This window comes from Micromonospora sp. NPDC049004, from assembly GCF_040649315.1.
Lineage (GTDB): Bacteria > Actinomycetota > Actinomycetes > Mycobacteriales > Micromonosporaceae > Micromonospora.
In genome coordinates this window covers 138744-193549 of sequence record NZ_JBEZFG010000002.1, presented here as the reverse complement: position 1 = coordinate 193549, position 54806 = coordinate 138744, and the positions used below count along the sequence as shown (strand labels likewise).

Genomic DNA, 54806 nt, shown 5'->3' with positions numbered 1-54806 from the left:
CGGCACCTGGCGGGTCGACACCCCGCTGGACGGCCCGGGGCAGTGGCGGGCGTTCGCCGACTTCACGCCCACCGGGGGTGAGGCGCTGACCCTCGGCGTGGACGTGACAGTCCCCGGTGAGCTGACCGAACGGCCGCTGCCCGCCCCGGCGACCAGCACCACGGTCGACGGCTACACAGTCACGCTGGCCGGCGTGCCGCAGCCCGGCCGCACCTCGTCACTGGCCCTGAGCGTCAGCCGCGACGGGCGACCGGTCACCGACCTGGAGCCCTACCTGGGGGCGTACGGGCACCTGGTGGCGCTGCGCCGGGGCGATCTCGCGTACCTGCATGTACACCCGGACGGAACACCCGGCGACGGACGCACCCGGCCCGGTCCGGAGATCTCCTTCTCCGCCGAGGTGCCGTCGGCCGGCAGCTACCGGCTCTACCTCGACTTCCGGCACGGCGGGCGGGTGCACACCGCCGAGTTCACAGTCGTCGCCGGCACCGCCCCGACCGGGGGCGACCCCACCCCGAGCGGGCCGGCGCCGACCGAGCACGGCACCCCCGGCCACGGGCACAACTGACGGGACCAGACGATGACCACCACCAGCAGACCACTGCCCGAGGCGCCGAACCGGATCGAACTGGCCATCGGGGGGATGACCTGCGCCGCCTGCGCCGCCCGGATCGAGAAGAAGCTGAACCGGATGGACGGGGTGAGCGCCACCGTCAACTACGCCACCGAGAAGGCCACCGTCCGGTACGTCGACAGCGTCACGCCTGACGACCTGATCGACACGGTGCAGAAGACCGGCTACACGGCGGCCCTGCCGGCTCCGCCGACGACCGAGCAGCCGGTCGACCCGCTGCGTGGGCCGCGTACCCGTCTGTGGGTGTCGGCGGTGCTCAGCGTGCCGGTGGTCCTGCTGGCCATGGTGCCGCCGTGGCAGTTCGACTACTGGCAGTGGCTCTCGCTGACCCTCGCCGCCCCGGTGGTGGTCTGGGGCGGGCTGCCGTTCCACCGGGCCGCGTGGACCAACCTGCGGCACGGCGCCGCGACAATGGACACCCTGGTCTCGCTGGGCACCCTGGCCGCGTTCGGCTGGTCGCTCTGGGCGCTCTTTCTGGGCGACGCCGGGATGCCCGGGATGACGCACCCCTTCCGCTTCGACATCACCCGCACCGACGGCGCCGGCAACATCTATCTGGAGGCGGCCGCCGGGGTGACGGTGTTCATCCTGGCCGGGCGCTACTTCGAGGCCCGATCCAAGCGGACCGCCGGGGCGGCCCTGCGCGCCCTTCTCGAACTCGGCGCCCGGGACGTGGCGGTGCTGCGCGACGGCGTGGAGACCCGGATCCCGGTGGACCAGCTCGCCGTCGGTGACCGGTTCGTGGTCCGCCCCGGCGAGAAGATCGCCACCGACGGGGTCGTCGACGAGGGCACGTCCGCAGTCGACGCCAGCATGCTGACCGGCGAGTCGGTGCCAGTCGAGGTCGGCCCGGGCGACGGGGTGGTCGGGGCGACGATCAACGCGGGCGGCCGGCTGGTCGTCACCGCCACCCGGGTCGGCGCGGACACCCAGCTCGCCCGGATGGCCGACCTCGTCGAGCAGGCGCAGAGCGGCAAGGCGGCCGTGCAGCGACTGGCCGACCGGATCTCCGGCGTCTTCGTTCCGATCGTCATCACCCTCGCGGTGGGCACCCTCGGCTGGTGGCTGGGCACCGGCGCTGGTCCGACCACCGCGTTCACCGCCGCCGTGGCCGTGCTGATCATCGCCTGCCCGTGTGCGCTCGGCCTGGCCACGCCGACCGCACTGCTGGTCGGCACCGGTCGGGGCGCTCAGCTCGGCGTGCTGATCAAGGGCCCGGAGGTGCTGGAGTCGACCCGCCGCGTCGACACGGTCGTGCTGGACAAGACCGGCACCGTGACGACCGGCCGGATGACGTTGGTGGACGTGGTGCCGGCCAACGGCGAGGACCGGGCCGAGTTGCTTCGACTCGCCGGTGCGCTGGAGGCCGCCTCCGAGCACCCGATCGCCCGGGCGGTCGCCGCCGGCGCCGCCGAGGCCGCAGCGTTGCCCCCGGTGACCGACTTCGCCAACCTCGAAGGGTTGGGCGTCACCGGCACGGTCGACGGTCGGAGCGTGCTGGTCGGCCGGCTCCGGCTGCTGCGCGAGCGCGGTGTCGACGTACCGCCGGAGGTCGATCTGGCCGTGCGGGATGCGGAGGCCGCGGGGCGTACGGCGATCGTCGCCGGCTGGGACGCACGGGCGCGGGGCGTGCTCGCGGTCGCCGACGTGGTCCGGCCGACGAGCCGGACGGCCGTGGCCCGGTTGCGCGCCCTGGGGCTCACCCCGGTCCTGCTGACCGGCGACAACCCCACCGTGGCCGCTGCGGTCGCGGCCGAGGTGGGCATCGACGAGGTGATCGCCGAGGTGCTGCCCGCCGGCAAGGTCGACGTCGTCCGGCGGCTTCAGGCGCAGGGGCGGTCGGTGGCGATGGTCGGTGACGGGGTGAACGACGCGCCGGCGTTGGCCCAGGCCGATCTGGGGCTGGCGATGGGCACCGGCACCGACGTGGCCATCGAGGCGTCCGATCTCACTCTCGTCCGGGGTGACCTGGACGCGGCGGTGGACGCCATCCGGCTGTCCCGGCGCACGCTCGGGATCATCCGGGGCAACCTGTTCTGGGCCTTCGGCTACAACGTGGCGGCCCTGCCGCTGGCCGCCGCCGGCCTGCTCAACCCGATGATCGCCGGTGCCACGATGGCGCTGTCCTCGGTCTTCGTGGTGGCCAACAGTCTGCGCCTGCGCCGGTTCCGTTCGGCAGCCGATCGCGGATTGTGACGACGGCGATGGTTGGGCGGCGGACGGCGGGGGTACTGCTGAGGTCGTAGCGACGCTCGCAATGGAGGTTGGCACATGGGTATCGATGACAAGATCAACAACGCCAGCGAGGACGCGGCCGGCAAGCTCAAGGAAGGCGCCGGTCGCGCCACCGACAACGAGCAGCTCGAGGCCGAGGGTCGCGCAGACCAGTCCACGGCCAAGCTCAAGCAGGCGGGCGAGAAGATCAAGGACGCTTTCAAGAGCTGACGTACGACGTAACCCGCACGCCGGGCCGGTGATCACTCACCGGCCCGGCGTGCTGTGTGTCCGGGGTCGTGAACCCTGAGATCCCCCTGATTCCGCTCGTCGTCCACGCCGCCGTGCGGCCACACCTGCTAACTTCTGTTGGCATGTGCAAGGGCTGGTTATGAGTGCCGCTCCACCGCCGACCGGCGACGACCTGGTCCGGGTGCTGGCCACCCTGGCCAACCCGCACCGACTGCGGGTCGTCGCCGCGCTGGCGCGGGAACGTGCCTATGTCAGCGGGCTGGCCCGGCAACTGGGCATCAGCCGAGCGCTGTTGCAGGTCCACCTGAGAAAGCTGGCGGCGGCCGGGCTGGTCACCGCCCGCCTGGAGTTGTCGGAGGACGGGAAGGCCATGAACTACTACGAGGTGGAGCCGTTCGCGCTCACACTCACCCCCCAGGTCATCGCGGCGGCGGTCGAGACGCTGACCATGCCCGACTCGACCGAGCAGCCCGGAGCCGACCGATGAGCGAACACGACTGGACCGAGGTGGTCGGCGCGCTCGGCATCTTCGGCTTCCTGATCAGCGTCGTCACGGTGACAGTCGTCCAGTTTGCCAAGACCCGGCGGGCCCGGTACGAAGCGGCGCGCGCGGACGACTACCGCCGGCTCGCCGAGACGGCAGCCCAGGCCCAGGCCGAGAACACCCGCCTGCTCGCGGCGTTGGACGGCCGGCTGGGCGGGATGGACACCCGGATGGCCACGCTCGAACGCGTCCTGCGCGAGGTCGACTGACCGCACCGGACGAAGGCCCCGGGCCGTCGAGCGGCCACTCGACGGCCCGGGTGGAAGCAGCATCACCTCGCCCAGTGGGCGAGTTTCACCGGTAACGCTCCTTCGGGGAGAGGACAGCACCCCATGCCGCACGTACGCAAATCCGCCCTCGCCTGGGCGGTGGCCCTGGCCCTCACGACCGCCGGCCTGACCCCGGCGAACCCGGCCGCCGCCCGACAGGCCATCGACTGGCAGCCCTGCCCCACGGACGCCACCGCCGACTGCGGCACCCTGTCGCTGCCCGTCGACTGGAACCAGCCCCGGGGTGAGCGCTTCGACCTGGCGTTGGCCCGCCGGGCCGCCACCGACCCGGCCGCCCGCACGGGTGCGCTGGTGTTCGGTCCCGGTGGACCCGGCGACAGCGGGGTCGACCGGGTGGTGACCGGAAGTTCCCGGTTCAGCGCCGAGCTGCGCCGCCGGTTCGACGTCGTCAGCTTCGACCCGCGCGGCACCGGCCGCAGCCATCCGGTGATCTGCGCCCGGGAGTTGCTCGCCCGGCAACCGCAGCTGATCGCCGACCAGGCCCAGTTCGACGCCACGCTTGCCGGCAACGCGCTGCTGCGCGCCGACTGTCGGGCACGCACCGGCCCGCTCTACGACCACGTCGACACGACGAGCGCCGCCCGCGACCTCGATGCCGTCCGCGCCGCCCTCGGCGAACGGCGGCTGACGTTCCACGGCAGCTCGTACGGCACCCTGCTCGGTCAGCGCTACGCGGAGCTGTTCCCCGACAAGGTCCGGGCCATGGTGCTGGAAGCCGCCGTGGACCACAGCCTCGGCGTCCGCGCCTTCGTCGACACCCAGGCGGTCACCGCCGAGGACGCGTTCGACGAGTTCGTCGCCTGGTGCGACAGGTCCGCCGACTGCGTCCTGCACGGTCGGGACGTCCGGGCGATCTGGGCCGGGCTGCACGACCGGGCCCAGCGTGGCCTGCTGACCGATCCGGACCGCGCCGGGGCCGCACTGCCCCCGTTCGAGCTGAGCCGGCTCGCGCACAAGCAGCTCTACGAAACGGGGCGGTGGCCGGGCCTGGCCGAGTGGATCGGGAAGCTCCAGGGCGCCGCGACACCGGGCGTCAGCGCGCGTACGGCGGATGCCGTGGCGCCGTACCCCTTCGCGGTCTTCTGTCAGGACTGGGACCTGTCGGTCCGCGACTACCGCGAGTACGCCGCACACGTGCGCCGGGCGGCCCGGCTCGCGCCCGACCTGCGCTACCCGCCGGCGCTGTTCGCCCTGGTGACCTGCCTGGGCTCGCCGACCCCGGTCGCCGACCCGCAGCACCGCCTGCGGGTCCGCAGCGACGTGCCGCTGCTGCTCGCCGCCACCGTGCACGACCCGGCCAGCGGCTACGCCTGGGCCACAAACGTGGCGCGGCAGCTGGGTCGGCACGGAGTGCTGCTGACGTACGAGGGTTGGGGCCACGGCAGCTACACCACCAGCCCCTGCGTGGGGCGAGCCGTCGACGCGTACCTGATCGACCAGGTGGTGCCCGCCCGGGGCGCCCGCTGCCCGGCCGTCGACGTGTCGAGCTGACCGACACCCCGGTCGCCGCGCGGCAGCCCCGTGCGGCGACCGGGGTGTGCCGTGGTCAGTGCAGGACGCGGTACGTCAGGCGCGGGACGGTCGGCCCGCCAGCCGGGCGGCTCTCCGCTCCAGATAGCGCTGCTCGGGAAGGCTCGTCGTGCCACGCGCCGCCGCCAGGTACGCCTCCCGCGCGGCGTCCGGCTCCCCGGCCAGCTCCAGCAGGTGCGCCCGGACCGCGGCGAGCCGATGGTGCCCGGCCATCCGCTCGTCGGCGTCCAGCGGCGCGAGCAGGGCGAGTCCCGCCCGCGGACCGTCCACCATGGACACAGCCACCGCCTGGTTGAGGGTGACCATCGGGTTCGGGGCGAGCCGGGCCAGCAGCCGGTAGAGCGCCACGATCTGCGGCCAGTCCGTCTCCGCCGGCGTCGGCGCCTCGGCGTGCACCGCCGCGATCGCCGCCTGGAGCTGGTACGGGCCGGGTGGCGACCAGGTCAGCGCCTCGGTGACCAGGGCGACTCCCTCCGCGATGGCGCCGACGTCCCACCGGGTGCGGTCCTGCTCGGTGAGCGGCACCAGCTCGCCGTCCGCGCCGACCCGGGCCGCCCGGTGCGCGTCGGTGAGCAGCATCAGCGCCAGCAGACCTGTCACCTCACCGTCGTCGGGCAGCAGCCCGTGCAGGACGCGGGCCAGCCGGATCGCCTCGCCGGTCAGCTCGGCCCGTCGCAGGTCCGGTCCGCTGGACGCGGTGTACCCCTCGTTGAAGATCAGGTAGAGCACCCGGAGCACGGTCCGCAGCCGCTCGGCGCGCTCACCCGGCCCGGGCATCAGGAACCGGGCCCCGGCCGCCTCGATCCGCTGCTTGGCCCGCCGGATCCGCTGACTCATCGTCGCCTCGGGCAGCAGGTGCGCCCGGGCGATCTGGGCGGTGCTGAGCCCGCCGACCGCCCGCAGGGTCAGCGCCACCTGCGCCGAGGGCGCCAGCGCCGGATGGCAGCAGAGAAAGAGCAGGGTGAGGGTGTCGTCGGCGTCCGCCACCGCCGGCTCCGCGTCGGCCGCCGGCGCCACCTGGGCGTACGCCGGCTCGCGCCGCGTCACCGCCACCTCGCGGTCCCGGCGGGCGCTCTCGCTGCGCCACTCGTCGGTGAGCCGGCGGGTGGCCACGGTGAGCAACCACGCGCGCGGGTTGTCCGGTACGCCCTGTCCGGGCCACTGCGTCGCGGCGGCGAGCAACGCCTCCTGGACGGCGTCCTCGCACCTGTCGAACTGGCCGTGCCGGCGGACCAGCAGGCCGAGGACCTGCGGCGCGAGCGTGCGCAGCAGATCCTCGACCGTCCGGTCGTCGGTCACATCTCCGTCCCGGCCTGTTCCATGACCGGGCGGACCTCCATCGCCCCGCCGAAGCGCACGTCCGGCCACCGGGCGGCGATCTCGGCGGCCCGCTGCGGGCTGTCGCAGTCGACTGTCAGGTAGCCGGCGAACTGCTCCTTGCTCTCCATGAACGGCCCGTCGACGATCTCCGGGTGACCGCCGGCGAGCCGGACCGTCTGCGTCTGCGACGGATCGGCCAGCGCCTGGCCGTCGACCAGCTCGCCGCTCTCGGTCAGCTCCTTCATGATCGCGTCCACCTCGCCGAACAGGGCGTTACGGTCCTTCTCGGGCAGCCCCTCGGTGAAGCCGGGCCGGTTCCAGATCAGCAGCATGTACTTCACGGCGATGCTCCTCGCTTGGCTGGTCGCTCCCCGGGCGGGGTGCGGCTCACCGGAGGGTCGGAGCCGACGCCCCGTTCCCTACCGCGTACCGAAGAAAATCGCAGAAATACTCTCCGGCGGTGGTCCCACGCCGTGCGGATCAGGGCCGACCCGGCACCTGTCGAGGCCGTCGGCCGCCGCCGACGTCCAGCGCGGCCCGGTCGGCCGCCGAGGTGCCGGACGACCAGCCCTCGGCGTCGCGGACGCTGAGCCGGTGCCGGGTGACGCCCGGAAAGAGGGCCCCCAACCGCTCCTGGACCGCCTCGCCGCGTGCGGCGAGCACCGGCAGCAGGCGTTCCGGCCCGGCCGTCTCGGCAGCCGCCTGGTCGGCCGCCTCGGTGGCCGCGCGCAGCCGCTCACCGATCCGCAGCGCGAACGCGTTGAGGAAGGACTCGTCCCACACCTTCGTCCGCCGGCCGGACCCCGGCCGGCGTTCGGCGCGACCGCGCAGCATGGCGGCGGTGGCCTGCACCAGCAGCGAGGTGTAGAGCAGCTCCACCGCCACGAGATCAGCCGGCCACCCCAGCACCGTGGTGAAACCGAGGTCGTCGGACCAGACCGCCTCGCACCGGTTCGCCGCCGCCACCTCCTGCACCAGCAGCGCCTTCGCCCCCGCGTACGGGGTCTCGGTGCCCAGCCGCACCCCGCCCGGCAGGTCGCCGCGCTCCGCCCCGGCCGCCAGCAGCGCCTCGTCGATGCTGTGCCGGGCGATCAGCTCCTGCGCCTTCCCGGTCAACGCCTCCGCCTCGGCCGGAAAGGTGGTCGACTCGGCCTTGGCGAGCAGCGCGCGTACCCGGTCCAGCATCGGCGACCCGCTGCGGCCCGTACCGGCGGTGCGGGGGACCGCAGCCCCGGTCGAGCCGGGCGGCGGGCGCAGCACCGCGATCGGCGGCAGGCTCTCCACCAGGGCGAGCACGTCGACCGCGGCGCGGAGTGCGTCGACCCGGTCCAGTCCCTCCGCGGCGGTCCAGGCGGCCAGCAGGTCGTGGCCGTCGTCCCGGCCCTCGGCGGCCAGCGCGCGCAGCTGGTCGTCCCACCAGTCGGGGACCGGCCCGGCCTGCTCGCGTCGCTGGGCGGCCAGCGCGTCCCGGACCAGCCGGGCCGCCCGCGCGTCGAGCCGCCGGGCGGTGATCCGGTGCACGTCGACCGGCTGCCAGCCGCGGGGCCAGAGCTGCCCGAGGCCACGGACCAGCCGACGCCGCAGGGCAGCGTCCACCACAGTGGCGCTGTCCGTCGCGCCGGTGCCGACCATCAGCCGGTCCAGCTGCCGTTCGGCCTGTCGTACGTCGGTGCCGCGCACCGCCGCGAGCGCGTCGGCGACGAGTTCGTCCGCGTCCGGCACAGGCACCTCCTCCGGTCTCCGTTGCCGGCGAGGCATCCGGCCCGCCCACCCAATGATCATGCCGGCAGGGCTCCGGCGGGCATGACTCGGCCAGTTTGGGGTAGTTCGGCCCTGACCCGGGTGGATGCGAGGTGTGTGTGGTGGTCGACAGCAGCCTGGGGCGGGAGCGTCCGGTCGCCGTGCCGGACGGCCGGTCGTCCACGCTAGCGGGCGTCCTGATCGGCGTCGCGATCATGGCCGCCGTGGACGAGATCGTCTTCCACCAGGTGCTGGCCTGGCACCACTTCTACGACCGGTCCACCCCGTCGGTGGCGCTGCTCTCGGACGGGCTGCTGCACGCCGCCGAGGTGATCGCCCTGGTCGGCGGGTTCTTCTGGTTCGCCGATCTGCGCCGACGGCTGGTCCTGTCACCACGGCTGGCCTGGGGTGGTTTCCTGCTCGGCGCCGGGGGATTCCAGCTCTTCGACGGGCTTGTCGACCACAAGGTGCTCCGGGTGCACCAGATCCGCTACGGCGTACACCTGCTGCCGTACGACGTGGTGTGGAACGTGGGCGGCGCGGTACTGCTGCTGGCCGGCGCGGCCCTGGTCTGGTGGACGCGGTCCCGCCGACCGGGTGACGGCCCCCGGTGACGGCAGCAGCTCCGGGCCCGGCGGCATGGGCGCACGGAGGCCACCCGGCGGACGGGCCGGGCTGGTTGCCGCTGTTCCCGGTCGCGGTGCTGGCCGTCGGCTACCTGCTGGCCGCCGTACGCGACACGCGCGGCTGGGACCATCGGCGAACCGCCGCCTGGCTGGCCGGCTGTGCCGTGCTGGCGGTCGCGGTCGGGCCGCTGGCCCACCTCCCGGACGACCCGCGCTGGCACATGGCGCAGCACCTGCTGCTCGGCATGCTGGCGCCGCTCGGGCTGGTCCTCGGCGCACCGGTGACGCTGCTGCTGCACGTCGCGGCCACCTCGACGCGTCGGCGGGTGGGCCGGCTGCTGCGCGCCCGAGGGCTGCACCTGATCGCCCACCCGGTCACCGCGGCGCTGCTGAGCACGGGCGGGCTGGCGCTGGTGCTGCTCACCCCGCTGTACGCGGCGGCGGAACGCCACCCGGCCCTGCACCACGGCGTACACCTGCACTACCTGGCCGCGGGCTATCTGTTCGCCTGGTCGCTGGCCGGGCCGGACCCGGCGCCCCGCCGCCCCGGGCTCGCCGTGCGGGTCGGCGCGCTGCTCGGCGCGTCAGCCGGTCACGCGGCGCTCGCCAAGTACCTCTACGCGCAGGCCGGCAGCCTGCCCCCGGGGCTGACCGACCCGGATGCCGCGGCGTTCCGGTCGGCCGCCCAACTCATGTACTACGGCGGTGACATCGCGGAGCTGCTGCTGGCGGTGGCACTCTTCGCGACCTGGTACCGCCGCCGCCCACCCCTGGTGAGCAGGAGGTTCGCGTCACGACAGGATGCTGCCGTGACGCGAACCCCTTGATCAACTCTGCGTGGACGGGGCCGCCAGGGCGGCGGTGAGCCGCCGGAAGAACGCGCGGATGTCGTCCTCGCTGTGCGGCGTCTCGGCCTGGTCGTTCAGCGGGCCCGAGTAGCGCAGCGCCTGCTCCAGCGCGTCCCGCGTCACGGCCCGGTCACCCGGGTAGAGCCCGGCGGCCACCCCGTCGGCGACCCGGGTCACCACCGAATCGTCGAGCGTCCTGTCGAACTGGACCCCGTAGAGGATCCCGTTGACGTGGCCCTTCCAACTGTCCGTACCCATGCTCGTCGACTCCCCTAGAAGATCCGGCCGCCATCCCAGCCCAGAATCGGAACCCCGTTGACGCCGTTGCGTTTGAACTCGGCGTCGAGATTGGCCATGTGGCTGGGCTCGGGCTGGTAATGACCGCTGCGCGCCGTGGCGTACTGGACCCTACCGTCCTTCACGACCAGCTCGCCGGCCGCGGCGACCGGGTTTCCGCCGCCCAGAGTGGAGTGGTGGAAGTCGCCGACCCGCTGGTAATTGGACGCGTAGAGGTTGCCGTTGCGGTCCATCACGAAGATCGCCTGACCGTTTCCGCTGAACACGGTCTGCGCGCTCGACGTGTCGAACGGCTCGCCGTTGCGTGCGCTGCGCAGCACTCCGTCGCTGTCGAAGAAGACCCGGTGCTGTTCCAGCTCCTCGGGGCTGAGCCGGCGTACGGCCGTCGGAAAGTGTCCTCCGGGCAGATGCTCGTTGCGGTACTTGTCGAGCATTCCCTTGGTGTTGGAGTAGCGCGGGGTGGTGTGCGGGCCGGGCACGCCGGGCCGCTTCGGACCGCCCCGCTTCGCGCCCTTGCGGGCGAAACGGCGCAGCAGCGTCTTCGCGCGCTTCAACAGCTGCGGAATGATCTCCTTGACGACCCGTTCGATGACCTCCTTGATCACCCGCTGGATCGCCATCCGGGCCAGGCCGATCGAGACGGGGATCTGGGCCAGCGACGCGCCGAAGCTGGGTGCCGCCGCCGCCAACGCGATCGCCACCTGAATGACCAGGATCGTCAACTGGACGATCACGATGATCTTCTGCGTCAGGGTGATGATGGCCATCACCAGCAACGCCATGCCGATCAGTTCGGCCGCCTGCGCGCCGTCCTCGATGCGGCGCGGCGCACCCTCCTCGCCCTGCCACGCCTGCTCGAACGCGCGGATGTCGTCGCCGCTGTTGGTGGTGCTGACCTGCGCCGCGCCCGCCTGGGCCTCCCCGGCGGCCGTGCGCAGCCGGCCGGCGAACGCGAACCACAGTTGGGACGCCTCGAACAGCAACTCTTCGTCGGCGGTCGGCCAGGTGAAGCCGACCCAGCCCAGCGCCTCGGCGAGTTCAGGAGGTAGCTGCATACCCACTGGGCAGCTCCATCCTCGTGAAGAGTTCCGCGTTGGCGAGGTCGGTCGCCTCGTGCGCGTCGGCACCGAGGTCGAGGTTCTCGGCGGCCTCCAACAACTGGTCGGCCATCGACCGGTACACGTCGAGCGCGTGCGTCAGGACCTCGACGTACACGGCTCCGAAGAGGGAGCCCGCCTCGTCGGCGCCCCAGGGGTTACCCGCCCCGTTCACCGTCGACTCGAGGCCGCTGACCGCCTCGCCGAGCTGCTGGCCGGTTGTCGCGATCGACGCGGCGGCGGCGTGCAGGGCGTCGACGTCCACCTGGATTCCGTCGGACATGGCTCAGCGACGATCCATCCGGCGGGTGGCCGCGTCCAGGTCACCGATCATCTGTTGGAAGCCGCGGAACGCCTCCGCCGAGACCCGTTCGAGCTGCTGGGTGAGGGCCGTGCTGTCGACCTGGGCCCCGGCCGTCAGGCCGGCCCGGCGGGCGCGCTCGTCGGCCTGCGCCGCCTGGACCGCCTCCAGGACGTACTCGGCGATCGTGCTGGTGCCGGCCCGGGACAGGCTCGGGTCGATCACCAGCGTCTGGAGGGCACCGAACGCGGAGACCTCCGCCTCGACGAGACCGTCACCGCCGGTGCCCCGCCCCACCATCTGCTCGGCGTCCGGCACGGGCCCGTCGGCGTCACCCGCCTGCGCCGTGACAGCACCCGATGCCTGGCTCAGCAGGCGCATCGCCTCTTCGAGCGAGCCACTCAGGCCGGACGGATCAATACCGCTCGCCATGCTCGTCCCCCCACGTCCGCAGTCCACCGTCGGTGCACGACGGTACCAATGCGAAACGCGTACGCGTGTCCCGGAAGTCGGCTGTGGATCAGTCCCAGGTGGACAGAACCTCGTCGACCGGAGCGACGTCGCGCTCCGGGGTGGGCGGGCCCGCCGGAGTACGGTCGAAGCGGGGTGCCGGAGCCGGTTGGATCCCGCCGTCCACCTCGACGAACGTCCCCCGGGCCGCGTTGTGCGGATGCCGGTGCGCCTCGCCCGGGGCCAGCACGGGGGCGACACAGGCGTCCAGGTCGGCGAAGACCGCCGTCCACTCGTCCCGCGTCCGCTCGGCGAACCGTTCGGTGAACCGCCTCCGCAGCTCGTCCCAGCCGCTCGGGTCGTACTGGTCGGGCAGGTCCGCCTCGTCGGCCAGGCCGAGACCCGCCAGCAGTACGGCGTAGAAGGCCGGCTCCAGCGCCCCGACGGCCATGAAGCCGCCGTCGGCGGTGGCGTACGTGTCGTAGAAGGGCGCTCCTCCGTCGAGCAGGTTCCGCCCGCGCGGGGCGGCCCACAGGCCGGTGCCGAGCAGCCCGTGCAGGAACGAGGTGAGCAGCGCCGATCCGTCCACCATTGCCGCGTCGACGACCTGACCGAGGCCGGAGCGTTCCCGTTCCAGCAGCGCGGCAAGCACGCCAACGGCGAGCAGCATGCCGCCGCCGGCGAAGTCACCGATCAGGTTCAGTGGCGCGTGTGGACGCGTGTCGGCTCGACCCAGGGGCTCCAGCGCCCCGGCGACCGCTATGTAGTCGATGTCGTGGCCGGCCCGAGCCGCCAGCGGGCCGTCCTGGCCCCAGCCGGTCATCCGCGCGTACACCAGCCGGGGGTTGCGGGCCCGGCAGACGTCCGGGCCGAAGCCGAGCCGCTCGGCGACCCCCGGCCGGTACGCCTCGACGAGCACGTCCGCCCGCTCGACGAGGCGCAGCAGGTCGGCCACGCCGGCCGGGGACTTCAGGTCCAGCGCGGTGACCCGCCGGCCGCGCTGCAGGGGTCCACCGGTCGGCGCGGCGAGGCGCCCGGCGCCCGGGCCGCCCGGCCGGTCGACGCGCACCACGTCGGCCCCGAGGTCGGCGAGCACCATGCAGCCGAACGGGGCCGGCGCGAGGCTCGCCAACTCGACGACCCGCACCCCGGCCAGCGGTCCGCCGCGCGCGGCCGTCACGCGACGCCGGCCGGTTCGGCGGTACGGGCGGCGAGCCGATCGGCCAGGTCGGCGGGAGGCGTGAACCGGTCGCCGTACCGTTCGGCCAGCTCGGCGGCGCGGGCCGCGAAGCCGGCCGGGCCGCCCGCGTACTGCCGGACGTAGCGGATCACGCCGCCGGTCCAGGCGGGGAAGCCGATGCCGAAGATCGAGCCGATGTTGGCGTCGGTCTCGGTCCGCAGCACCCCCTCGTCGAGGCAGCGCAGCGCGTCCAGCGCCTCGGCGAAGAGCATCCGCTCCTGAAGGTCGGTGAACGGCACCGCCCGACCGGCGTCGGTGACCAGGTCGGCGAGGCCGGTCCACAACCGACCCCGGACGCCGTCGTCGTAGGAGTAGAAGCCGCGTCCGGCCGCACGGCCCGGCCGGTCGTACGCGTCGACCAGCTCGTCGACGAGCCGGTGCGCGGGCAGCGGCAGGTATTCCGCGCTGGCCGCCTCGAACTGACGCCGGATCCGCTGGATCAGGGTGAGGCTCACCTCGTCGGCCAGCGCGAGGGGCCCGGTCGGGTAGCCGGCCTGCAACGCGGCCTGCTCCACCGACGCGGCCGGTACGCCGTCGGCGACCATGCCGACCGCCTCGTCGATGAACCGGCCGATGACGCGGCTGGTGAAGAAGCCCCGCCCGTCGTTGACCACGATGGGGGTCTTGCCGATCCGCCGGCCGAGGTCGAACGCGCGGGCCAGGGCCGCGTCCCCGGTCTGCTCGCCGACCACGATCTCCAGCAACGGCATCCGGTCCACGGGGGAGAAGAAGTGCATGCCGATGAAGACGGCCGGCCGGTCCACGCCGGCGGCCAGCTGAGTGATCGGCAGGGTGGAGGTGTTGGAGGCGAGCAGCGCGCCCGGCGCGAGCACCGGCAGCACCTCGGCGAAGACTGCCTTCTTCAGGGCCGGGTCCTCGAAGACCGCCTCGATGACGGCGTCGCAGCCGGCGAGGGCGTCCACCTGGTCGGTGGTGGTGATCCGGTCCAGCACCGCCCGGGCGTCGGCCTCGGTGGCGCGGCCCTTGCGGACCCGGCGGGCCAGCAGTCGTTCGGCGTGCTCCCGGGCCCGCCCCGCGGCCTCCGGTGACACGTCCCGGACCACCACGTCGAGGCCGGCGCTGGCGCAGGCGTACGCGATGCCGGCGCCCATCATGCCGGCGCCGAGCACCGCCACCCGCCGCACCGGCGCAACGTCCACGGACGGTCGGGCGGCGCCGCCGTTGACGGCCTTCAGGTCGAAGAAGAACGCGCCGATCATGTTCTTGGCGACCTGCCCGGTGAGCAGGCCGATCAGGTGCCGGGTCTCCACGGTGAACGCGGTGTCCAGGTCGACCTGCGCGCCCTCCACGGCCGTGGCCAGGATCGCCTCCGGCGCGGGCAGCCGGGCGCCCTTGAGCTGCTTGCGCAGCGTGGCCGGGAAGGCGGGCAGCTGCGCGGCCAGGGACCGGCTGGCCGGGGTGCCACCGGGCATCCGGTAGTCCGGCCGGTCCCACGGCTGCAACGGGCGCGGGTTGGCGGCGATCCAGGCCCGCGCGCGATCCAGCATTTCCGCCTCGGTGGCGACGACCTCGTCGACCAGACCGGCCGCCAGGGCGTCGGCCGGGCGCATCCGCCGGCCGGTGAGCAGCACGGTGGTCAGCGCGCCGGCCAGGCCGAGCATCCGTACGGTCCGGGTGACGCCGCCGGCCCCGGGTAGCAGACCCAGGGTCACCTCGGGCAGGCCGAGCCGTGAGTCGGGCGCGTCCAGCGCGACGCGGTGGTGGCAGGCGAGGGCGATCTCCAGGCCGCCGCCGAGCGCGGAGCCGTTGACCGCCGCGACGACCGGGCTGCCCAGGGTCTCCAGCCGGCGCAGGTCCCGCTTGATGGTGCCGAGCAGCTCCGCCAGCGCGGGCGCGTCCTCGCGGGTCGCCCGGATCATCTCGGGCAGGTCGCCGCCGGCGAAGAACGTCGACTTCGCGCTTGTCACGATGACACCGGTGAGATCGGGCTCGGCCTCCAGCCGGTCGAGCACCTCGCTCATCGAGGCCACGTACGCCCGGTTCATGGTGTTGGCGGACTGGTCGGGGTCGTCCAGGGTGAGCGTGACGATGCCGTCGGCGCCGCGGTCGTACCGGATGGTGGTGGTCATTGGTCTTTTCCCCCGGGTCAGCAGCGCTCGAGAACGGTGGCGACGCCCATGCCGCCGCCGATGCAGAGGGTCACCACGGCGCGGCGCAGGTCGCGGCGCTCCAACTCGTCCAACGCCGTGCCGAGCAACATGGCTCCGGTGGCGCCCAGCGGGTGGCCGAGCGCGATCGCGCCGCCGTTGACGTTCACCCGGTCCGGGTCGAGGCCCAGGTCGCGGACGTACTTGAGCACCACTGCCGCGAACGCCTCGTTGATCTCGAACAGGTCGATGTCGTCGACTGTCAGGCCGGCGACGGCGAGCGCCTTGTGGGTGGCCGGGATCGGGCCGGTCAGCATCAGCGTCGGGTCGGCGCCGGTGACTGCCGCGCCGACGATCCGGGCGCGCGGGGTGAGGCCGAGGTCCTGCCCGACCTGCTCCGAACCGATCAGCACCAGCGCTGCGCCGTCCACGATGCCGGACGAGTTGCCCGCGTGGTGGACGTGGTCGATCGCCTCCAGCCAGTGGAACTTCTGCAACGCGACAGCGTCGAAGCCGGCCGCCTCGCCCATCGTGGCGAAGGACGGGGTGAGCCGGGCGAGGGCCTCCCGGGTGGTCTCCGGGCGCGGGTGCTCGTCGACGGTGAGGATGTCCAGCCCGTTGCCGTCGCGCACCGGCACCACCGAGCGGGCGAAGTGCCCGCCGGCCCACGCCTTGGCGGCCCGCTCCTGGGACCGCAGCGCGTAGCCGTCCACGTCGTCGCGGGTGAAGCCCTCCATGGTCGCGATCAGGTCGGCGCTGACGCCCTGCGGCACGAACGACGTGGCCAGCGCGGTCTGCGGGTCGGTGGCCCAGGCCGCGCCGTCGGAGCCCATCGGCACCCGGGACATCGACTCGACCCCGCCGGCCAGCAGCAGGTGCTCCCAGCCCGAGCGGATGCGCGCGGCGGCCGAGTTGACGGCCTCCAGCCCGGAGGCGCAGAACCGGTTGAGCTGCACCCCGCCCACCTCGTCGGGCAGCCCGGCCAGCAGCGCGGCGGCCCGCGCCAGGTCGCCGCCCTGCTCGCCGACCGGGGTGACGATGCCGAGCAGCAGATCCTCCAACCGGCCCACGTCCAGGCCGGGGTTGCGGTCGCGCAGCGCGTCGATCAGGCCGACCACCAGCGAGATCGGCTTGACCCCGTGCAGTGCGCCGGTGTCCCGGCCGCGTCCGCGCGGGGTGCGGACCGCGTCATAGACGTACGCCTCAGAGGGCACGGGCGATCAACTCCTTCATGATCTCGTTGGTGCCGCCGTAGATCTTCTGGACGCGGGCGTCGGCGTACATGCGGGCGATCGGGTACTCCGTCGTGTAGCCGTAACCGCCGAACAGTTGCAGGCACCTGTCGATGACCTCGCACTGCCCGTCGGTGAGCCACGACTTAGCCATCGCCGCCGTGGCGACGTCCAGGTCGCCACGGGTGTGCCGGACGATGCAGTCGTCCAGGAAGACCCGGCTGACCCGGGTGCGGGTGGCGCACTCGGCGAGCACCATCCGGGTGTTCTGGTGCCCCATCAGGGTCTTGCCGAAGGCGGTGCGTTCCTTGGCGTACGCCACGGTCAGCTCGACCGCGCGTTCCATCGCGGCCACCGCGCCGACGCCGATGACCAGCCGTTCCTGCGGAAGCTGCTGCATGAGCTGGATGAAGCCCAGCCCCTCGGCGCCGCCGAGCAGGTTGGCCGCCGGCACCCGGAACTCGTCGAAGAACAATTCGGCGGTGTCGTTGGCGTGCAGCCCGATCTTGGACAGCAGCCGGCCCCGGCGGAAGCCCTCCGGGTCGCCGCCCACCTCGCACACCAGCAGCGAGACGCCTGCCGCCCGCTGCTCGGGGTCGGTCTTCACGGCCACCAGGATCAGGTCGGCCAGGCCACCGTTGGTGATGAACGTCTTCGCGCCGGTGACCAGGTAGTCGTCGCCGTCGCGGACCGCCCGCGTGCGCATCGCCTGGAGGTCCGAGCCGCCGTCGGGCTCGGTCATCGCGATAGCGCCGACCAGCTCACCGCTGCACAGGCCGGGCAGCCACCGTCGCTTCTGCTCCTCGCTGCCGTACGCGACGAGATAGCCCGTGACGATGCCACTGTGGACGGCCAGCCCGAGGCTGCTCTCCCCGGTGTACGCCTGCTCGTGCAACAGCACGGCCTCGTGGGTGAAGCCGCCGCCCCCGCCGCCGTACTCCTCGGGGACCGACAGGCCGAGCAACCCCAGCTCACCGGCCCGCCGGTAGTGCTCGCGGTCCGGGTGACCCTGGGCCAGCAGGCGGTCCGCGTGCGGCAGCACCTCCTTGGTGAAGAAGGTGCGGGCCAGGTCGGCGAGGTCGTCGTGCTCAGGTTCGCGCCAGGGCGAGGGGGAGCCATCGGGCGTCGGCATGTGCACCACCCTCGCGCGCTGTTGGCGGCATGTCAATAAGTCTGGATCAGCAGCCGGGCACAGGCTTGCGGGCCGTCCGCGAAGGGCAGATGTCCGCAGCCCGCCAGCGGCACGTGCCGGGCCGCCGGCAGCGCCGCGCGGGCCCGCCGGGCCTGAGTGGCGTACGGCAACACGAGATCGCGCGTACCCCAGGCGACAGTCACGGGGATGTCGTCGAGCGCGCCGGCCGTCTCTCGACGGACCTGCCATCCGGCGAACGCGGCGCGTGCCACCGCGAAGCCCGGCGCGTCGGCCAGCGCCGCCGCCGAGTCGACGCACTCGTCGGGGTCGAGGTGACCCGGGTGGCCGTAGAAGAGGCCGCAGAACGCCACCCGCCCGGCCCGGCTCGCCAGCAGCCGGGGCAGCGCCGGCCACAGCCCGCCGGCCGCCGACCGGGCCCCGCCGACCGCCAGTTGACACCAGCGCCGCCCGACCGACCCCCAGAACCCGATCGGCGAGAACGCGGTCACCGAGGAGGCCAGCCCGCGTCGCCCCAACTCCAACGCGATGCCGCCCCCGAGCGAGTTGCCGGCAACGGCGGGCCGGCGCACGCCCAGCGCGTCCAGGAACGCGGCGACCCGATCCGCCAGGTGTTCCACCGACCCGGGGGCCACCCGCGGCAACGGCTTCGACGGCTCCGGTGGCTCGGGCCACGGTGGGGAGGCGCCGAAGCCGGGCAGGTCCAGCGCGATCACGTCGTGGTGCCGGGCCACCTCGTCGAGCACCGGCTCCCACACCTGCCACCGACTACCGATGCCGTGGATGAGCACCAGCGGCGGTCCGTCACCACGCCGCGAGTGAGCGAGCCAGTCCGGGTCCCCACGGTGCATCCACCCACCCTCACACGCCGGATAGTCACCTCGGCAACCCCGATCACGTCGCGGTCGTGCCCCCCAGTCGCGTCGATCATGAAGTTGTGGTGCCCGACGAAAGGGAAGCGCGCCACCATATCGCCCACCATGAGTCCATGATCGACGCAGGCTGGCGAGGCGGGGAGGGGAACTACTCGGGCTCGTCGCCATCGGTAGGGCGCGGTGGGCGGTGCTCGGCGATCCACGCCTCCACGTCGGCACGCAGCCAGACCGTGGTGCCGTGCAGCCGTTGAAACGGCGCGGGGAAGGTCGGATAGCGGATGAGCTGGCGCATCCGCGTCCGGCTCACGCCGCCGAGCAACTCCTGCAGCTCGTGCGGGCCGACCAGCGGACCCGGTACCTCACTCATTGCGTCATCGAGAAGTTGAGTGTGCTACTCGGGCTCGTCGCCGTCGGTGGGGCGCGGTGGGCGATGCTCGGCGATCCACGCCTCCACGTCGGCACGCAGCCAGACCTTCATGCCGCGTAACTCTTGGTAGGGCTTCGGGAAACTCGGCCGCATAGCGATCTGCTGAAACCGGCTCCGGGAAACGTTCAGCCGTTGACCGATCTCGTACGGCCCCATCAGCTCGCCCGGCCCCTCGTCACCCACACCCGGAGACTAGGCACGTTCGCGTATCCCCAATCGGGGGTCCCCGAAAGGGGGTCCCCGTCTTGACAGGGGGCCGGTTCTCACTGAGAGTGGTCAGAGCATTGCTCTCGCTGTCGAGCCGAGCAGTGGGGGCGTCGTTCAACGAAGGGCTGGCCGATGGATCAGGCGGCGGAGTTGGCATGGCTTCGGGAGCGGGTCGGCGGATTGGAGACGGCGCTGCACTGCGCACGGAGAGAGTTGTTCGATCTCCGTTGTCGGCTGACGTTGATCGGCCGGGTCGTGCAGGACGTCGACCGGGTGCAGCGCGCTCCCGGGGTCGCGGTTGGTGCGATCAATGCGGCGCTCTACGCCGAGACGTCCAACCTGCGGCATCTCGGCCGGCACCTGATCCGGCGTCGGCGCGGAATTCAGTGATCACTTGATGCTCAGCAGCTCAGGAGCGGCGCCGACAACTGGTGAGCATCAAGTGATCACGGTGAGGGTGGCGGCTTGCTAGTTGCGGGCCGACTCACGTCGTGCCGAGGCCGCCAGTCGCTCGGCGAGTGCGACGACGCGGTCGCGGAGTTCGTCCGGGCGTTCGATGACGAACGGCAGGTCGAGCGTGGCGAGCACGCCGGGCAGCCAGTCGAGGCTCTCGGCCCGGATCTCCACGTCCTGCCAGCCTTCGTCCGCGCCCTCTCGCACCTCGGCGATGCTGGCCGGTAGCCGCCTGCGGATCTGCTCGAGTGTTCCTTGTATCCGCAGCGATACCGCGTGCGGGTACGGCGCTCGTGCCATCGAGCTGAGAAGGTGCCCGGCCGGATCGTTTCCGGCGGGCGGCTCGAACGAGCCCGGCAGCGGTCTCGCGTCCGCAATGCGGTCGAGTCGAAGGGTTCGCTCCTCGCCGATCTCCGGATCGACCCCGGTGACGTACCACCGGCCGGCATGGTTGACCAGCCCGAACGGATGCAGCACGCGGACGCTGCGCCGGCCGTCGCCCGAGGTGTACTGCACCGAGATCGGCCGGTGATGGCGGACCGCCTCGGCGACGGCGAGCAGTACCTCGGTCTGCGGCGCGGGGAAGTCACCGGGTTCGGCGGTGAAGGCGAGGGACTGGAGTGCGGCGTCCAGTCGGTCCGCCGTCCGTGGCGGCAGGACGCGACGGATCTTCGCGGCGGCTGTCTCGCCCGCTGTGCCCGTTGCCGTCGCCAACCCGGCACGGCGGCCGGCGATCAGGCCGAGGAGGACGGCCAGGGCCTCGTCGTCGTTGAACATCAGCGGCGGCAGGCGATAACCGGCGGCGAGCCGATACCCGCCGTAGCGACCGCGCACCGACTCGACCGGCAGGTCCAGGTCGACCAGGTGGCTCACGTAGCGCCGCACCGTGCGCGGTTCGACACCGAGGCGCTCGGCAAGCTCGGCCATCGTCCGGACGCCGCCGGACTGCAGGAGCTCCAACAGTGCGAGCACCTGGGCTGTCGGTCGTGCCACGGTCCGAACTTTATCGAAATACTGGCCCAAATCTGTCCAGTATTCGCTCTAGCGTGATGTCGACGGACCGTTAGCGACCGCATTGAGCAGGGAGAAGACATGGACTTCGTCTCGATCCGCATCATCACCGACGAGATCAACCGCCTGGTCGGCTTCTACGAGAAGATCACCGGTGTGCAGGCGACCTGGGGCAACGAGGACTTCGCCGAATTGCGCACCGCCCACGGCACGCTGGCGATCGGCAGCACCCGCACCGTCCCACTGTTTGCGCCCGGCTCGGCCCGCCCGGCCGACAACCACAGCGTGATCATCGAGTTCCTCGTGGAGGACGTGGACGCGCTCTACGAGAAGCTGAAGGGCGTGGTGGACGACTTCGTGAACGAGCCCACGACCATGCCCTGGGGTAACCGCGCCCTGCTCTTCCGCGACCCCGACGGCAACCTGGTCAACTTCTTCACCCCGGTGACCCCGGGCGCGATCGCGAGGTTCCGCCGCTGACCGGTCGGCGGCGGCGAGGAGGTACGGGAGACCTCGATGCCGAAGCTGACGGTGTGAGCTGCCGATAGGGTCGGGCAGATGAGTGTCGAGACGGCTCCGCGCCGCCGCAGGTTGGAGCCGGACGCCCGGCGCGGCCAGATCCTGGCCTGCGCGGTCCGGCTGTTCGGCGAGCGGCCGTACGCGGATGTGTCGACCACCGATGTCGCGCGGGAGGCGGGCGTCGCCCGGGGCCTGGTCAACCACTACTTCGGCACCAAGAAGGACCTTTACCTGGAGGTCGTCCGGGTCATGGTGACGATCCCCGAGGTTGCCTTGGAACGGCTGCCCAAGGGTGACCTGCGGACCCGTGTCGATGCCAGCGTCACCTGGTTCCTCGACGTGGTGTCCCGGCACAGCACCTCGTGGCTGGCGGCGGTCACCGCCCGGGGGATGGGCGGCGACGCCGACGTGGAGCGGGTGCTCGCCGAGGCGGAGGAGGTGGCGGCCGACCGGATGCTCGTCGCCGTCGGGCTGGCCGAGAAGGCCAAGGACCACGAGGAGCTGCGGGGGATGGTCCGGGCGTACTGCGGCCTGGCGACGTCCACCGCCCGGGAGTGGCTCCAGCGCGGCGCGTTGACCCGCGCCCAGGTGCACCTGCTGCTCACCACCACCCTGCTGACCATCGTGGAGCAGGTCGTCCCGCAGGTCATCGCGGCCGGCGACCCGTCCTGACCACGGCCGCCGGAGGCGCTTTCAGCGACGCCAGAACTGGCGGGGCGCGAACCCTTCCCGTCGCAGCCAGTGCTCGGTGTAGACGATCCGCTCCGCCTCGACGACCACGAGGGTGTCCTCGGGCGGCTCGGACAGCGGTCGCCCCCGCTCGGCGTGTTCGTTCTCCCAGCGGAACGCCGACCAGTAGTGCGCTCGGTCCGGATCCTTAGGACCGAGCACCCGGGCCGTGCCGAACAGTTGGGCCCCGCGGCTGCTCGCCAGCCCGACCAGGGGCGCGAAGATGCCGACGGACACGCGTGGATCGGCAGCGATGTTGCGCATCTTCGGCGAACGGGGTGCGGCGGTGAAGAGCACCGCGAAGTCGAGCGGGTAGTACCGCACCGGCGTGGCCAGCGGCCCGTCCGGACCCGTGGTCGCGAGCACGCACATGTTCTGCGACGACAGCAGGTTTTGGATGCGCTCTTCGAGCCGTTCGCGGTCGAGCCGCTTCGCCGGCGTGGGCCCGGCAAGCCACGGATTCGTCACCGGCAGGAAACCGTCGCGACCATGGCGAGCACCCTACCCGCGTGGGCCGCGTGGACGGCCGCGGGCTCGGCGGGTGCGGGCGCATCGTTGGCGGGCCGCCAACAAGCTGTTACGGTCGGCCGCACCGCCGAGGGAGCCCGCCATGACCGACAGCGCAGCGACCGCCCGACCTCCCCGTCGGGTGCGGGTGGCGATCATCGGCTCCGGGTTCGGCGGGGTGGCGGTGGCCGCCGCGCTGCGTCGCGCCGGCGACGCGGACGTGGTCCTGCTGGAACGGGCCGACCGGATCGGCGGCGTCTGGCGGGACAACACCTACCCGGGCTGCGCCTGTGACATCCCGGCGCCGCTCTACTCGTACTCCTTCGCGCTGAACCCGGACTGGTCGCGGCGCTTCCCGCCGCACTCGGAGATCCTGGACTACCTGCACCGCTGCGTGGCCGAGCTGGGGCTGGCCGACAGTGTGCGGTTGCGTACCGAGGTCACCGACGCGTCGTGGGACGAGGCCGGCGCGTGCTGGCGGCTGCGTACCGCCGATGGCGCGGAACTGACGGCGGACGTCCTGATCCCGGCGGTCGGGCAGCTCTCGCGGCCGGTGGTGCCGGCGCTGCCGGGCGCGCAGCGGTTCGCCGGGCCGGCGATGCACACGGCCCGGTGGGACCCGGCGGTACGGCTGGACGGCGCCCGCGTCGCGGTGATCGGCACCGGCGCCAGCGCGGTGCAGCTGGTGCCGGCGATCGCGGACCGGGCCGCCCGGGTGACCGTCTTCCAGCGCACTCCGCCCTGGACGCTGCCCAAGCCGGACCGCCGGCACGGGCGGCTGGGTCGGGCGCTCTACCGGCGGGTGCCGGCGCTGATGCGGGTGCCCCGGGCCGCGTTCTGGTCGGTCACCGTGCTCACCGGGCTGGCGGTGACCGGCAACCGGGCCGCCGCGGCGGTGCTGCGGGGTGTCTCGCGGGCGCAGCGGCGGTGGCAGGTACGCGACCCGGAGCTGCGCGCCCGCGTCACGCCTGTCGAGCCGATGGGCTGCAAGCGGGTGCTGTTCACCAACGACTGGCTGCCGGCCCTGGGCCGCGACGACGTCGAGCTGGTCACCGAGGCGATCGTCGAGGTGACCGAGGACGGCATCCGCACCGCCGACGGCCGCGCCCATCCCTGCGACGTGCTGGTCTACGGCACCGGCTTCGCGGCCACCGACTTCCTGGTGCCGATCCGGGTCACCGGACGCGCCGGCCGTCAGCTCGGTGAAGAGTGGCGTGACGGCGCGTACGCGTACCTCGGGATGGCCGTGCCCGGCTTTCCCAACCTCTTCCTCATGTACGGCCCGAACACCAACACCGGCAACACGTCGGTGATCTACTTCCACGAGGCGCAGGCCCGGCACATCGTGCAGGCGGTCAGCCTGCTCGCCGCCGGTGGCGAACCTCTGGAGGTACGCCCCGAGGTGGCCGCCGGCTACGACGCGGAGCTGCAACGCCGGCTCGGCGCGAGCGTGTGGACCGCCTGCCGGAGCTGGTACCGCACGGCCACCGGCCGGATCGTCACCAACTGGCCGGGGATGGCCGCCGAGTACCGCCGCCGTACCGCCCGGCTGGATCCGGCCGACTACGGCCGCAGCAGCTGGTCGGGTCCTGGACGCTGATTCTGACCGGCCCCCCGCGGCGGCCGACGAGTCGCCGTGGCCGTGACACAGAGCACCAGCGAACGCAGCTGCTGAAATAACCGTAAGGCTTATGCTTATTTCAGCGGTGCGGGGGTCGGTGGCACGCCCGACCGGCGGCGCACGCGTCATCGAGGAGGAGACATGACCACAACTGCCCTGTCCTACGAGGTCCTGGTCCTGGACGGCCCGGTCCGGGCCGGAGAGCAGCGCATGCCGGACGGCTCGCCCATCCACTTCAACCCGACAGCCACCACCCTGATCTCGGGGGCCGAGGAGGCGCTGCTGGTGGACCCGCCGTTCACCCACGAGCAGATCGCGACGGCGGGAGACTGGATCGAGCGGTCGGGCAAGCGGCTGACGGCCATCTACGCCACCCACGGGCACGGCGACCACTGGTTCGGTGCCCCCGAGCTGGTCAAGCGTTTCCCCGACGCCGTCACCTACGCGACGCCCGGGACCATCGAGGTCATGCACCAGCAGGCCACTGTCGGGCGTCAAGAGGTGTTCGACAAGGTCTTCCCCGGGCTGATCCCGGAGTCGCCCGTCGATGCCGTTCCGGTGCCGCCCGGCGGAATCCTGCTCGAAGGCAACGTCGCCCAGCCGGTCGAGACCGGGCACACCGATGGCGACCAGACCACTGTCCTGCACGTGCCGTCGATCGGTCTCGTGGTGGCCGGCGACGTCGTCTACAACGGCGTCCACCAGTACCTGCTGGAAACCGTCAACGGTGGCCTGCGGGAGTGGCTCAAGGCCCTGGACCGCGTCGAGGCCCTCGCGCCCCGGGCGGTCGTCGCCAGCCACAAGAACCGCAACCGCCCCGACGACCCGTCGAGCATCGACGAGACCCGCAGGTACCTGCTGAACGTGGAACGGCTGTTGGCGGAGAAGTCGACGGCCCTTGAGTTCTTCGACGCGATGATGGAGCTCTATCCGGACTGGGTGAACCCGGGGCCGCTCTGGTACGGGGCGCTCGGCCTGATCGGAAAGTGACCTGACCATGCCGCCGGCATCCGATTCCGCGCTGTGGCCCGCCACCGCGAGGTACGACCTCGACCCCGCTCCGGGCGGCCTCGGGCTCGTCCAGGACCTGCTCAACACGCTCCCGGCCGGTGCGCCGCGCCAGCCGGATCTCCTCGACGATCTCGACAGCGCCACGCAGTGGGCGCACGATGTCGCCGCCCGGTGGTCGACGGTCACCGGGCGGCCGGCACCCGACGTGACGCTCGACCCGGCGGGTCTGCGGGCGCTGCGGACCTTCCGCGACGAGCTGCGGTACGGGATCGACGCCAGGCTGCACGCCACACCGGAATCCGGGCCGCCCGAGCCGGCGCCGGCCCCTCGCGCCACAGGCGCCACACTGCGGCTCGACGGGAACGGCTCGGTCCACCTCGAACCCGCCGGAGCCGGAGCCGACCTGCTGGTCTCCCTCGTCCTGGCGGAGCTGTTCGAGGCGCAACTCACCGACGTCGGCCGGCGGATCAAGACCTGCCGCAACCCGCGTTGCCAGGTCGCGTTCTATGACCGCTCCCGCAACAACAGCGGGGTCTGGCACTCCGTACGCGTCTGCGGGCTCCCGACCAACCTGCGCGCCCACCGGGCCCGCCGTCGACAGGCGGACTGAACAGGCCGTGCGCGCCGCCTCGGCTCAGGCCGCCCGGCGGTCGCCGGCCTGACCGGCGCGCGCGGCGCGGCCGGTGCGCGCGGCCGGGGCGGCGTTGCGGTCGGCTGCCTGCGCCGGGTACGCCCCGGAGTGCACCACCCGCAGTGGCCGTTCGGTCTCGTCCGCGCCGAACCGCCAGCGCGACGGCGTCGGCTGCCGCTGCGGCGCGGGCCCCCCGGGACGCAGTCCGGGCCGCGACAGCAGCACGGTGATCAGGTAGCCGAACACCAGGAAGCCGTGGCTGACCAGGCGCTCCCCACTCACCGAGCCGGTGGCGAGGTCGTTGACCGACAGCAGCAGGAGCGTGCCGACGAACGCGCTGAGCATCGGCAGGAGACCCGCCGGAGGGCTGCGGCGTACCGCCACGAAGAGGAAGCCGGCCCCGACCGCCACGTTCCAGGCGGCCGACTCGTGCCACAGGTGCTGCCCGGAGGCGTGCAGATGGTCGGCGGTCGCTCCCCGGCCCACCTGGGCCAGGCCGAGCACCAGCTGAACAGCCCCGAGCAGGCCGAGCGCCGCGCGCAGCCCGACGACCAGCCGGCCGCGGCCGGGCAGGCGGGGCCGCCAGCGCGACCGGCGGGCCGGCGGCGTGTCACAGGCGTCGGCGACCGCGCCGTCGGTGGCGCTGCCACCGACGGCGGCCAGGATCGCGTCGGTCCGGTCGGGCACATCGGTGACCAGTCGGGTACGAACCCGGCGCGTCACCGCGACCGCCGCCGCGAACCAGGCCCGGCACTTGGCGCACTCGTCCAGGTGCCCCTGCGCCGCCGCCCCCTCGGCGGCGGTCTCCTCCCCGTCCAACTGCGCGGACAGGACCTCCCGCCATTGCTCACACCCCATGTGTGGGTAGTCGGTCCGCAGGCCGCTCCGGTTCCCGGCGACCGTCACCCGTTGTGGAATACTCGCCGGATCATGACGCGCTACGGCCTGCTGATCCTGCCCGCCACCAACCGGGTGTACGCCCGCTCCGCCATCGACCTCACCCGGGCCGAGCTGGAGATCTTCGGCCGGTCGGCGCTCGACGGCCGGATCGGCGAGCTGGACACGGAGGTCGTCGGCGGGGCGACCTACGTCACGTTCAGCGGTGACGGGCTGACCGAACGGGACCTGGCCGTCCTGGGCAACCTCTCCGCCGGGTACGCGCTGTTCGAGATCGTCGGCGACCTGCTGCGCCCGGTCGAGTGGAGCCGGCTGGACCGCTACGACGACGACCTGCTCACCATCCAGAAGTACCCCGGCAAGACCAACGAGCAGTTCACCAAGCTGCTGCTCAACGTCACCCTGCTCGCGTCGGACTGGGCCGGCGAACTGACCAGCCGCCGGTTCCGGGTGCTCGACCCGCTCTGCGGTCGGGGCACCACCCTCAACCAGGCGCTGATGTACGGCTTCGACGCCGCCGGGATCGAGCGCGACCAGAAGGACGTCGAGGCGTACCGCGCGTTCGTCACGACCTGGCTGAAGCAGAAGCGGGTCAAGCACCGGGTGCTGGAGTCGGGGCCGGTGCGGCGGGAGCGCAAGGTGGTCGGCCGCCGGGTGCGCATCGAACTGGCGCCGACCCGCGAGGAGCACAAGGCGGGTCGTACGCAGTTGCTCGACGTCGTCAACGCCGACACCACCCGCGCGGCGGAGTTCTTCCGCCCCGAGACCGTCGACCTGGTGGTCGCCGACGCGCCGTACGGCGTGCAGCACGGCAGTCGTACCGCCGATCAGGGTCTGACGCGTGACCCGCTGGCGCTGCTCGCGGACGCCGCGCCGGTCTGGGCGCGGCTGCTGCGCCCGGGCGGGGCGCTGGGCATCTCGTGGAACACCCACGTCGCCAGCCGCGAGGACGCGGCGGCGGCACTTGCCGACGCCGGCCTGACAGTTGTCGACGCGGAGCCCTACCGCGCGCTGCGGCACCGGGTCGACCAGTCGATCATGCGCGACGTGCTGGTGGCCCGCCGCCCGGCCTGACCCGCCTGGCCTGACCCGGCCCGCCTGGCCTGACCCGCCGCCCATCCCCTTCGGGCCCTTTGCTCTGCTTCAACCGGCGCAACAGTGTCGGTGCCTCGCTGTCGCCTCCGCTGAAGCAGAGCAAAGGATGGACAGCCACCCCGCGTCTCCCCGGGCTGACGCGCCTTTGTGCCGCATTTCACCTGTTCAGTGGGCAGGTGTGAAAACCGCGTCAAGAAAAGGTTCGCCACCGTCATGGTCGCGTTATGACCCCTGCCGTCCGGCGGGTGGTGGGGCTTTGCTTGCCCCGGCGCGACCGGAAGGCGGTCGCGACGAACCTTTCCGGTAAGAGGAGTCAGCGTGTCTGACGTGGTGTTCGTGGTCCTCACGGTGGCGCTGTTCGCAGTGCTCGCCCTGGTGGTCCGGGCGGTGGAGAAGCTGTGAACGCGGTAAACGCCGTCGGTCTGGTGCTCGCGATCGTCCTGGGCGCGTTCCTGGTGTTCGCCCTGCTGTTCCCGGAGCGCTTCTGATGACCATGACAACAGCGGGCGTCATCTTCGTGCTGACGCTGGTGGCGGCCCTGGTCGCCGTCTACAAGCCGTTCGGCGACCACATGTTCCGGGCGGTCTCCGGTACCAGACAGTCGCGGGTCGAGCGGGGGATCTACCGACTGGTCGGGGTCAACCCGGCCGCCGAGCAGACCTGGGGCGTGTACGCCCGCAGCGTGCTCGCGTTCTCGGCCGTCTCGCTCCTGTTCCTGTACCTGTTCCAGCGGGTGCAGAACCACCTGTGGCTGTCGCTGGGTTTCGACCCGGTGGTGCCGCACGGCGCGTGGAACACTGCCGTGTCGTTCGTGACCAACACGAACTGGCAGTCGTACTCGGGTGAGTCGACGATGGGCCACCTGGTGCAGATGGCCGGCCTGGCCGTGCAGAACTTCGTCTCGGCGGCGGTCGGCATCGCGGTGGCGGTCGCGCTGGTCCGCGGCTTCGCCCGCAGCCGCACCGGGCAACTCGGCAACTTCTGGGTCGACCTGACCCGGATCGTGCTGCGCATCCTGCTGCCGATCGCGGTCCTCGGGGCCATCGCGTTGATGATCGGCGGGGTGGTGCAGAACCTCTCCGCCGGCACCGACGTGAGCACGCTGACCGGCGGCACCCAGACCATCACCGGCGGCCCGGTCGCGAGCCAGGAAGTGATCAAGGAGCTGGGCACCAACGGCGGCGGCTTCTACAACGTCAACAGCGCCCACCCGTTCGAGAACCCCACGACCTGGACGAACTGGTTGGAGATCTTCCTGATCCTCCTGATCCCGTTCAGCCTGCCCCGGGTGTTCGGCCGGATGGTCGGGCAGAACCGGCAGGGCTACGCGATCGCCGCGGTGATGGGCATCCTCGCGTTCCTCAGCGTCGCCATCACCAACATCTTCGAGCTGGCCGGCCACGGCACCGTCCCGCAGGCGGTCGGCGCGGCGATGGAGGGCAAGGAGGTGCGGTTCGACGTGTCGAACTCGGCCACCTTCGCCGCCGCCACCACGCTCACCTCGACCGGCGCGGTGAACTCCTTCCACGACTCGTTCACCTCGCTCGGCGGCATGATGACGATGGTCAACATGATGCTCGGCGAGGTCGCGCCGGGGGGCACCGGTTCGGGCCTCTACGGCCTGCTCATCCTCGCGGTGATCACGGTGTTCATCGCCGGCCTGATGGTCGGCCGCACCCCCGAGTACCTGGGCAAGAAGATCGGGTCGCGGGAGATCAAGTTCGCCTCGCTGTACTTCCTGATCACGCCGATCCTGGTGCTGGTCGGCACGGCGGCGGCGTTCGCGACCGGCAACAACTCGACGGCGCTCAACGTCGGCCCGCACGGCCTCTCCGAGGTGCTGTACGCGTTCACCTCGGCCAGCAACAACAACGGTTCCGCCTTCGCCGGCATCACGGTGAACACCACCTGGTGGGACACCGCGTTGGGGCTGTGCATGCTGCTGGGCCGGTTCCTGCCGCTCATCTTCGTGCTCGCGCTGGCCGGCTCGCTGGCCCGCCAGGCACCCACCCCCGCGTCCGAGGGCACCCTGCCGACCCACCGACCGCTGTTCATCGGCATGGTCGTCGGCGTCACTGTCGTCCTCGTCGCGCTGACCTTCCTGCCCGCGCTCGCGCTCGGCCCGCTGGCAGAAGGGCTCTGACCATCATGAGGAACGAGGACATGTCCGTCACGTCCGCCCCGACAGAGCAACTGCCAGGCACCCCGGCGACGCAGGGCAACCGGGTCGGCGGGGGCCTGCTCGACCCCCAGCAACTCATCCGGTCCCTGCCGGACGCCGTACGCAAGCTCAACCCCACCACGTTGTGGCGCAACCCGGTGATGCTGATCGTGGAGATCGGCGCGGCGTTCACCACGGTCCTGGCGGTGACCGACCCGTCGGTGTTCGCCTGGGCGATCACCATCTGGCTCTGGCTGACCGTGATCTTCGCGAACCTGGCCGAGGCGGTCGCCGAGGGCCGGGGCAAGGCCCAGGCCGCCGCGCTGCGACAGGCCAAGCAGGACACCATCGCCACCCGGCTGGTCGACTGGAAGCCGGGCGCTCGGGCCAACACCTACCGCGACGAGGCGGTGCCCGCTCCGCAGCTGCGCCAGGGCGACATCGTGCTGGTCGAGGCGGGCGGCATCATTCCCGGCGACGGCGACATCGTGGAGGGCATCGCGAGCGTCGACGAGTCGGCAATCACCGGCGAGTCGGCCCCGGTCATCCGGGAGTCCGGCGGGGACCGCAGCGCGGTCACCGGCGGCACCAAGGTGCTCTCCGACCGGATCATCGTGAAGATCACCCAGAAGCCCGGGGAGAGCTTCATCGACCGGATGATCGCCCTGGTCGAGGGCGCCAACCGGCAGAAGACGCCGAACGAGATCGCGCTGAACATCCTGCTCGCCGCTCTCACGATCATCTTCCTGCTGGCCGTGGTCACCCTCCAGCCCTTGGCGATCTTCTCCAAGGCGTACCAGGCCGCCGCGCCGGACAGCGGGGCGATCACCGGTTCCGGTGTCACAGGTGTCGTCCTGGTCTCGCTGCTGGTCTGCCTGATCCCCACCACCATCGGCGCGCTGCTGTCGGCCATCGGCATCGCCGGCATGGACCGCCTCGTGCAGCGCAACGTGCTGGCCATGAGCGGCCGGGCCGTCGAGGCGGCCGGCGACGTCAACACCCTGCTGCTGGACAAGACCGGCACCATCACGCTGGGCAACCGGCAGGCCGCCGAGTTCGTACCGGTCGAGGGGGTCGACGCCGCCACAGTGGCCGACGCCGCCCAGCTCTCCAGCCTGGCCGACGAGACCCCGGAGGGGCGCTCGGTCGTCGTCCTGGCGAAGAACGAGTTCGGGCTGCGCGAACGCGAGCCCGGGGTGATGCCGCACGCCACCTTCGTGCCGTTCACCGCGCAGACCCGGATGAGCGGCGTCGACCTGACCCCGGACGCCACCGTCGACGGCGGCGCGTCGGGCACGGCCCGTCGGGTCCGCAAGGGCGCCGCCGCCGCGGTCATGAAGTGGGTACGGGAGAACGGCGGCCACCCGACCGAGCAGGTCGGCGAGATCGTCGACGCGATAAGTGGCACCGGCGGCACGCCGCTGGTCGTCGCCGAGCACGTCGACGGCGAGCCCGCCCGCGCCCTGGGCGTCATCCACCTCAAGGACGTCGTCAAGTCCGGCATGCGGGAGCGGTTCGACGAGATGCGCCGGATGGGCATCCGCACCGTGATGATCACCGGCGACAACCCGCGTACCGCGAAGGCGATCGCCGACGAGGCCGGGGTGGACGACTTCCTGGCCGAGGCGACGCCGGAGGACAAGCTCGCGCTGATCAAGCGGGAGCAGGAGGGTGGCCGGCTGGTCGCGATGACCGGTGACGGCACCAACGACGCGCCGGCGCTCGCCCAGGCCGACGTCGGGGTGGCCATGAACACCGGCACGTCGGCCGCGAAGGAGGCCGGCAACATGGTCGACCTCGACTCCGACCCGACCAAACTGATCGAGATCGTGGAGATCGGCAAGCAGTTGCTGATCACCCGCGGTGCGCTGACCACGTTCAGCATCTCGAACGACATCGCGAAGTACTTCGCGATCATCCCGGCCATGTTCGCCGGCCTCTACCCGAGCCTGGACACCCTGAACATCATGCGGCTGGCCAGCCCGGAGTCGGCGATCCTGTCCGCGGTCATCTTCAACGCCCTGGTGATCATCGCGCTGATCCCGCTCGCCCTGCGCGGCGTGCGGTACCGGCCGGCGGCCGCGTCGAAGCTGCTCAGCCGCAACCTGCTGGTGTACGGACTGGGCGGCATCATCGTGCCGTTCATCGGGATCAAGCTCATCGACCTGCTCATCCAGTTCATCCCGGGGATTTCGTGATGCGCATACCCACCTGGATCGCCCAACACCTCGCCGCCCTGCGCGCCGTGCTCGTCTTCACGGTGCTGCTCGGGCTGGTCTACCCGCTGGCTCTGGTCGCGCTCGGTCACCTGCCCGGCCTCGACCACAAGGCCGACGGCTCGCTGATCACCTCGGGCGGGACGACTGTCGGCAGCTCGCTCATCGGCCAGTCCTTCACCGACGCGGACGGCAACCCCGTCCCGCGTTACTTCCAGTCCCGCCCGTCGGCCGCCGGCGACGGCTACGACCCGACGTCCACCTCGGCCAGCAACCTCGGCCCGGAGAGCGTTGTCGACACCATCGCCACCGACCCGGAAGAGTCCAGCGAGAGCCTGCTCACCCAGGTCTGTGGGCGCAGCAAGGCCGTCGGCGAGCTGAACGGCGTCGACGGCCGCCGCCCCTACTGCACCGACGACGGGGTGGGCGCCGTGCTCGCGGTCTTCCGCGCCGACGGTCTGACCGGCCCGGTGACCCGGGTGGTAAGCGTCAACCAGGTCGCCCCGGCCACCCCGTTCGTGTCCTCGTACCAGGGGGTGACAGTGGAGCTGGCCCAGCCCGGCGTGGACTACGTCGCGGACGGCGGGGTCATCACCCCGATCCGGGGCGACGCGCCGGCCAATCCGGCGGTGCCCGCCGACGCGGTCACCGCCAGCGGCAGCGGGCTCGACCCGCAGATCAGCCCCGCGTACGCCGATCTGCAGGTGAACCGGGTCGCGCGGGAGCGCGGCGCGGACCCGGCGGCCGTCCGCAAGCTGGTCGAGGAGCACACCGACGGCCGTGGGTTGGGCTTCATGGGTGCGCCCGGCGTCAACGTGCTGGAGCTCAACCTCGCCCTCGACAAGCAGTTCGCCGCACGCTGAGTGCACCTCGGGCGGGGCCGTGCCGACCGGGCACGGCCCCGCCCGCCGATCTGACCAGGGAGGATGGTTCCCGTGCCACGCGGAGAACTGCGCATCTATCTCGGGGCCGCTCCCGGCGTCGGCAAGACGTACGCCATGTTGGAGGAGGCCCAGCGGCGGGCCGCGCGGGGCTCCGACGTGGTGATCGGCTTCGTGGAGACCCACGGCCGCCCGCACACCGCCGCGATGCTCGGCGACCTGGAGCAGGTGCCCCGCCGTGCGATGACCTACCGGGGCGCCGAGTTCACCGAGATGGACGTGGACGGCGTCCTGGCCCGCCGGCCGGAGATCGCGGTGGTCGACGAGCTGGCGCACACCAACGTGCCCGGCTCCCGGCACGACAAGCGCTGGCAGGACGTCCAGGAACTGCTCGACGCGGGGATCGACGTGCTGTCCACGGTGAACGTGCAGCACCTGGAGTCGGTGAACGACGTCGTCGCCCAGATCACCGGCACCACCCAGCGGGAGACCGTGCCGGACGAGATCGTCCGCGCCGCCGAGCAGGTCGAACTCGTCGACATGACCCCGGAGGCGTTGCGCCGCCGGATGGCGCACGGCAACATCTACCGACCCGACAAGATCGACGCGGCGCTCGGCAACTACTTTCGGGTCGGCAACCTCACCGCGTTGCGCGAGCTGGCGCTGCTCTGGCTGGCCGACAAGGTCGACGAGCAGCTCGACAGGTACCGCAGCCAGCAGGGCATCGCCGCCACCTGGGAGGCCCGCGAACGCGTCTTGGTGGCACTGACCGGCGGCCCGGAGGGCGAGACGCTGATCCGCCGGGCGGCCCGGGTCGCGGCCCGCAGCAAGGGCGCCGACCTGCTCGCCGTGCACGTGGCCCGCAGCGACGGTCTGGCCGGCGCCGATCCCGCCCAACTGGCCCGTCAGCGGGTGCTCGTGGAGAGCCTGGGCGGCACGTACCACCAGGTGCTCGGCACCGACGTGCCGGCCGCCTTGCTCGACTTCGCCCAGGGCGTGAACGCCACCCAGCTGGTGCTCGGGGCCAGCCGGCGGGGCCGCCTCGCGCAGATCTTCGCCCGGGGCGTCGGGGTGACCACCACCGCGCTCTCCGGCTCGATCGACGTGCACCTGGTCAGCCACAAGCAGGCCGGCAAGGGACGCCGGGCGGCGGCCGTGCCGGCGGCGCTGTCCCGCCGCCGCCGGCTGCTCGGCTTCGGCCTGGCGGTGCTCGGCATGCCGCTGCTCACCCTGCTGCTCAGGACCCTGCCCGACCTGACGCTGACCAACGACATCCTGCTGTTCCTCGCCGGGGTCGTCGGGGTCGCGCTGGTCGGCGGGGTGTGGCCGGCGCTGATCGCCGCGCTCGGCGGGTCGCTGCTGCTCAACTGGTTCTTCACCCCGCCGTACCGCACGCTGACCATCGCCGAGGCCGACAACCTGCTCGCCCTGGCCGTCTTCGTCGGTGTGGCGCTCGCCGTGAGCTGGATCGTCGACGTGGCCGCCCGACGTACGCGCGAGGCCGCGCGCGCCGCCGCCGACGCGCAGACCCTCGCCGCCGTCGCCGGTGGTGTGCTGCGCGGCGAACGTCCCCTGCCCGCCCTGCTGGACCAGCTTCGGGAGACCTTCGGGCTGCGCGCGGTGAGCGTGCTGGAGCTGGCCGAGGAGGCCAGCGGCCGCCCCGACCGGGCCCGCGAGGAGCACGCCTGGTGCGTCGTGGCGAGCGTCGGCGAACAGCCCGCCTGCACACCAGACGGCGGCGAGACCGCGGTACCCGTCGACGACCGGATCACCGTCGTGCTCAGCGGCCGGCGTCTGGAGGCCGCCGACCGGCGGATCGTGGAGGCGTTCGCCGCCCAGGCCGCCGTCGCGCTGCGCCAGGAACGGCTCGCCGAGGAAGCCGCCACCGCCCGGCCCCTCGCCGCCGCCGACCGGATGCGCACCGCACTGCTCGCCGCGGTCAGCCACGACCTGCGTACGCCACTGGCCTCGGCGAAAGCGGCCGTGACCAGCCTGCGCAGCCACGACATCGAGTTCGACGAGGCCGACCGCGAGGAGTTGCTGGAGACCGCCGAGGAGTCGCTGGACCGGCTCGCCCGGCTGGTCGGCAACCTGCTGGACATGAGCCGCCTCCAGGCCGGTGTGCTGGGCATCTCCGCGACCGCGATCGGCCTGGAGGACGCCGTACCCCTGGCGTTGGACGAACTTGGCCCGGCGGCCGCGACGGTCGCCACGGACATCCCGGCCGACCTGCCGGCGGCCACCGCCGACCCGGGCCTGCTGGAACGGGTGCTGGTCAACGTCATCGCCAACGCGCTGCGCTACAGCCCGCCCGACCAGCCCCCCACAGTCACCGCGAGCGCGCACGCCGGCCAGGTGGAGCTGCGGGTCATCGACCGGGGGCCGGGCATCCCGGAGGACCAGTGGGAGCACGTCTTCCTGCCGTTCCAACGCCTCGGCGACCGGGACAACCAGACCGGCGTCGGCCTCGGGCTCGCCCTGTCCCGGGGGTTGGCCGAGGCGATGGGTGGCAGCATCACCCCGGAGACCACGCCCGGCGGTGGGCTCACCATGGTGCTGCGGCTGCCCGCCGCCGCGCAGACCAGCCCGGAGGAGCCGCAGGAATGACCCGCATCCTGGTCGTCGACGACGAACCGCAGATCCTGCGGGCCCTGCGGATCAACCTGCGCGCCCGCCGGTACGACGTGGACGTCGCCGCGACCGGGGCCGCCGCGTTGAAGGCCGCCGCCAGCCACCCGCCCGACCTGGTGGTCCTGGACCTCGGCCTGCCCGACATCGACGGCGTCGAGGTGATCCGTGGCCTGCGCGGCTGGACCGCCGTGCCGATCATCGTGCTCTCCGGCCGGGCCGGCAGCGAGGACAAGGTCGCCGCGCTGGACGCGGGCGCGGACGACTACGTCACCAAGCCGTTCGGGGTGGAGGAGCTGCTGGCCCGCATCCGCGCGGTGACCCGGCGGCTCGGCGGCCCCACCGAGGCCGTGCCGGCGCTGCGGATCGGCCGGCACACCGTCGACCTGGCCGACCACCGCGTCTGGCGTGACGACGACACCGAGGTCAAGCTGACCCCGACGCAGTGGAGCGTGCTGGAGAAGCTGCTGCGCCACCCCGGCAAGCTGGTCAGCCAACGTCAGCTCCTGCAGGAGGTGTGGGGCCCCGAATACCAGAACGAGACCAACTACCTGCGGCAGTACCTGGCCCAGCTGCGACGCAAGCTGGAGGACGACCCCGCCCGCCCCCGCCACCTCATCACCGAGCCGGGGATGGGCTACCGCTACCGCCCCTGACCCGTCGACACCCGCCGGCGGAGATTGAAGAATTTCGTACCGCAGCGGCAGCGGCGTGCTTCTGTAACCGTCCCCCTCCGGTTACCCCTGATGGAGCCCGCCTGGGTGCCGCTGGGGACGTACCCGTTCACGGCGGGCAGCGACGGGAGCGTGCTCATCCGTACGGAGAACACCGACGGCTACGTGGTCGCCGACGCGGTGCGCTTCGTGCCGGCCTGAGCGGGAGGTGCGGTCGGGTCCTCCCCGGGCGGCGTGCCGACGAGGACCGCCGGCGCGGTGGGTGCCGCACGGTCGCCGACCCCGGGGTCGAGCGCCGGTGCCACCAGCAGCGGGTCGACCTGGATCCGGTCGATGCCGAGCGGGCGCAGCATGCCGCGTAGTGCCGACTCGCAGAGCGTCTCCCACGGCTGGTCCGCTCCCATCGCGGCGACCAGCAGCTCGGGTCGGGTGAACGCGATGCCCACCCGCTGTCCCTGTGGCGACCGGCCGGTCCGCACCGTGCCGATCATCCGTCCCGGCAGCTCCCGTACCGGAACGGCGTAGGTTCTCGGCACCGCGTGCCCGGTCGCGGTGATCTCTTCCACTCGTGCGCCCGGCACGGCTCGTCGGGCAACGGCGTCGCGGCTCATGCGGCGGATGCGATCCACGCCGGGGCGTCGTCCGGGGTACGTCGACCCGGCGGCGCGGCCAGGTCGAGCGCGCGCAGGATGGAGTGCGCCACCACCACCTCGACCCCGGCGCGGCGGCGCAGGTCGGCCACCGCGCGGTGCAGCACTGTCATGCTGTCCGCCGAGAGCCGCACCACCGCGTCGACGTCGGCGGCGATCCACCACGCGGCGACGGCGCACGGCTCGTGCCGCAGGTACTCCACCAGGTGACTGCCGGGGGCGGACGGGCCGAGTCGGACGCTGACCAGCGCTTCGTGTCGTCGTTCGGGCTCGGCCGGCCCGGTCGCAGGCTCAGCGAAGCTGTCGTCGGTGCGGGGTGGCAGGTTCCCGCGTTCCCAGCGTGTCATCCGCCAAGGACTCATGGGCCCATCGTGTCCGCCGGACCGTGGCGCAGCGCCCGTCGATACGCCGTTTCGACGGGCCACCGCCAATTCTTGACGCCGCCTTCACACGCCCGGACCCCGTTCAGTTGGCGGGGAACCGCACACCCACCAGCTGTTCGGAGACGGCCCAGAGGCGGGCCGCGTCCTGCGTGCTGCGCGCCGAGCGGTAGACGGCCAACTCGGTCGGCGCCCCGGTGAACTGCCCCAGGCCGTCCGGGCCGTAGAACCGGCCACCCTGCGCCAGCGGACTGGTCGCCGCGTAGAGGGCGGGCCGCAGCCCCGCGTCCACCGAGTGCACCAGGAGACCCCAACGGTTCAACCGTTTCATGACGGCGTGGTGCGGTGAGGGCCTGCTGCGGCCCAGGTTGGGGCCGGACGCGTACAGGTTGGTCATGGTGGTGCCGGGGTGGGCGACGTTGCTGACGATGCCCCAGCCGCCGGCTCGACCGCGACGCTCGAGTTCCAGCCCGAAGTGCAGCGCCGCCAGCTTGGAGGCGTTGTACGAGCGGACCGCGCCGTAACGGTGGGTGCTCTGCAGGTCGTCCCAGTCCAGGCGACCGGAGCGGGCGGCGCTGCTCGCCATGGTGGTGACCCGCGCCCGCCCGGCCGTCAGCAGCGGCATGAGCCGCCCGGTCAACGCGAAGTGGCCGAGATGATTGGTGCCGAACTGCAGCTCGAAGCCGTCCGCCGTGGTGTGTCGGGTGGGCGGCGCCATGACACCCGCGTTGTTGATCAGAATGTGGATCGGCCGCCCCTCGCCGAGCAGCGCGTCGGCCAGCGCGGCCACCGAGTCCAGTGAGGCGAGGTCCAGCTTGCGGGTCGACACGGTGGCGTCCGGCACGGCGGCCCGTACGGCCTCCAGCGCGGCGTCGCCCTTGGCCGGGTTGCGGACCGGCAGCACCACCTCCGCGCCGGCTCGGGCCAGCCGGGTGGCCAGGCCGAGACCCAGCCCGTCACTGCCGCCGGTCACCACGGCGAGCTTCCCGGTCAGGTCCCCAACTGTCTCGTCGAGCACGACAACCTCCAGGTCGACGGTGTCCTTCATCGGTCACGCACAACCCTGGGTCGATCGTCGCCCGGCGCCCAGGGTGACCTTGTCCAGGGATCGGCGGTCCCTGGCTGGCGGACCGGTGTCGGGCACGCCGGCGTGGCGAGTAACGTTCCGAACGGACCAAGATCGGCGTACGAGGAGGCTCGATGCAGACGACGACGGTGGACATCTCGACCGGCGACGGGATCGCGGACGCAAGCCTCACCCGACCGGACGGGGACGGCCCGTTCCCGGCGGTGCTGCTGTTCATGGATGCCTTCGGGCCTCGGCCCCGCCTCGCGGAGATGGCCGAGCGGATCGCCGAACGCGGCTACCTGGTGCTGACGCCCCACCTGTTCTACCGGGCCGGCCGGGCACCCCTGTTCGACCTGTCCCGACTCGGCGATGCCGACCAGCGCGGCGCGATCTTCGAGAAGATCATGCCGCTGATCGGCGCGTTGACCCCCGAGGTGATCAGCCGGGACACCGCCGCGTACCTCGACTTCCTGGCGGCCCGCGACGACGTGCGGCCGGGCCCGGTCGCGATCACCGGCTACTGCATGGGCGGCACCAACGCGCTCCGGGCCATCGAGGCGCACCCGGACCGGATCGCCGCGATGGCCAGCTTCCACGGCGGGCGGATCGTCACCGACGCGCCGGACAGCCCCCACCGTGGCGTCGGCTCGATCACCGGCGAGGTGTACTTCGGCCACGCGGACGCCGACCAGTCGATGACGCCCGAGCAGATCGCCACGCTGGAGAAGGCGCTCGACGCCGCCGGGGTGCGCTACCGCTCCGAGGTGTACGCGGGCGCGCACCACGGCTACACCATGGCCGACACCCCGGCGTACGACGAGCAGGCCACCGAGCGCCACTGGGCGGCCCTGTTCGACCTGCTGGACCGCAGCCTGCCGGCGAGCTGACGCAGACGTCGCGCTGCGCCCCGGTCAGCCGCCCCCGTCGAGGTCGTCGCGCGGCCGGCCGGGCGTACGCGTCGTGACGCTGAACCGGCCGTCGGGCTCCATCCGCACCTCGCGGACGTGGGAGAGGTCGGTGACACCCTGCTGTCGCAGCAGGGTGTGCAGCTCCTCGTTGGTGATCAGCTCGCGGCGCATGTTGGCCCGGACCACCTCCCCGTCCCGCACCAGCACCAGCGACCCGGGCCGGATCAGCCGGGCGGCGGCCTGCCAGCGGTAGGCGACGGCGTTCAGCAGGTACGACCAACCGATGATCACGCCGACCAGCAGCACCCCGTCGGTGACCGAGTGGTAGCCGCCGGACATGCCGTTCTGCGCGGCGTCCGCGAGCAGCACGATGACCAGCAGGTCGGTGACGCCTGTGGTGCCGCTCTCCCGCTTGAGGATGACCCGCAGGAGGATGAACAGCGCGAGGTACATGACGCTGCCGCGGACCACGATCTCCAACAGCGGGGTGTCCGGGACGAACACCTCTTGCCAGTCGGCCACCAGGCGGCCTACCCGCCGCCCGGGCGGGCATGCCTACCCGCGGCGCAGCAGCACCGGGCCGGCGTCGATGCGGGTGCGGAACAGGGCGTACGGCTTGCGTCGCAGGTCCTGGCCGCGCTGGTACTGCGGCTGCCGGTGCAGCTGGTTGGCGGTGACGTAGAGGTACCCGTCGGTGGCCACCGACATGGTGTCCGGCCAGAGCAGTCGCGGGTCGTGCACCAGCGTCTCGTACGCGCCGTCCGGCAGTCGACGCAGCACCGCGTTGTGCTCGTACGCGGTGAGGTAGAGCCGCCCCGCGTCGTCGCTCTCCAACCCGTCCGAGGCGCTGCCCTTGTCGCCCTCGTCGACAACAGTCGCGGCGACCGCCTCCTGGGTGGCGCTCGGGTCGGCCAGCGCCTCGGTGGAGACGCTGTGCAGGCGCCGGGACGCCAACGGGCAGTAGTAGAGCCGGGTGCCGTCGGCGGAGATGGCGATGCCGTCGGAGCCCATGCCCACCGGCTTCGGCGGCCCGTCGGCCGGCCGCTCCAGGAACGGCCGGCCCTCGACCACCGGGCGGAACGACGTCAGCGGCTCCGCCTTGGTGGACGGGTGGTCGTGCAGCCTCCGCCAGGAGGCCCCGCTGGCCAGGTCCACCACGATGATCCCGTTCGGCCCGGCGAACGCGGAGTCGGTGATGTAGGCGACCCCCGCCTCGCCCCGGCGCAGGTCGAAGCGGACGTCGTTGAGGTACGTCGTCGGCAGCGCCACGTCCGCCGGGAAGGTGATCACCTGGGCGACCGTGTCGGTGTCCAGGTCGATCCGGACCAGCTTCGGCCCGCCCGGCTTGGTCGGCTGCAACATCGGGCTGCCGGTGTCCAGCACCCAGAGCCGGTCGGCCGGGTCCACCACGATGCTCTGCACCGAGACGAACGCGCCCGCGTCGTCGTCGCCGGACGGGTCGTTCCACGCCTGGTCGGGGTAGGGCGCCTCCCGGCCGTCGCGCAGCTCGACGACGGTGGCCGGCACCTCGTCACCCCACTTCGGGAAGTTGACGAAGATCCGACCCCGGTGCGAGACGCTCACCCCGGTCGGCATCGGGCCGGTGAACGTGTGCACCAGCTCCAGCTCGCCGAGCGGCTCGTCGCCGACCGGCCCGTTCATGACGTCCACCCAGCGCTGCTCATCGGCTCGCTCCCCACCCGTCGGCTGTTACCGCACTCGGGTGCGGTTCTTCCCGCCCGGGCGTCCGATATGCCTCCGATCAGCTCACTGGTGCGCCGGCCCTCGCGGCGGGCAGACCGGGGACCTCGACGTCCACCGCGAGCAGCGCGCCGTCCTGCGGGCCCGCCGCGTCCAGCCCCACCCGGGCGGTGCCGATGAAGAGTCGCCGCAGGTCGGGGCCGCCCAGGCAGATGCCGGCCGGCTGCCGGGCCGGCAGTCGGATCTCCGTGTCGAGGGTGCCGTCGGGCCGGTAGCGGCGTACCGCCGAGCCGCCCCACAGCGCGATCCAGAGGTGGCCGGCCGCGTCGAGCGTCATGCCGTCCGGGCCGCCGTCGGCGGAGGACAGCCGCAGGAACGGCTCCCGCCCGTGCAGGGCACCGGTGGCCGGGTCGACGGTGAACCTGTCGATCTCGCCGCGCGGGGTGTCGGCCAGATACATGGTGGTGCCGGCCGCGTCGAACGCCGGCCCGTTCGGGATGGTCAGCCCGGTCACCGCGGGGACCGGCGCGGCGCCCGGGGTGAGGCGGAACAACGTGCCACCGCCGGGCACCATCGCGTACGTCATGCTCCCGGCCCAGAAGCGGCCGTGCGGGTCGGCGACCGCGTCGTTCATCCGGGTCGGCTCGGGCGCGTCGTCCACCAGCTCGGCCACCGGTCGGGGGTCGCCGCTGGCGGGCAGCACCGTGACGCCGGTCCCGGCGGCGGCCAGCCATTCGCCAGGTCGGTCGACCACCGGGGCGACCGCGCCGAGCGGCACGTCGAGGCGGCGCAGCTCCCGCAGCGGGGTCGGAGCGTCGCCGTCGGTCTCCAACAGTCGTCCGGCCAGCAGGTCGACCAGGACCAGCCGGTCGTCGACCCAGCGCAGGCCCTCACCCAACTCCAGCCGGTCGGTGCTCCAGACGGTCGGCTCGGTCAGCTCCATGGTGCTCCTTAACGGGGATCGTCAGCGGACCGTACCGCCGGGGCCGTGGTCGAGCAGCCCCAGCTCGGCCCGGTCGGGCAGGCCCTCCCAGTCGCCCCTGGTGGCGACGGCGAACGCGCCGGTGGTGACCGCCCGGTCCAGCCGGGCCGAGGCGTCCGCGCCGTCCAGCCAACCGGAGAGCAGGCCCGCCACGAAGGCGTCGCCCGCGCCGACGGTGTCCACCACCGGCACCGTCCGGGCCGGCCGGTGGATCGAGCCGGTCGCGCGGTGGCTTGTCGCTCCGTCGCCGCCGTGCTTGACGACGACCTCGCTCACGCCGGCCGACAGTAGCGCCGGGACCGGGTCGGACGCGTCGGTCAGCACCGGCAGTTCGTCGTCGGAGGCGACGACCAGGTCGATCGAGGGCAGCAGCTGTCGCAGCGCCGCCGCGGCCTCACCTGTGGACCAGAGCCGGCTGCGATGGTTGACGTCCAGGCAGACGGTGCTGCCCGCCGCGCGCGCCAGGCGTACGGCCGCCACGACCGCCTGGTACGGCCCGGCGCCCAGCGCGCAGGTGATGCCTGTGACGTGCAGCAGCCGGGGCGGCGGCCCCGGCGCGTCGAAGGCGCGCGTGACGTCGGCCGGGCCCAGCCGGGAGCCGGCCGAGCCGGCGCGGTGGTAGGTGACCCGGTTGATGTCGGCGACCCGGTTCTCGAAGAGGATCAGCCCGGTCGGCGCGGCCGGGTCGACGCGGGACCAGGTCAGGTCGACGCCCTCGGCGCGCAGCGTCCGGCGGACCAGCTCGCCCGGTTCGTCGGCGCCGGTGACACCGATCCAGGCGGCTCGGTGACCGAGCCGGGCCAGCCCGATGGCCACCGTCGACTCACTCCCGGCGACGGAGATCCCGGCGGTGCCGCCCAGCCGCAGCGGGCCGGTGGTGCGAAAGGCCGCCATCGTCTCGCCGAGCGTGAGCAGGTCGGTCATTGCCGTACCGCCGCGAGGAATGCGGCGGCGCGCTCGCACAGCGCCGCCGGGTCACCGCCGCGGACGGCGTCGCCGAGCAGCGGTGAGCCGACGCCCACCGCCACGGCCCCCCGGTCGAGGTAGCGTCGCGCGCCGTCGGCGTCGACCCCACCGACCGGCACGAACGCGGTGCCGGGGAACGGGTCGCGCAGCGCGCCCAGGTAGTCGGGCCCACCGAGGGACGCCGGGAAGAGCTTGACGGCTGTGGCGCCGGCGCTGTCGGCCTGCACGACCTCGGTGGGGGTGAGCGCCCCGGCGAGCACCGGCAGCCCGAGTCGGGCGGCCTCGGTGACGCTCGGTGCCACCGCAGGGGTGACGAGGAAGCCGGCGCCGGCCTCGGCGGCCGCCCGGGCGTCGTCCGCGCTGAGCACGGTGCCCGCGCCCAGGCCGAAGTCGGGCCCGAGGGCGGCCCGGGCACGTCGGATGATGCCGAGCGCGTCGGCGCCGGTCAGCGAGACCTCGACCAGGGCGACGCCGCTCTCGGCCAGGGTGAGCACGGCGGTCAGCGCCGCGGCCGGGTCCGGGCCGCGCACGATGGCCAGCAACCGGTGGGTACGCAGCTCGTCGAGCAGGTTCATCGCGAATGTCCTCGGTGGATGCGGTGGGCGGAGATGGTGAGTCGCCAGGTGACCTCGCCAGCGGGTGGGACGACCGCCGCGTCGGCCGGACCGGCGTCGGCCAGGTCGAAGGCGCTGCCGAGCATCGGCTCGACGCCGATGCTGCGGTAGGGGCAGTCCTGCGGCCAGCCGCCCAGGTTGCGCCAGAGCGCGGTGCTGCGGGGCTGGCCGTCGCACTCCAGCTCCATCCTCAGCCGGTCGTCGCCGTCGATCACCTGGACCCGTGGGCAGTCGAGCAGCACCGCGCCGACGGCCGTGCCGTCGTCCGCGCCGAAGGTGTCCAGCGTCAGCCCGGCGGGGGAGGGCCACGCCCCGGTGAGCCAGGGGGCGTCGGTGGGCCAGGTGCCCGGCGACAGGAGTGCGGCGGCCTCCGGGTGCAGCCGGGTGGGCGTGCCGGCGGGCGCGTCGAGGTAGGCGTCGGGGGAGAGGCCGAGCAGGGCGTGCGCGGCCCACACGAAGCGGTAACCGGGGTCGGCGGTCAGGCGGTAGTCGGCCACCACCACGCCACCGTCGTCGGTGAGCCGCCGGCTCAGCGTGAACGTCGGCCGCTCGATGACCACGGTGTCGGGGCCGACGGTTCGCCACGGGCGGGACCAGACCTCGCCGTGGTCGGGCTCGCCGCGCACGGTGGGCAGGCACTCCTCCAGCCCACCGGCGTCGACGAACGCGTCGCCGGGGCGGACCTCGTGGCGGCCCGGCTCCGGGCCCCGCCACAGCCACTGCCGGTCGCCGCCGCGCAGGCTGGTCCACCGGCCGCCGTGCGCCGCGTCGTACTCCACGCGCAGCGGGACCGACCGGGTCACCATTCCGCGAACGATCCGTCGGCGTGCTGCCAGACCGGGTTGCGCCAGGTGTGCGGGGTCTGCGCGGCCTTGCGGACCGCCGCCTCGTCCACGGTGATGCCCAGGCCGGGCCGGTCGAAGCGGGCGATGTGCCCGTCGACGAACCGGAACGGCTCCCGGTCGACGAGGTAGTCCAGCAGTTCGGAACCCACGTTGTAGTGGATGCCGATGCTCTGTTCCTGGATGAGGAAGTTCGGTGTCGCGAAGGCCACCTGGAGGCTGGCCGCCAGCGAGATCGGGCCGAGCGGACAGTGCGGGGCGAGCAGCGCGCCGTACGTCTCGGCCAGCGCGGCGATCCGGCGGACCTCGGAGATCCCACCGGCGTGCGACAGGTCCGGCTGGACCACGGCGACCCCGGCCTGCAACGGCGTGAGGAACTCGGATCGGCCGTAGAGGCGTTCACCGGTGGCCACCGGGATCGGCGTGCCGGCCACGATGTCGCGCAGGTGGTGGGCCTGGTCGGGCAGGACCGGCTCCTCCACGAACATCGGGCGCAGGGGGGCCAGTTCGGGCAGGACGCGACGTACGGCGGCCATCCCGGCGCGGCCGTGGAAGTCGAGCGCGATGTCCCGGTCCGGGCCGAGCACCTCCCGGGCGGCGGCGACCCGGTTGACGATCGCGTCGACCTCGGCGGAGGTGGGGATGGCCGAGAGCCGCCCGCAGGCGTTCATCTTGACCCCGGTGAGGCCGGCGGCGACCTGCGCGGCGGCGTGGTCGGCGACCTCGTCGGGCTCGTCCCCGCCGATCCAGGAGTAGATCCGCACCTTCTCCCGGACGGGGCCGCCGAGCAGGGCGTGCACCGGAGCGCCGTACGCCTGCCCGGCGATGTCCCACAGTGCCTGGTCGAGGCCGGCGACCGCGCTGGAGAGGATCGGGCCGCCCCGGTAGAAGCCACCCTTGGTGAGCACCTGCCAGTGCTGCTCGATGCGCAGGGGATCCGCACCGATCAGGTATTCGGAGAGCACCTCGACCGCACTGCGCACCACCTCGGCGCGGCCCTCGACGACGGGTTCACCCCAGCCGACGAGCCCGTCGTCGGTCTCCACCCGGCAGAACAACCACCGTGGCGCGACCAGGAACGTCTCGATCCGCTCGATCTTCACTGACTGCCCCTTCGTCCCCGTGCCTTCTCGACGTCGCGGACGGCCTTGTCCAGCAACTCACGCATGGCGGTCTCGGCCGCCGACTCGTCCCGCTCGCGCAGCGCGTCGACCACGGCACGGTGACTCGGCACCGGGTCGTCGTGCGCGGCGCCGCCGTGCACCAGCCGGTCCCGTTCGGCGAGACCCGTCTCCATCACGACCTCCATGCGTTCCAGCAGCTCGTTGTGGGTGGCGGCGAGCAGCGCGCGGTGGAAGGCGAGGTCGGCGGCGACGGCGGCGGCGGGGTCGCCGTCGGCCTCGGCCATCTCGGTCAGCGCCCGGTCGAGGGCTGCCACGTCGTCCTCGGTCGCGCGGCTGGCGGCCAGCCGGGCGGCGGCGGGCTCGATGATGGCGCGTACCTCGTGGAGCTGGTCGAGCAACCGCTGGTCGGCGCCCTCGGCGAACTGCCAGCGGATCACGTCGCCGTCGAGCAGGTTCCAGTCGGCCCGAGGCCGGACGAAGGTGCCGCGCTTCTGTCGGGCGTCGACGATGCCCTTGGCGGAGAGGACCTTCAGCGCCTCGCGCAGCGCCGTCAGGCTGACGTCGAACTCCTCCTGGAGCGCGACGATGTTCAGGGTCGCGCCGGCGGCGATCTCGCCGGTGAGGATGCGACGGGCGATCGCCTCGACGGTCTGTCCGTGGACACCGCGGCGTGCGTACTGTGCCAATGCTCTCCTGGCCTTCTCGCTGGTCGGTATCGATCTCTCAGGCCGAGGCTTTCACCGCGGTCCATCCACCGTCCACCACGAGGCTCGCGCCGGTGACGTAGGCGGCGTCCGGCGAGGCGAGGAAGGCGACGGTCGCGGCCACCTCGTCCGGGGTGCCGAAGCGTTTCGCCACAGTCTCGGCGATGCTGCGCGCACGGTCCTCTTCGGACACGTCGGCCCAGGCGGCGGTGAGGATCGGGCCGGGCAGCACCGTGTTGACCCGCACCTGCGGGCCGTACTCGACGGCGAGCTGGCGGCCGAGCGCGACCAGGCCACCCTTGGCGGCGGCGTACGCGGGCCGGCCGGGCAACCCGACCAGCGCGTGCACCGAGGAGATCAGCACCACCGCGCCCGCGCGTGCCCGCAGGTCGTCCAGGCAGGCGCGGACGCCGAGGAACGAGCCGGTGAGGCTGACGCCGAGCTGGTGGTCCCAGGACTGCCGGCTGGTCTCGTGGGCCGGGGCGACCCGCACGGCGTAGGCGGTGCTGACGAGGATGTCGACCGGGCCGAGGTCGGCCCGCACGGCGGTCACCGCAGCTGCCCAGTCGGCCTCGTCGCTGACATCGCCCACTACGGACAGTGCGCGGTCGCCACGGGCGGCCAGTTCCTCGGCCAGCGGGGTCGGGTCGGCCACGTCGAGCAGTGCGACAGCCGCCCCCTCGCTGGCGAGCCGTCGGGCGATGGCCGCGCCGATCCCACCCATCGCACCGGTGACCAGCGCGTTCTTGCCTTCAAGCCGGCGCATAGGCTGAACCACCTGACCCTCGCCTTGGTCTCGTCTAATCATTAATTACGAAGATATCTTGACAGCCGGCGACGGCCGATGCAACCTTCTGGTCACACACATTCACCTGGCCGACACATCGCGTCGTAACGCTGCGTGTCGTAGAGGAAGGACACCACCGTGAGCGACTTCGACCCCGGTCGCCGGCGATTCCTTGGCCACCTCGGGCTCGCCGGCCTGGGTGCGCTCGGCGCGAGCTCGTTCCTCAGCGCGTGCGCCAGCTCCGCCAGCGGGCCGGCGGCGGGCAACGGCTCGGGCGCGGTCACCATCCAGTCGAACCTCTCCTCGCCGCAGGCCAAGGCGGCGATGGAGAAGCTGATCGCGAACTTCAACGCGCAGGGCAAGGGCACGGCGAGCCTCAACACGATCGCCTCGGAGACCTTCCGGACCCAGCTCCCGACGTACCTCACCTCGGCGAACCCGCCGGACCTCTACACCTGGTACGCCGGTTCGGTAGCCAACGACTACGCGAGCCGCAACCTGCTGCTGGACGTCTCCGACGTCTGGAAGTCACTGGGCGACTACCCGCAGTCGCTGCGTACGCTCTCCACCGACGCCAGCGGCAAGCAGATCTTCGTGCCGATGAACAACTACTGGTGGGGCTTCTTCTACCGCAAGTCCAACTTCGCCAAGTGGGGCGTGCAGGAGCCGAAGACCTGGACCGATTTCCTGGCTCTCTGCGAGACGTTGAAGAGCAAGGGCGTCCCCCCGATCGGCATCGGTCTCGGCGACACCCCGTGGGTCGCCTCGGCCTGGTTCGACTACCTCAACATCCGCATCAACGGGGCCCAGTTCCACCGCGAGCTGCTCGCCGGCAAGCAGCGCTTCGACGACGCGAAGGTCAAGGCGGTCTTCACCCGCTGGCGCGAGGCCCTGCCCTACTTCGACCCCAAGGGCAAGGCGTACCCGTTCCAGGAGGCGACCACAGCCCTGCTGGCCGGCAAGACGGGGATGTTCCTGATCGGCACGTTCTTCGCCGACGCCGCCCCCAAGGACGCCCTCGGCGACCTGGACTTCTTCCGGTTCCCGATCATCGACCCGGCGGTCCCACTGGCCGAGGAGGCGCCGACGGACGGCTTCTTCGCCAGCGCGAAGACCGCCAACCCGACCGGCACCAGGGCCCTGCTCACCTACCTGGCCTCGACCGAGGCGCAGGAGGCCTACGTCAAGGCCAGCTCCGGCATCGTCCTGCCGGCCAACCCGAAGGCCAAGGCGTCCGACTCGCCGCTGGTGGTCAAGGGCAAGGCGATGCTCGACGAGGCCAAGGAGCTGACCCAGTTCTTCAACCGCGACTCCAGCGACGCGCTCCAGCCGACCGCGGACACCGCGCTGACCAAGTTCATCGACAAGCCGGACCAGATCGACGCGATCCTGCGGGAGTGGCAGGCCGGCGCCGAGAAGGTCTTCAAGGGCTGACGTGACAGCAACGATCTCCACGACTTCGGTCACCCCCATCCGGCGGCGGCGGTCGGCGCGACTGTCGCCGCTGCTGGTGGCGTTCGTCCTGGTGCCGTTCCTGGTCGAGAGCATCTGGGTGTTCTGGCCGGCGCTCCAGGGCTTCTGGTTCTCGCTCACCCGCTGGGACGGCATGTCGCCGCCCTCCTTCGTGGGCACCGAAAACTACGTCGAGCTGGCCGGCGACGCCACCTTCCGGGGCGCGCTGGTCAACACGGTGATCTGGCTGGTGCTCTTCGGCGGCCTGTCCGTGCTCGGCGGCTTCGGCATGGCGCTGGTCCTGCAGAAGGAGCGGCGCGGGGTCGGCTTCTACCGGGCCGCGCTGTTCACTCCCGTGGTGTTCTCGCTGGTGGTGACCGCGCTGGTCTGGCGGGTCTTCTACCAGCCCGACGGCATCGCCGACACGCTGCTGCGGGCCGTCGGGCTGGAGAGCCTGATCCGGCCCTGGCTCGCCGACCCGCAAACCGCCCTGTACGCGGTGATCCTGCCCGCCCTGTGGCGGCAGATCGGGTACGTCATGGTGCTGTTCCTGGCCGGGCTCAAGGCCATCGACCCGGCGCTGCACGAGGCGGCCCGGATGGACGGCGCCAACTCCTGGCAGCGGCTGCGGCACGTGACAATTCCCCAGCTCAAGGGGGTCAACGCGGTGGTGCTCTCGGTCATCGTGATCGACTCGCTGCGGTCCTTCGACATCGTCTGGTCGCTCACCAAGGGCGGCCCGTACCACTCGTCGGAGCTGCTGAGCACCTACATGTACTCGACCGCGTTCCAGAGCCTGCGGCTGGGCTACGCCTCCGCGATCGCCGTCGTGATCTTCGTGCTCGCGCTGGCGGTCATCCTCGGCTACCTGGTCCGCGCGTTCCGGGAGGAAGCGTGATGAACAAGCTGCGCACCGGGGCCTTCCACACCGGCATGATCCTGCTGTCGCTGCTCTGGCTCGGGCCGGTGCTCTGGGTCGTGGTGATGTCCACCCGGTCCTTCGACGACATCGCCGCGCACGGGGTGGGCAGTCTGCCCCGGTCGTTCACCCTGGACACCTACCGGCAGGCGTGGACCGACGGCGGCGAGCTGCGGGCCCTGATCAACAGCATGGTGGTCACCGTCCCGTCGGTGCTGTTGAGCCTCGGCCTCGCGGCGATGGCCGCGTTCGCGCTGAGTCGGTTCCGGATCCCCGGCCGGCGGACGATCCTGCTGTTGATGCTCGCCGGCAACCTGCTGCCACCGCAGATCCTGCTGATCCCGGTGGCCAAGTTCAGCGAGCTGACCGGCCTGTACGACACGCTCTGGGCGCTGATCGCGGTGCAGGTCGGCTTCGGGCTCGGCTTCTACACGTTCGTCCTGCACGGGTTCATGCGGGACCTGCCGGGCGAGATCCAGGAGGCGGCCACGATCGACGGTGCCGGCACCGCGCAGATCTTCACGAAGGTGATGCTGCCGCTGACCCGGCCCGCGCTGGCAGCTCTCGGTGCGCTCTCCTTCACCTGGATCTTCAACGACCTGCTCTGGGCGATCACCGTGCTGCGTACCGACGACAACATGCCGGTCACCCCGGCGCTGCTCGGCCTCCAGGGCCAGTTCGTCTCGTCCTGGAACGTCATCGCCGCCGGCACGGTCATCGCGGCCGTCCCCACCGTCGCGGTGTTCCTGCGCTTCCAGCGGCACTTCGTCTCCGGTCTGGCGCTCGGAGCGGTCAAGTGACCGCCGCGACCGGGCAGCGCTGGACGTTGCGCGGCACGCACACCGAGTACACAGTCGCCGTGCCCGCGCACGGCCGTTGGCTGGAGCTTGTCGCGTGGGGGCCGCACGGCGTCTCCGACGGCCCGTCGCCGGTCGCCTACGACGGCCCGGTGCCGTTCCTCACCGCCGGGGACGCCGCAGCCATCGAGTACGCCACCGACGCCGACCGCCCGTTCACGGGCGCCGACCTGGTGGTGGAGACCTCCGCCGGGGCTCGTCGGGTGGCCTTTCGCCACGCCGAAGCGGTGGCCGACGCCGACCAGCGGGAGCTGGCCGTCGGGTTCGCCGACCCGGTCACCGGGCTGCGCGCCACAGTGCACTACCGGGTGCCCTCCGGCACCGACGTGGTGCAGCGGTGGGTCGAGCTGAGCAACGACGGCACCAACCCGCTGCGGGTCGTCCGCGCCGGGTCGGGCGGCTTCTGCGTGCCCACACCGCACGGCGCGCTGCTCAGCCACCAGTGGGGGCAGTGGGCGCAGGAGTTCCAGCTCTCCCACGTCGAGCTGGGCCACGGCACCTTCACCATCGGCAGCTCCCAGGGCGTACCCGGGCATCTGCACGTGCCCTGGCTGGCTGTGCGGGACACCGCCGAGCCGACCGGCCCGGCCTGGGGGATGGCACTGGCCTGGACCGGGTCGTGGGAGATCAGCGCCGAGCGGGACACCGGAGGGCTGACCCGGGTGCGGGCCGGCCGCCAGCTGGTCGACGGCCCGCTGGAGCTGGCCGCCGGCGAGTCGCTGACGCTGCCGGTGGTCACCGGCGCGTACAGCCCGGACGGCCTGGACGGGCTGGCCCGGGTCTGGCACACCCACCAGCGGTTGCTCGCCGCCGACCGGCTCACCCCGCGCCCGGTGCTCTACAACTCGTGGGAGGCCACCTACTTCGCCGTCGAGGCGCAGAGCCAGTTGGCGCTCGCCCGGATCGCCGCCGAGCTGGGCGTGGAGACGTTCGTGGTGGACGACGGCTGGTTCGTCGGGCGCAACGACGACACGGCCGGGCTGGGCGACTGGACGCCCGACCCGGCGAAGTTCCCGGCCGGGTTCGACGCGTTCATCGCCGAGGTCCGGGCGCTCGGGCTGAACTTCGGGCTCTGGGTCGAGCCGGAGTGCGTCAACCCGAAGTCCGCGCTCTACGCCCGGCACCCCGACTGGGTGTACGCCGTCGACGGTCGTCCGCTCACCCCGGTCCGCAACCAGTACCTGCTCGACCTGGGCCGGCCGGAGGTCGCCGAGTTCGTGCACTCCACTGTGGATGGTCTGCTGCGCCGGTACGACATCGACTACCTGAAGTGGGACTTCAACCGTCCGCGTACCGAGCCGGGACGGCCGGGCGGGGTGGGCCCGCTCGACCTGGACGGCGCGCACGTCGCCAACCTGCACCGGATCTACGAGCGGCTGCGCCGGGACCATCCCGGCGTGCTGATCGAGGCGTGCGCTGGTGGCGGCGGGCGGACCGACCTGGCGATGGCCGCCCGGGCCGACGTCTTCTGGCCCAGCGACAACACCGGCCCACTCGACCGGCTGGCCATCCAGTACGGCTTCCTGCACGCCAACGCCCCGCACCTGCTCAGCTCCTGGGTCACCGACGCGCCCGGCCTGTTCGATCCCCGGCCGCGAACTCTGGCGTTCCGGTTCGTGCTGGCGATGGCCGGGGTGCTCGGCATCGGCGCGGACATCCGGGCGTGGACCCCCGCCGAGCGGGTCGAGGCGGCCGGCTGGATCGCCCGGTACAAGGAGATCCGGGACGTCGTCACGACCGGCGAGGTGCACCTGATCGGCGGCCCCGACCAGGCCCGCTGCGCCGTGCAGTACACCGCGCCGGACCAGCGGCGGGTGGTCGTCCTCGCCTGGCACACCGGCCGGCTCGACGGCGCCGGCCTGCTGCCGTCGCGCCCGGTGCGGCTGCCGCTGCGCGGCCTCGATCCGGCGGCCCGCTACTCCGACGGCGAGCGGCACTACTCGGGCAGCCACCTCGGCGCGGTCGGCCTGCCCGTGCAGTGGAGCGCGACCCACGACGCCGACCTCATCGTGCTGACCCGCGACTGAGCTCGGAGCACCACCACCCCCACCCCCGAGGGACAGGAGTACCTCCATGCGCCTGAACCGACAGCTGACCGCGGCCCTGGCCGTGCTCGGCCTGGGCCTGGCCAGCCCCATGCCGGCCATGGCCGGCCCACCGCAGGCCGACCCTTCGCTCGCTACCTCTCCGCTGGCCGGCCCTTCGCAGGCCGGCCGGCCGCAGGCTGGTCACGGTCCCGGTCGCCCCGGCCACACGCCGGCCAGCGCCGGGACCGAGGACCAGGGCGCACCCACGTTCTTCGACAGTGGGCTCGCCCCGACGCCCTACCAGGGCTGGAACACCTACTTCGGCCTCGGTGGCGATCCCACCGAGGCCGAAGTCAGGTCGGTCACCGACCACATGGTCAACAGCGGCCTGCGCGACGCCGGGTACACGTACGTCTGGATCGACGGGAACTGGGCCGCGCCCACCCCGCGCGACGGGGCCGGCAAACTGGTCGCCGACCCGGCCCGCTTCCCGGGCGGGATGGCCGCGCTGGCCGCGTACATCCACAGCAGGGGCATGAAGGCCGGCATCTACACCGACGCCGGGCCGTACCTGCCGGGGGCAGTGTGGGCTTGGCAGCAACGGCCACTACCAGGCCGACGTCGCCCAGTTCGCCGGTTGGGGCTTCGACGCCCTCAAGGCCGACTGGCTCTGTGGCCGGGCCGCCGGTCTCGACCCGGAGGCCACGTTCCGCGAGCTGGCCGACGCGGTACGCCAGTCGCCCCGGCCGATGCTGCTCAACATCTGCAACCCGGTCAGCTCGGACTGGGGCGGCGGCCCCTACACCCCGGAGCAGCTCTCCACCTGGAGCTACACGTACGCGCCGACCATCGCCGACTCCTGGCGGACGTACACCGATGTGGGGCTCACCGACCCGACGCCGCAGTGGGCGTTCCCGTGGGTGCTGCGCAACATGGACGTCAACGCGTACCACCCGGCGGCCACCGGGCCGGGGCACTACAACGACCCGGACTACCTGCTGCCGATGCGCCCGCTGCCCGACGGCGGGTACGAGCTGAGCCTCCAGGAGTCCAAGACGCAGCTCGGCATGTGGGCCATCATGGCCGCGCCGCTGGTGATCGGCTCCGACCCGCGTGGTCTGCCGAGCGAGATGATCTCGGCGTTGACCAACCCGGAGATCGTCGCGGTGGACCAGGACCCGCTGGTCCGACAGGGCGTCAAGGTCGCCGACACCGGCACCGACGCGCAGGTGTGGAGCAAGGTGCTCACCGGGCCCGGCAAGCGGGCGGTCGCGCTGCTCAACCGGCACGACACCGCCCAGAAGATCACGGTGACCTTCGCGGATGTCGCGCTCGGCGGCGCCGTCCGGGTCCGTGACCTGTGGGCCCGCGCCGACGTGGACGCCCAGCCCGGCACCGCTGGCGTCCAGCCGTTCACCGGCTCGTACACCGTCGACGTCCCGGCGCACGGGGTGGCCATGCTCGGCCTCGCCGGCACCGAGCAGGTCGCCGGCGCCAACCTCGGCGGCACCGCCAGCGCCAGCCCCGCGCTGGTGCGGGTGGACGACACGCACGCCACCGCCTTCGTCCGCGACGCGCAGGGCGCGTTGGCCGTCAACACCCGCTCCGGTACGACGTGGGGGACCGCGTGGACGTCGCTCGGCGGCCCGGTCGGTGGCCGGATCCTCGGCCAGCCGGCCGCGTACGCCTCGGCCAACGGTCGGATCGACGTGTTCGTCCGCGGCACGGACAACGCCGCCTGGCAGCGTAGTTACGTCGGCGGCTCCTGGGGGCCGTGGCAGAGCCTCGGCGGCACGCTTACCGACGGGCCGACGGTGGCGTGGACCAGCCCGACACAGTGGACGCTCGTCGTCCGTGGCGCCGACGGCAAGCTGTGGACGCGTACCCCGACCAGCGGCTGGACCGGCGTCGGCGCTCCCGACGACCGGCCGGTCTACGGCCGGCCGAGCGCTGTCGTCGACGACGCGGGCGTGCTGCACGTGGCCGTGCGCAGCCGTACCGACGAGGTGTGGTGGCGCAGCCGGACCGGCGCCACCTGGTCGGCCTGGACCAACCTCGGCGGCACCACCAGCGGCAGCCCGACGCTGCTCGCCACCTCCGGGCGGGTCTATCTGTTCGCGCTGGCCGCCGACAACCGGCTCTGGCAGCGCAACCTGACCGACGGGGCGTGGGGCGGCTGGTTCCGTCGCGGCGAGTTCGCCACCGACGCGTTCCGGGGCGCCCCGGGGGCCGCCGCGGGCGCCAACGGCAGCGCCTGGCTGGCGGTGCGCGGCGGAGACGACCGGGTGCACCAGATCGTCCTCTGAGCTGACGGTGGCGGGGGGCCCCCCCGCCGCCCCCCCCCGCCAGCGGCCCCCGGTAGAGGTTGGCGAGGGTCGACACCACCCCCCGCGGAAGGGTAACACGCC

At 72.6% G+C, this 54806-nt stretch carries 57 protein-coding genes and 2 pseudogenes (1 of these 59 only partly in view); 30 read left to right on the top strand and 29 right to left on the bottom strand.

The genetic code is table 11. The annotated features are described in order from the left end of the window. The 6 genes from AB0B97_RS05645 to AB0B97_RS05620 all read left to right on the top strand — a co-directional run. Nucleotides 1-568: the 3' portion of a hypothetical protein gene (locus AB0B97_RS05645; RefSeq protein WP_357490941.1), read on the top strand. Its footprint begins 380 nt before the window's first position; only the last 568 of its 948 coding nucleotides appear in the window; its start codon lies off the left edge, out of view; its stop codon occupies nt 566-568. Between the two features lie 12 nt (nt 569-580). After that, the gene (locus AB0B97_RS05640) at nt 581-2830 is read left to right on the top strand and encodes a heavy metal translocating P-type ATPase (RefSeq protein WP_357490939.1); all 2250 of its coding nucleotides are present in this window, start codon (nt 581-583) and stop codon (nt 2828-2830) included. 75 nt (nt 2831-2905) lie between these two features. Continuing rightward, nucleotides 2906-3079, top strand: a complete 174-nt coding sequence (locus tag AB0B97_RS05635) for a CsbD family protein (protein ID WP_139583988.1) — start codon at nt 2906-2908, stop codon at nt 3077-3079. 160 nt (nt 3080-3239) lie between these two features. Beyond that, complete coding sequence (locus AB0B97_RS05630) at nt 3240-3587, top strand: helix-turn-helix domain-containing protein (RefSeq protein ID WP_357490937.1); 348 nt, start codon at nt 3240-3242, stop codon at nt 3585-3587. After that, complete coding sequence (locus AB0B97_RS05625; RefSeq protein WP_357490935.1) at nt 3584-3853, top strand: hypothetical protein; 270 nt, start codon at nt 3584-3586, stop codon at nt 3851-3853. Before AB0B97_RS05630 ends, AB0B97_RS05625 begins: the two co-directional genes overlap by 4 nt. Nucleotides 3854-3976: 123 nt before the next feature. After that, a complete protein-coding gene (locus AB0B97_RS05620; protein WP_357490933.1) occupies nt 3977-5425 on the top strand; it encodes an alpha/beta hydrolase in 1449 nt (482 codons plus the stop codon). 75 nt (nt 5426-5500) lie between these two features. Here AB0B97_RS05620 and AB0B97_RS05615 read toward each other — a convergent pair whose 3' ends face one another. The 3 genes from AB0B97_RS05615 to AB0B97_RS05605 form a co-directional block, all read right to left on the bottom strand. Continuing rightward, on the bottom strand, nt 5501-6763 hold the full coding sequence (locus AB0B97_RS05615; protein ID WP_357490931.1) for a DUF6596 domain-containing protein: 1263 nt from the start codon (nt 6761-6763) through the stop codon (nt 5501-5503). After that, nucleotides 6760-7116, bottom strand: a complete 357-nt coding sequence (locus AB0B97_RS05610) for a YciI family protein (RefSeq protein WP_357492038.1) — start codon at nt 7114-7116, stop codon at nt 6760-6762. The genes AB0B97_RS05615 and AB0B97_RS05610 overlap by 4 nt, the downstream gene beginning before the upstream one ends. A 148-nt stretch (nt 7117-7264) precedes the next feature. Then, nucleotides 7265-8506 (bottom strand): DUF2786 domain-containing protein, encoded by a 1242-nt coding sequence (locus AB0B97_RS05605; protein ID WP_357490929.1) that lies wholly within the window; start codon nt 8504-8506, stop codon nt 7265-7267. A 140-nt stretch (nt 8507-8646) separates the two neighbouring features. On the opposite strand from AB0B97_RS05605, the gene AB0B97_RS05600 reads away from it, so the two are divergent. Then, entirely contained in the window at nt 8647-9138 is a 492-nt protein-coding gene (locus AB0B97_RS05600) for a DUF2243 domain-containing protein (protein WP_357490927.1), read from the top strand. After that, entirely contained in the window at nt 9135-9977 is an 843-nt protein-coding gene (locus AB0B97_RS05595; protein ID WP_357490925.1) for a cytochrome c oxidase assembly protein, read from the top strand. Before AB0B97_RS05600 ends, AB0B97_RS05595 begins: the two co-directional genes overlap by 4 nt. Here the strand turns inward: AB0B97_RS05595 and AB0B97_RS05590 are convergent, their stop codons facing one another. From AB0B97_RS05590 to AB0B97_RS05540, 11 genes are all read right to left on the bottom strand, one after another. Beyond that, the gene (locus tag AB0B97_RS05590; protein ID WP_234589684.1) at nt 9978-10256 is read right to left on the bottom strand and encodes a hypothetical protein; all 279 of its coding nucleotides are present in this window, start codon (nt 10254-10256) and stop codon (nt 9978-9980) included. It lies immediately after the preceding gene. Between the two features lie 14 nt (nt 10257-10270). Then, a complete protein-coding gene (locus AB0B97_RS05585) occupies nt 10271-11350 on the bottom strand; it encodes a hypothetical protein (RefSeq protein ID WP_357490923.1) in 1080 nt (359 codons plus the stop codon). Then, on the bottom strand, nt 11334-11675 hold the full coding sequence (locus tag AB0B97_RS05580; RefSeq protein ID WP_234589688.1) for a hypothetical protein: 342 nt from the start codon (nt 11673-11675) through the stop codon (nt 11334-11336). The genes AB0B97_RS05585 and AB0B97_RS05580 overlap by 17 nt, the downstream gene beginning before the upstream one ends. Before the next feature lie 3 nt (nt 11676-11678). Beyond that, nucleotides 11679-12125, bottom strand: a complete 447-nt coding sequence (locus AB0B97_RS05575) for a YbaB/EbfC family nucleoid-associated protein (protein ID WP_357490921.1) — start codon at nt 12123-12125, stop codon at nt 11679-11681. 88 nt (nt 12126-12213) lie between these two features. Next, nucleotides 12214-13323, bottom strand: a complete 1110-nt coding sequence (locus tag AB0B97_RS05570) for a CaiB/BaiF CoA-transferase family protein (RefSeq protein ID WP_357490919.1) — start codon at nt 13321-13323, stop codon at nt 12214-12216. Next, nucleotides 13320-15473 carry a 3-hydroxyacyl-CoA dehydrogenase NAD-binding domain-containing protein gene (locus AB0B97_RS05565; protein ID WP_357490917.1) on the bottom strand — a complete coding sequence of 718 codons (2154 nt, stop codon included), beginning with the start codon at nt 15471-15473 and terminating at the stop codon, nt 13320-13322. The genes AB0B97_RS05570 and AB0B97_RS05565 overlap by 4 nt, the downstream gene beginning before the upstream one ends. A 17-nt stretch (nt 15474-15490) precedes the next feature. Next, nucleotides 15491-16705, bottom strand: coding sequence for an acetyl-CoA C-acetyltransferase (locus AB0B97_RS05560; RefSeq protein ID WP_357490915.1), 1215 nt, complete (start codon nt 16703-16705; stop codon nt 15491-15493). After that, nucleotides 16695-17855 carry an acyl-CoA dehydrogenase family protein gene (locus tag AB0B97_RS05555; RefSeq protein ID WP_357490913.1) on the bottom strand — a complete coding sequence of 387 codons (1161 nt, stop codon included), beginning with the start codon at nt 17853-17855 and terminating at the stop codon, nt 16695-16697. Before AB0B97_RS05555 ends, AB0B97_RS05560 begins: the two co-directional genes overlap by 11 nt. 32 nt (nt 17856-17887) lie before the next feature. Then, on the bottom strand, nt 17888-18724 hold the full coding sequence (locus AB0B97_RS05550) for an alpha/beta fold hydrolase (RefSeq protein WP_357490911.1): 837 nt from the start codon (nt 18722-18724) through the stop codon (nt 17888-17890). Nucleotides 18725-18896: 172 nt separating this feature from the next. After that, nucleotides 18897-19115 (bottom strand): hypothetical protein, encoded by a 219-nt coding sequence (locus tag AB0B97_RS05545; RefSeq protein ID WP_357490909.1) that lies wholly within the window; start codon nt 19113-19115, stop codon nt 18897-18899. 24 nt (nt 19116-19139) lie between these two features. Continuing rightward, entirely contained in the window at nt 19140-19358 is a 219-nt protein-coding gene (locus AB0B97_RS05540; protein ID WP_357490907.1) for a hypothetical protein, read from the bottom strand. Nucleotides 19359-19514: 156 nt separating this feature from the next. Between AB0B97_RS05540 and AB0B97_RS05535 the strand changes: the two genes are divergently transcribed. Continuing rightward, nucleotides 19515-19772, top strand: a complete 258-nt coding sequence (locus tag AB0B97_RS05535) for a hypothetical protein (protein WP_357490905.1) — start codon at nt 19515-19517, stop codon at nt 19770-19772. A 78-nt stretch (nt 19773-19850) separates the two neighbouring features. On the opposite strand, the gene AB0B97_RS05530 is transcribed toward AB0B97_RS05535, so the two are convergent. Continuing rightward, nucleotides 19851-20858: a YafY family protein gene (locus AB0B97_RS05530; RefSeq protein WP_357490903.1), complete on the bottom strand. Its 1008-nt coding sequence runs from the start codon at nt 20856-20858 to the stop codon at nt 19851-19853. 69 nt (nt 20859-20927) lie between these two features. Here AB0B97_RS05530 and AB0B97_RS05525 point away from each other — a divergent pair, with 69 nt between their 5' ends. Then, on the top strand, nt 20928-21326 hold the full coding sequence (locus AB0B97_RS05525; RefSeq protein WP_357490901.1) for a VOC family protein: 399 nt from the start codon (nt 20928-20930) through the stop codon (nt 21324-21326). 78 nt (nt 21327-21404) lie between these two features. Further along, entirely contained in the window at nt 21405-22037 is a 633-nt protein-coding gene (locus tag AB0B97_RS05520) for a TetR/AcrR family transcriptional regulator (RefSeq protein ID WP_357490899.1), read from the top strand. Between the two features lie 21 nt (nt 22038-22058). On the opposite strand, the gene AB0B97_RS05515 is transcribed toward AB0B97_RS05520, so the two are convergent. Further along, nucleotides 22059-22568 (bottom strand): pyridoxamine 5'-phosphate oxidase family protein, encoded by a 510-nt coding sequence (locus AB0B97_RS05515; RefSeq protein ID WP_357492036.1) that lies wholly within the window; start codon nt 22566-22568, stop codon nt 22059-22061. A gap of 136 nt (nt 22569-22704) precedes the next feature. Here AB0B97_RS05515 and AB0B97_RS05510 point away from each other — a divergent pair, with 136 nt between their 5' ends. The 3 genes from AB0B97_RS05510 (at nt 22705) to AB0B97_RS05500 (ending at nt 25843) form a co-directional block, all read left to right on the top strand. After that, the gene (locus tag AB0B97_RS05510; protein ID WP_357490897.1) at nt 22705-24201 is read left to right on the top strand and encodes an NAD(P)/FAD-dependent oxidoreductase; all 1497 of its coding nucleotides are present in this window, start codon (nt 22705-22707) and stop codon (nt 24199-24201) included. Between the two features lie 162 nt (nt 24202-24363). Further along, on the top strand, nt 24364-25212 hold the full coding sequence (locus AB0B97_RS05505; RefSeq protein WP_234591350.1) for an MBL fold metallo-hydrolase: 849 nt from the start codon (nt 24364-24366) through the stop codon (nt 25210-25212). A gap of 7 nt (nt 25213-25219) precedes the next feature. After that, nucleotides 25220-25843 (top strand): CGNR zinc finger domain-containing protein, encoded by a 624-nt coding sequence (locus AB0B97_RS05500; RefSeq protein ID WP_357490895.1) that lies wholly within the window; start codon nt 25220-25222, stop codon nt 25841-25843. Between the two features lie 24 nt (nt 25844-25867). Here AB0B97_RS05500 and AB0B97_RS05495 read toward each other — a convergent pair whose 3' ends face one another. Further along, entirely contained in the window at nt 25868-26722 is an 855-nt protein-coding gene (locus tag AB0B97_RS05495; RefSeq protein ID WP_357490893.1) for a zf-HC2 domain-containing protein, read from the bottom strand. A gap of 72 nt (nt 26723-26794) precedes the next feature. Between AB0B97_RS05495 and AB0B97_RS05490 the strand changes: the two genes are divergently transcribed. The 8 genes from AB0B97_RS05490 to AB0B97_RS05455 all read left to right on the top strand — a co-directional run bounded on the left by AB0B97_RS05490 (nt 26795) and on the right by AB0B97_RS05455 (nt 36617). After that, on the top strand, nt 26795-27835 hold the full coding sequence (locus AB0B97_RS05490) for an SAM-dependent methyltransferase (protein ID WP_357490891.1): 1041 nt from the start codon (nt 26795-26797) through the stop codon (nt 27833-27835). A gap of 419 nt (nt 27836-28254) precedes the next feature. After that, nucleotides 28255-28344, top strand: a complete 90-nt coding sequence (gene kdpF / locus AB0B97_RS05485; RefSeq protein ID WP_036390805.1) for a K(+)-transporting ATPase subunit F — start codon at nt 28255-28257, stop codon at nt 28342-28344. Beyond that, a complete protein-coding gene (gene kdpA, locus AB0B97_RS05480) occupies nt 28344-29999 on the top strand; it encodes a potassium-transporting ATPase subunit KdpA (RefSeq protein ID WP_357490889.1) in 1656 nt (551 codons plus the stop codon). Before kdpF ends, kdpA begins: the two co-directional genes overlap by 1 nt. Before the next feature lie 20 nt (nt 30000-30019). Further along, the gene (kdpB, locus tag AB0B97_RS05475; protein WP_357490887.1) at nt 30020-32215 is read left to right on the top strand and encodes a potassium-transporting ATPase subunit KdpB; all 2196 of its coding nucleotides are present in this window, start codon (nt 30020-30022) and stop codon (nt 32213-32215) included. Continuing rightward, on the top strand, nt 32215-33096 hold the full coding sequence (locus AB0B97_RS05470) for a potassium-transporting ATPase subunit C (RefSeq protein WP_357490886.1): 882 nt from the start codon (nt 32215-32217) through the stop codon (nt 33094-33096). The genes kdpB and AB0B97_RS05470 overlap by 1 nt, the downstream gene beginning before the upstream one ends. 72 nt (nt 33097-33168) lie before the next feature. After that, nucleotides 33169-35721 (top strand): DUF4118 domain-containing protein, encoded by a 2553-nt coding sequence (locus tag AB0B97_RS05465; RefSeq protein WP_357490884.1) that lies wholly within the window; start codon nt 33169-33171, stop codon nt 35719-35721. Further along, complete coding sequence (locus tag AB0B97_RS05460) at nt 35718-36398, top strand: response regulator (protein WP_234586659.1); 681 nt, start codon at nt 35718-35720, stop codon at nt 36396-36398. The genes AB0B97_RS05465 and AB0B97_RS05460 overlap by 4 nt, the downstream gene beginning before the upstream one ends. A gap of 90 nt (nt 36399-36488) precedes the next feature. Further along, on the top strand, nt 36489-36617 hold the full coding sequence (locus AB0B97_RS05455) for a hypothetical protein (protein ID WP_357490883.1): 129 nt from the start codon (nt 36489-36491) through the stop codon (nt 36615-36617). Here AB0B97_RS05455 and AB0B97_RS05450 read toward each other — a convergent pair. From AB0B97_RS05450 to AB0B97_RS05440, 3 genes are all read right to left on the bottom strand, one after another. Further along, on the bottom strand, nt 36578-37027 hold the full coding sequence (locus AB0B97_RS05450) for an SAV_915 family protein (RefSeq protein ID WP_357490882.1): 450 nt from the start codon (nt 37025-37027) through the stop codon (nt 36578-36580). The genes AB0B97_RS05455 and AB0B97_RS05450 overlap by 40 nt on opposite strands. Continuing rightward, nucleotides 37024-37428, bottom strand: coding sequence for a hypothetical protein (locus tag AB0B97_RS05445; RefSeq protein WP_357490881.1), 405 nt, complete (start codon nt 37426-37428; stop codon nt 37024-37026). Before AB0B97_RS05445 ends, AB0B97_RS05450 begins: the two co-directional genes overlap by 4 nt. Nucleotides 37429-37531: 103 nt before the next feature. After that, nucleotides 37532-38494 carry an SDR family oxidoreductase gene (locus AB0B97_RS05440; RefSeq protein WP_357490880.1) on the bottom strand — a complete coding sequence of 321 codons (963 nt, stop codon included), beginning with the start codon at nt 38492-38494 and terminating at the stop codon, nt 37532-37534. Between the two features lie 152 nt (nt 38495-38646). Between AB0B97_RS05440 and AB0B97_RS05435 the strand changes: the two genes are divergently transcribed. Next, entirely contained in the window at nt 38647-39402 is a 756-nt protein-coding gene (locus AB0B97_RS05435; protein WP_357490879.1) for a dienelactone hydrolase family protein, read from the top strand. 24 nt (nt 39403-39426) lie between these two features. Here AB0B97_RS05435 and AB0B97_RS05430 read toward each other — a convergent pair whose 3' ends face one another. The 9 genes from AB0B97_RS05430 to AB0B97_RS05390 form a co-directional block, all read right to left on the bottom strand. Continuing rightward, the gene (locus AB0B97_RS05430) at nt 39427-39945 is read right to left on the bottom strand and encodes a YetF domain-containing protein (RefSeq protein ID WP_357490878.1); all 519 of its coding nucleotides are present in this window, start codon (nt 39943-39945) and stop codon (nt 39427-39429) included. Between the two features lie 33 nt (nt 39946-39978). Next, nucleotides 39979-41085 carry an L-dopachrome tautomerase-related protein gene (locus AB0B97_RS05425; RefSeq protein ID WP_357492034.1) on the bottom strand — a complete coding sequence of 369 codons (1107 nt, stop codon included), beginning with the start codon at nt 41083-41085 and terminating at the stop codon, nt 39979-39981. A 100-nt stretch (nt 41086-41185) separates the two neighbouring features. Then, nucleotides 41186-42067, bottom strand: a complete 882-nt coding sequence (locus AB0B97_RS05420) for an SMP-30/gluconolactonase/LRE family protein (RefSeq protein WP_357490877.1) — start codon at nt 42065-42067, stop codon at nt 41186-41188. Between the two features lie 21 nt (nt 42068-42088). Then, entirely contained in the window at nt 42089-43030 is a 942-nt protein-coding gene (locus AB0B97_RS05415; RefSeq protein WP_357490876.1) for a sugar kinase, read from the bottom strand. Beyond that, nucleotides 43027-43647, bottom strand: coding sequence for a bifunctional 4-hydroxy-2-oxoglutarate aldolase/2-dehydro-3-deoxy-phosphogluconate aldolase (locus AB0B97_RS05410; protein ID WP_357490875.1), 621 nt, complete (start codon nt 43645-43647; stop codon nt 43027-43029). The genes AB0B97_RS05415 and AB0B97_RS05410 overlap by 4 nt, the downstream gene beginning before the upstream one ends. After that, entirely contained in the window at nt 43644-44492 is an 849-nt protein-coding gene (locus AB0B97_RS05405) for a hypothetical protein (RefSeq protein WP_357490874.1), read from the bottom strand. Before AB0B97_RS05405 ends, AB0B97_RS05410 begins: the two co-directional genes overlap by 4 nt. Continuing rightward, nucleotides 44486-45631: a galactonate dehydratase gene (dgoD, locus tag AB0B97_RS05400; protein WP_357490873.1), complete on the bottom strand. Its 1146-nt coding sequence runs from the start codon at nt 45629-45631 to the stop codon at nt 44486-44488. The genes AB0B97_RS05405 and dgoD overlap by 7 nt, the downstream gene beginning before the upstream one ends. Then, nucleotides 45628-46338 carry an FCD domain-containing protein gene (locus AB0B97_RS05395; RefSeq protein WP_357490871.1) on the bottom strand — a complete coding sequence of 237 codons (711 nt, stop codon included), beginning with the start codon at nt 46336-46338 and terminating at the stop codon, nt 45628-45630. The genes dgoD and AB0B97_RS05395 overlap by 4 nt, the downstream gene beginning before the upstream one ends. A gap of 37 nt (nt 46339-46375) precedes the next feature. Further along, nucleotides 46376-47122 (bottom strand): SDR family oxidoreductase, encoded by a 747-nt coding sequence (locus AB0B97_RS05390; RefSeq protein WP_357490869.1) that lies wholly within the window; start codon nt 47120-47122, stop codon nt 46376-46378. A gap of 159 nt (nt 47123-47281) precedes the next feature. Between AB0B97_RS05390 and AB0B97_RS05385 the strand changes: the two genes are divergently transcribed. The 7 genes and pseudogenes from AB0B97_RS05385 to AB0B97_RS05355 all read left to right on the top strand — a co-directional run bounded on the left by AB0B97_RS05385 (nt 47282) and on the right by AB0B97_RS05355 (nt 54704). After that, nucleotides 47282-48577 carry an extracellular solute-binding protein gene (locus AB0B97_RS05385; RefSeq protein WP_357490867.1) on the top strand — a complete coding sequence of 432 codons (1296 nt, stop codon included), beginning with the start codon at nt 47282-47284 and terminating at the stop codon, nt 48575-48577. 1 nt (nt 48578) lies between these two features. Further along, nucleotides 48579-49493 carry a sugar ABC transporter permease gene (locus AB0B97_RS05380; RefSeq protein WP_357490865.1) on the top strand — a complete coding sequence of 305 codons (915 nt, stop codon included), beginning with the start codon at nt 48579-48581 and terminating at the stop codon, nt 49491-49493. Then, the gene (locus AB0B97_RS05375; RefSeq protein WP_234586631.1) at nt 49493-50314 is read left to right on the top strand and encodes a carbohydrate ABC transporter permease; all 822 of its coding nucleotides are present in this window, start codon (nt 49493-49495) and stop codon (nt 50312-50314) included. The genes AB0B97_RS05380 and AB0B97_RS05375 overlap by 1 nt, the downstream gene beginning before the upstream one ends. Then, nucleotides 50311-52398 carry an alpha-galactosidase gene (locus AB0B97_RS05370; RefSeq protein ID WP_357490863.1) on the top strand — a complete coding sequence of 696 codons (2088 nt, stop codon included), beginning with the start codon at nt 50311-50313 and terminating at the stop codon, nt 52396-52398. The genes AB0B97_RS05375 and AB0B97_RS05370 overlap by 4 nt, the downstream gene beginning before the upstream one ends. Nucleotides 52399-52444: 46 nt before the next feature. Continuing rightward, nucleotides 52445-52903: pseudogene (locus AB0B97_RS05365) on the top strand (glycoside hydrolase family 27 protein); the annotation flags it as partial. Between the two features lie 121 nt (nt 52904-53024). Beyond that, nucleotides 53025-53516, top strand: a pseudogene (locus tag AB0B97_RS05360) (glycoside hydrolase family 27 protein); the annotation flags it as partial. A 12-nt stretch (nt 53517-53528) separates the two neighbouring features. Further along, entirely contained in the window at nt 53529-54704 is a 1176-nt protein-coding gene (locus tag AB0B97_RS05355) for a hypothetical protein (protein ID WP_357492032.1), read from the top strand. Nucleotides 54705-54806 lie beyond the last annotated feature (102 nt).

Excerpts from the sequence above, each read along its gene's own strand:
- AB0B97_RS05490 (WP_357490891.1), top strand. The coding sequence starts at position 26,795 with ATGACGCGCTACGGCCTGCTGATCCTGCCCGCCACCAACCGGGTGTAC.
- AB0B97_RS05585 (WP_357490923.1), bottom strand. The coding sequence starts at position 11,350 with ATGCAGCTACCTCCTGAACTCGCCGAGGCGCTGGGCTGGGTCGGCTTC.
- AB0B97_RS05460 (WP_234586659.1), top strand. The coding sequence starts at position 35,718 with ATGACCCGCATCCTGGTCGTCGACGACGAACCGCAGATCCTGCGGGCC.
- AB0B97_RS05575 (WP_357490921.1), bottom strand. The coding sequence starts at position 12,125 with ATGGCGAGCGGTATTGATCCGTCCGGCCTGAGTGGCTCGCTCGAAGAG.
- AB0B97_RS05510 (WP_357490897.1), top strand. The coding sequence starts at position 22,705 with ATGACCGACAGCGCAGCGACCGCCCGACCTCCCCGTCGGGTGCGGGTG.
- AB0B97_RS05520 (WP_357490899.1), top strand. The coding sequence starts at position 21,405 with ATGAGTGTCGAGACGGCTCCGCGCCGCCGCAGGTTGGAGCCGGACGCC.
- AB0B97_RS05440 (WP_357490880.1), bottom strand. The coding sequence starts at position 38,494 with ATGAAGGACACCGTCGACCTGGAGGTTGTCGTGCTCGACGAGACAGTT.
- AB0B97_RS05420 (WP_357490877.1), bottom strand. The coding sequence starts at position 42,067 with ATGGAGCTGACCGAGCCGACCGTCTGGAGCACCGACCGGCTGGAGTTG.
- AB0B97_RS05495 (WP_357490893.1), bottom strand. The coding sequence starts at position 26,722 with ATGGGGTGTGAGCAATGGCGGGAGGTCCTGTCCGCGCAGTTGGACGGG.
- AB0B97_RS05435 (WP_357490879.1), top strand. The coding sequence starts at position 38,647 with ATGCAGACGACGACGGTGGACATCTCGACCGGCGACGGGATCGCGGAC.
- AB0B97_RS05640 (WP_357490939.1), top strand. The coding sequence starts at position 581 with ATGACCACCACCAGCAGACCACTGCCCGAGGCGCCGAACCGGATCGAA.
- AB0B97_RS05445 (WP_357490881.1), bottom strand. The coding sequence starts at position 37,428 with ATGAGTCCTTGGCGGATGACACGCTGGGAACGCGGGAACCTGCCACCC.
- AB0B97_RS05505 (WP_234591350.1), top strand. The coding sequence starts at position 24,364 with ATGACCACAACTGCCCTGTCCTACGAGGTCCTGGTCCTGGACGGCCCG.
- AB0B97_RS05450 (WP_357490882.1), bottom strand. The coding sequence starts at position 37,027 with ATGAGCCGCGACGCCGTTGCCCGACGAGCCGTGCCGGGCGCACGAGTG.
- AB0B97_RS05390 (WP_357490869.1), bottom strand. The coding sequence starts at position 47,122 with ATGCGCCGGCTTGAAGGCAAGAACGCGCTGGTCACCGGTGCGATGGGT.
- AB0B97_RS05555 (WP_357490913.1), bottom strand. The coding sequence starts at position 17,855 with ATGCCGACGCCCGATGGCTCCCCCTCGCCCTGGCGCGAACCTGAGCAC.
- AB0B97_RS05610 (WP_357492038.1), bottom strand. The coding sequence starts at position 7,116 with ATGCTGCTGATCTGGAACCGGCCCGGCTTCACCGAGGGGCTGCCCGAG.
- AB0B97_RS05455 (WP_357490883.1), top strand. The coding sequence starts at position 36,489 with ATGGAGCCCGCCTGGGTGCCGCTGGGGACGTACCCGTTCACGGCGGGC.
- AB0B97_RS05620 (WP_357490933.1), top strand. The coding sequence starts at position 3,977 with ATGCCGCACGTACGCAAATCCGCCCTCGCCTGGGCGGTGGCCCTGGCC.
- AB0B97_RS05355 (WP_357492032.1), top strand. The coding sequence starts at position 53,529 with ATGATCTCGGCGTTGACCAACCCGGAGATCGTCGCGGTGGACCAGGAC.
- kdpA (WP_357490889.1), top strand. The coding sequence starts at position 28,344 with ATGACCATGACAACAGCGGGCGTCATCTTCGTGCTGACGCTGGTGGCG.
- AB0B97_RS05545 (WP_357490909.1), bottom strand. The coding sequence starts at position 19,115 with ATGAGTGAGGTACCGGGTCCGCTGGTCGGCCCGCACGAGCTGCAGGAG.
- AB0B97_RS05630 (WP_357490937.1), top strand. The coding sequence starts at position 3,240 with ATGAGTGCCGCTCCACCGCCGACCGGCGACGACCTGGTCCGGGTGCTG.
- AB0B97_RS05525 (WP_357490901.1), top strand. The coding sequence starts at position 20,928 with ATGGACTTCGTCTCGATCCGCATCATCACCGACGAGATCAACCGCCTG.
- AB0B97_RS05550 (WP_357490911.1), bottom strand. The coding sequence starts at position 18,724 with ATGCACCGTGGGGACCCGGACTGGCTCGCTCACTCGCGGCGTGGTGAC.
- AB0B97_RS05565 (WP_357490917.1), bottom strand. The coding sequence starts at position 15,473 with ATGACCACCACCATCCGGTACGACCGCGGCGCCGACGGCATCGTCACG.
- AB0B97_RS05500 (WP_357490895.1), top strand. The coding sequence starts at position 25,220 with ATGCCGCCGGCATCCGATTCCGCGCTGTGGCCCGCCACCGCGAGGTAC.
- kdpB (WP_357490887.1), top strand. The coding sequence starts at position 30,020 with ATGTCCGTCACGTCCGCCCCGACAGAGCAACTGCCAGGCACCCCGGCG.
- AB0B97_RS05470 (WP_357490886.1), top strand. The coding sequence starts at position 32,215 with ATGCGCATACCCACCTGGATCGCCCAACACCTCGCCGCCCTGCGCGCC.
- AB0B97_RS05635 (WP_139583988.1), top strand. The coding sequence starts at position 2,906 with ATGGGTATCGATGACAAGATCAACAACGCCAGCGAGGACGCGGCCGGC.
- AB0B97_RS05590 (WP_234589684.1), bottom strand. The coding sequence starts at position 10,256 with ATGGGTACGGACAGTTGGAAGGGCCACGTCAACGGGATCCTCTACGGG.
- AB0B97_RS05405 (WP_357490874.1), bottom strand. The coding sequence starts at position 44,492 with ATGGTGACCCGGTCGGTCCCGCTGCGCGTGGAGTACGACGCGGCGCAC.
- AB0B97_RS05375 (WP_234586631.1), top strand. The coding sequence starts at position 49,493 with ATGAACAAGCTGCGCACCGGGGCCTTCCACACCGGCATGATCCTGCTG.
- AB0B97_RS05425 (WP_357492034.1), bottom strand. The coding sequence starts at position 41,085 with ATGAACGGGCCGGTCGGCGACGAGCCGCTCGGCGAGCTGGAGCTGGTG.
- AB0B97_RS05415 (WP_357490876.1), bottom strand. The coding sequence starts at position 43,030 with ATGACCGACCTGCTCACGCTCGGCGAGACGATGGCGGCCTTTCGCACC.
- AB0B97_RS05535 (WP_357490905.1), top strand. The coding sequence starts at position 19,515 with ATGGATCAGGCGGCGGAGTTGGCATGGCTTCGGGAGCGGGTCGGCGGA.
- AB0B97_RS05580 (WP_234589688.1), bottom strand. The coding sequence starts at position 11,675 with ATGTCCGACGGAATCCAGGTGGACGTCGACGCCCTGCACGCCGCCGCC.
- AB0B97_RS05410 (WP_357490875.1), bottom strand. The coding sequence starts at position 43,647 with ATGAACCTGCTCGACGAGCTGCGTACCCACCGGTTGCTGGCCATCGTG.
- AB0B97_RS05625 (WP_357490935.1), top strand. The coding sequence starts at position 3,584 with ATGAGCGAACACGACTGGACCGAGGTGGTCGGCGCGCTCGGCATCTTC.